This window comes from Rothia sp. HMSC069C03, from assembly GCF_001811075.1.
Lineage (GTDB): Bacteria > Actinomycetota > Actinomycetes > Actinomycetales > Micrococcaceae > Rothia > Rothia mucilaginosa.
In genome coordinates this window covers 405,858-463,528 of the sequence record NZ_KZ627135.1, presented here as the reverse complement: position 1 = coordinate 463,528, position 57,671 = coordinate 405,858, and the positions used below count along the sequence as shown (strand labels likewise).

Here is a 57,671-nt window from a genome sequence, read left to right as displayed (position 1 = left end):
GGCGCTCGGCATTGACGTTCGCGCCCGCGCACTGTTCTCCGATCTTCCCGCTGCGATTGAGACTTTGCGCAAGTCCGATATTGACTTCTCCATGCTCTTCCTTGATGCCAAGGACGAGACCATTATTGCCCGCTACGAGGCTCAGCGCCGCCCGCACCCGCTGCAGGGTGAGGGTCGCGTCCTCGACGGTATCCGCGCTGAACGCACTCTCTTCGAAGGTCTGCGCCTCGCTTCTGACCGCACCATTGACACCACCGGCATGAATGTTCACGAGCTGGCTCGTACCGTGCGTGAAATGTTTGCTGAGGGTGCGGATAAGAAGCTGAATCTGACCGTGATGAGCTTCGGCTTCAAGTACGGTGCGCCTTCGGACGCTAACTACATGGCTGATATGCGTTTCATCCCGAACCCGCACTGGGTTCCGGAGCTGCGCCCCCTGACCGGTCAGGACGCCCCGGTGCGCGACTACGTGCTCGAGCACGCCGGCACCGAGGAGTTCATCAGTAACTACCTTGCGGCTCTTCGCCCCGTGCTTGAGGGCTACCGCCGTGAGGGTAAGTACTACGCCACCATCGCAATTGGCTGCACCGGTGGTAAGCACCGTTCCGTGGCTGTGACGGAAGAACTAGCTCGTCGTCTCTCTGCTTTCGGTGAGCTGAACGTGAATGTTCAGCACCGCGACAAGGGCCGCGAGTAAGTTCCGCCCGGCGCGTCCCAACCACCGCGTCGTGTTTCATTAGCCGCCGTCCAGCCCCGCACCCGTGGGGCCGGCATACCATTCCTTCCGGGTATGTGAGGTATTACTATGTCCACCCATTCGACCAGTTATGACACTCAGGGTATTCCGCGCCTGCCGGCTCTGCCGACTCAGGCGTTGCGCCTGTTGAAGACCACGCACCGTTCGCCGAAGGTCACGGCGATGGGCGGCGGCCACGGGCTGTACGGTTCCCTGTCTGCGCTTCGCCACGTCACGCCTGATTTGACGGCTGTTGTGACGGTTGCTGACGACGGCGGCTCGTCGGGTCGTTTGCGTGAGGAGATGGGTATTCTCCCTCCGGGAGATTTGCGTATGGCGCTTTCTGCGCTGTGTGATGACACCGATTGGGGTCGCACGTGGCGTGATGTGATGCAGCATCGTTTTAGCGCGCCCGAGGGTTACGAGGGTGATTTCCCGCTGGATTACCATGCTCTCGGTAACCTGCTGATTGCGACTCTCTGGCAGCTGCTGGATGACCCGGTTGCGGGTCTGGACTGGGCGGGTGCCCTGCTGAATGCGCGCGGCCGCGTGTTGCCGATGGCGCTGGATCCGATGGTCATTTACGGCACCGTGCTGCGTGAGCATAACGGTGGCGGTATTGAGCGTGTGAAGGTGGTCGGCCAGGTGAACCTCTCGAAGGAGGAGCGGGTTCACGATATTGGTCTATCTCCCGCAAATGCGCGTCCTTGCCCGGAGGCGCTCTCCGTTATTGAGGAATCCGACTGGATTGTTTTGGGCCCGGGTTCGTGGCGTACGTCGGTTCTGCCACATCTGCTGCTGGACGCTCAGCGTGAGGCGATTATCCGCACGGAGGCGCGCCGCTGCGTGGTCATGAACCTCTCCGACGATAAGGAGACGGTCGGCTTCACCCCGGCAACGCACCTGGATTTGTTGCGCCAGTACGCCCCGAAGCTTCACCTTGACGCGGTGATTGCTGACGCTGACATGCAGGCTGATCACCGTTCCGAGCTGGAGCGTGAGGCTTCTGCGATGGGTGCGAAGGTTGTGTGGGCGCATCTGCGTTCGAGCTCCCAGCGGAATGTGCACGACCCGCTGAAGCTTGCGGCTGCATATAACGAAGCGTTTGAGCTGAGCTCTTAGGTTTACTGGCTTGGGTTTGCTGCTCAAGTGTGTTGCTTGAGCTGGCTGTTATGTGCGCCCTTTTTCCTGATTTTTAGACTTAAACACTACGCCCAGAAGGACCTGTTCATGGCATTAACCACGCTCGTCAAGGACGAACTCGCCAACTACGAGGCAACGAAAGTCTCTGCTCGTAAGGCAGAAATCTCTACGATTCTGCGTTTTACCGGAGGCCTGCACATTGTCTCGGGGCGAATCGTGGTGGAGTCTGAGGTCGACCACGAGGCAACCGCCCACCGCATGCGCCGCACCATCGCGGAGATTTACGGTCACGATTCTGAGCTGACTAGCGTCAGCGGTGGCGGTCTGCGTCGAGGCGGCAGGTACATCGTGCGTGTGGATCACGGCGGTGAGGCGCTGGCTCGCCAGACCGGTCTGCTGGATTTGCGTGGCCGCCCGGTGCGTGGCCTGCCGCCGGCCGTGGTGAACGGCTCTCTGCAGGATGCTGAGGCGGTCATGCGCGGTGCGTTCTTGGCGCACGGTTCGCTGACTGAGCCGGGTCGTTCCTCCTCCCTGGAGATTACTTGCCCCGGTCCGGAGGCTGCGCTTGCGCTGGTGGGTGCGGCTCGTCGTCTGGACATTATTGCGAAGGCACGCGAGGTGCGCGGCACCGACCGTGTGGTGGTGCGTGACGGCGAGACCATTTCGCACCTGCTGGAGCGTATGGGCGCGACCGGCACTCTGACCACGTGGCGTGAGGCGCGCACCCGCAAAGAGGTTCGTGCGACCGCGAACCGTCTTGCGAATTTTGATGACGCGAACCTGCGCCGTAGCGCTCAGGCTGCTGTTGCGGCGAGCGCCCGCGTGGAGCGTGCCCTGCAGATTCTGGGTCATGAGGCGCCGGATCATCTGCGCTATGCCGGTGAGCTGCGTGTGTTGCATAAGCATGCGTCGTTGGATGAGCTGGGTCGTCTGGCTGATCCGCCGATGACGAAGGACGCGATTGCGGGCCGTATTCGTCGCCTGCTGGTGATGGCTGATAAGCGTGCTTCGGAGCTGGGTGTTCCGGGTACTGAGTTGCCGCGCGAGGACTAAGCGAAGGCTAGATTCTGCTCTTAAACGGCGCGGGTAGCTCGTGTGGCCGAGGTGTTTGTGACGGTTTTATGACAAACCAAGCCCCTCCGTTTTTGAACAAAAACCGCATATTTTTCAAAAATGAGCCTGTGGATGGCCCCTTTCGCACTGTGCGAGGGGAGTTATCCACAGGTTCTTTGCGTGCGCTCGTGCGTTCGCGCGCGTGAGCCTAGGGTAGGGGTATGACGAGCATGACCCCTAACCACGAGCAGAACAACCTGCAGAACCCGAGTGCTGCACCGAACAACGGTGCTGCGCAAGACAACGCACCCCAGCCGGGCGGCGCGCAACGTAGCGCCCGCTCCCTGATGAACAGCCTCTACCGTAGCCCGCGCGCCCGCAAGAACGGTGCGCCGGATGCTGAGGACACCGTGCCGCTGGCAATCTCAACTGAGGTAACGCCCGCGGAGGTACCTGCCGAAGAAACACCTGCCGAGTCTGCGGCATCCCACCCGGAGTCGAATGGTTGGGCTGACTGGGATCAGCAGCCCGACTGGAACGAGGTGGACGACTGGGCGGAGTGGGAGCAAGCTGATCAGCCCGGCACCACCCGCAGTACCCGTTGGGGCTTGTCGCCGCGCGTGCTGCTTCTGGTGGCGGTGTTGGCGTTGGTTGCCGTGGTGTGGGGTGTGACCCAGTTTTCGGCGGCGCCGCGTGCCGAGCAGTTCGCCTCTCCGAGTGCTTCCGCCGAGTCGGTGCAGGCGGTGGGTGCCCAGCAGAGCCCCGGAACTCAACCCGGCACCCAGTCCGCTGCTCAATCTACTGCCCAGCCGGGCGCTAACCCGAGTGAATCCGCGCAGGGTGGCGCCTCCGGTGAGGCTACCGTGCGGGTGCACGTGGCGGGTGCCGTGAACAATCCCGGCGTGTACACGCTGCCCGCGCAGGGTCGTGCCGTGGATGCGATTGCCGCCGCCTCCGGTGCCGCAGCGGATGCTGATCTGGACCGCGTGAATCTTGCCGGTGCGCTCAGTGACGGGGTGCAGATTTATGTGCCGCATCGTGGTGAGACGGCTGCTCCGGCGCAGATTCAGCCCAATGGTGGCACGGCGAATGCGGGTCAGGGTAACGCGGCGAATGGTGCATCGCAGGGTGGCGCTCAGCCTCAGCCTGCACGCACGCTAACTCCTGCAGGCAGCGCGCAGAAGGGCTCAACCCCGGTGAACATTAACACCGCCACCGCTGAGGAGCTGCAGACCCTGCCGCGTATTGGTCCGGCGATGGCTCAGCGCATTATCGCCTGGCGTGAGGCGCACGGCGGTTTCCGTAGCGTAGATGAGCTGGATGCGGTGCCCGGCATTGGTCCGTCGATGCTGGAGAATTTGCGCCCGCTGGTGATGGTCTAATGCGCCGACAGAACCGCGGACCGAACCGTTTGCAGAACCACTGGCAGGCAGGGGAGCGGGAACTTTTTCCCGGTTCCTCGCGCCTCACCCGGCGCTTCACCCGGTCCGCGGCTACGGCGTATGAACGCGCCCGCTACCGCTGGAGCATCGGTACTGAACGGTGGCGTACCCGCCGCGATGAGCAGGAGCTGCGCGCCCAGGGAAGCCTCATTCACCTGGACTTTCGCCTGAGTTTCACGGTGCTGGCGCTGTGGGCTTTTACCGCGGCGGCGCTGACCGTGGGAACGTGGCGGGTGGTGCATCCGCTGGCGTGCGTGCTCATTGCTCTGCTGGGGTGCCTGGCGATTCTGCTGTTCTTTCCGCCGCGTGCGGTGATGCCGTACAGCCTGCTCTTTCGCACGACGGGACAGCTGGTTTTTCTGGCGTGTATTGTCACGGTTCAGGCGGTGCTTTTGTGCGCTACGGGGGTGGATGCATCCCGCGCCACGCTACAGCAGGCGCAGGGCGCCTCGCTTCGTCTGAATGGCACGGTGGAGCAGGTTCGCCGCGTGGATCCGCGTACTACTCTGGTGGTTATTAAGCTGGAGGAAATTCAGGGGCGGAGCGTGCGTGCGCTGGTGAATGAGCGGGTGCGTGTGTACCGGCGTGACGGTTCGGCGAAGAGCGCCGCGCAGCGTCTGGAGGCAAGTTCGGCGGCGAACTCGGCGGCTAAGCACCAGGGGAGCGGCACCGCGCGCTCGCAGGCGATTTATCCGGGCATGAAGGTGACTGCCCTCGGTACGGTGGAGTTTAACGGTTCCACGGCGAAGCTGAGCGGCGCAACTATTTTTCCCGCGCCCGCCTCCGGTGCCGGGTCGAACGCTACCGACCAGACGGCGGAGGAGCCGTATCTGTCCACGCTCAAGGAACAACTGCGCACCCGCGCCCTGGATACCCTGGGCACGGAATCGGCGGCACTAGTTTTGGGCACCGCCTACGGGGACGACTCGCTGATGAGTTCCACCGCGCGGGAGGACTATAAGCTCAGCGGGCTCAGCCATATTACGGCGGTGTCCGGGGCGAATATTGCCATCGTGTTTTTGGGTGCGTACCGGCTGGTGTTGGCGATTCGTCCGTACCGCTTCGCCAGCGCGTACCTGCTGTTCCGCTCGTTGAGGCAACGGCTGCGAGGGAGAGGCACGGGTCATTCTCGCCGCCCCGCGTACCCCCGGCATCCCGCCCAGCCCCAACACTCTATCCAACCCCATCAACCTACCCCGCCAAATGCCCACGCCCTGCCGCCGCTCGTGCACCGGCTGAGCACCCTCGCCATTCCGCACCGCGTCATGGTGCTGTGCGGGGTTGCGGCGGTGCTCGCCTACGCCATGCTGCTGGATTCTGAGGGTTCCGTGATTCGTTCCCTCGCCATGGGTCTGCTCGGTGCTTACGCGATGCTGCGCGGTTCGGGTCGCCAGTCCTTGGCGGCGCTGCAAACCACGGTGCTGATGTGTCTGCTTGCCGCCCCGCACCTCGCCGTGGATATGGGGTTCGCCCTGTCGGTGACGGCAACCTCCGCGTTGATTCTGCTGGGCCCTCCGCTGATTCGCCTTCTCATGCGCGTCATGCCGGTGTTCTGTGCGGAAATGCTCGCCGCGCCGATTGTGGCGTCCCTGTGGTGCACTCCGCTGATTTTGATGATGAGCGGTAAGGTGCCGCTCTACTCGGTTCCGGCGAACCTGATTGCTGCTCCTTTGGCACCGCTGAGTATGCTCGCCGGGCTGGCGGCGCTCGGATTCATGCTCCTGGGTCTGCCCACTGCGGCGGATCTGTGCCTGCGTGCCGGTGGCCTTGCCGCGCAGGGCATCGAGTGGGCGGCACACACTGCCGCGCACGCGCCGGGTAACCCGTGGGCGCCCGGTTCGAGCGTGCCTGCGGTGGTGTGTAGCGCCCTCTGCGTGCTGGCGTTGAGCGTTGCCCTCTGGTGGGTGGATGCGCGCCGCTACCGTGCGGTCACGCACCGGCAGTATTTGCGGGTGGTACCGCACACCGCGCCCTCCTATCAGCGCTCCCATCAGCCCGCCCGGTCTTAACCGACTAACCGTGACCGACTACCGCTAACCACCGTTAGGAGGCATATGAGAAGAAAACGCTATGATGGATATTCGAGACTCTACCCGCGCCGCACCCTGCGCGCAGTGGGGCCGAGTTCAGCCCGTACCCTGCAGATAAAGGCGAGTGATAAGCGTGTCCGAGCGTAAGCGTTCAACCCAGCGTGGTGGTTCCCGAGGCTACGCCCGCCGAGGCGGCCCCGCCCTCGACACCGCGTGGCGTACCGTCACCCCGGCGCCCGCCCTCATGCTCTACGGCCCGGAGGAGTACTTCGCCTCCCGCGCTGCGGCACGCCTGCGTGAGCTGTTCCGCAGCATCCACCCGGAGGTGGACCGCGTTCAGATTAACGCCGCCACCTACACGGCGGGGGAGCTGATTCTGCACGCTTCGCCCTCCCTGTTCGGTTCGGCAAAGATCATTGAGGTTGAGAACGTCGCCTCCATGAGTGACGAGTTTTTGACCGATACGCTCGCCTACCTGAATGCCCCCGAGCCGGACATCATGCTGATTCTGAACCACTCGGGCGGTAACCGCGGCAAGAAGCTCATCGACCTGGTGCGTTCCCAGTTCGTGCTCATTAACTGCAAGGCGCTCAAGACCGACCGTGAGAAGAGCGAGTTCTTGGCGGGGGAGTTCGCAGCAGCTCAGCGCCCCATTACCGGCGGCGCCCTGGCGTTGCTGACTGCCGCCGCCTCCGACACTGCGGAGCTTGCCGCCGCATGCCAGCAGCTGCTCTCAGACGTACTCGGCGAAATCACCGAGGAGGCGGTGAACCGCTACTACGGCGGCCGCACCGAAGTCACCGCGTTCCGCGTCAGTGATGCCGCGATTTCCGGTAACGCCCCGGAGGCACTGCGTCTGCTCCGTCACTCCCTTGCCACCGGCACGGAGCCGATTCCGATGCTGGGTGCGCTCGCCATGCGTATCCGCAATATTGCGCGCGTGCACCACGTGCGTATGAGCGCTAACGAACTGGCGCGTGAGGTGGGTATGTCACCGTGGCAGGTTGAGCAGGCTCAGCGTGACGGCCGCCGTTTTACCGGCGCCCAGCTGGCGCATATTGTGCAGCTTCTGGCTGATGCGGACGCCCAGCTGAAGGGCGAGTCGCAGGACGCGGTGTATGCGGTGGAGCAGGCTGTTTTGGCGATTGCTCTACCTCCGCGCCTGTAGTGCATAATAGAGCCCATGCTCGAAATTCTGAAGAAAATTTTCTTTGCCCTGCTGCCCTTCCTGCAGAAGGCGGCAGAGGATGCCCTCAACGACGCTACTGCGTCTAAGGGCGGCTCCGAGTCCTCCCAGAAGAGCGAGTCCCACAAGGGCGAATCTCGTCAGGGTGAGGCTCGTACCTCCGGCTCTTCGGCGCCTAAGCCGAGCGCCCCGAAGCCTTCCTCGGCAAAGTCCACAGCAAATTCCTCGGCACCTAAGCCTTCCGCACCGGCTTCGACCGGCGCATCCGACGGTTCGGATTACCCGGGCGATTACCGCGACATGATCAACTTTGAGTACTCACCCTCCCTGGACGGCGACGCTGACCCGGGTGAAATCGTGTGGACGTGGGTTCCTTTCGAAGAAGACCACTCGCAGGGTAAGGACCGCCCGGTGCTTCTGGTGGGTCGTGACGGTGAGTACCTGCTGGCGCTCATGATGACCAGCAAGGACCACAATAACCGTGAGCACGCTGATCCGAACTACCTTGATATTGGTTCGGGCCCGTGGGATCCGCAGGGCCGCGCTTCTGAGGTGAAGCTGAACCGTGTGATTCGTGTTCGCCCGGATTCGATGCGCCGTGAGGGTGCCATTATGCCGGAGGATACGTTCCGCCTGATTGAGCGTGCGTGGACTCGCCATAACGGTTAACGCCCTGTGTCGGTAGTTTCACCGGCGACCGGCGCTGATTATCTGCGCCGGATGTGGAGGCTGCGTGTAGCGGTTTTCACAGTATTTTTCTCTCCGCGAGGGTCTGTCGTGGAGGCTGTTCATCTGGTATTATGTGTGGTTGAGTGTCCGATGGTCATCGGGCACTGCTGGCCGGTTGCCATAGGCATCCCCACGCCGCTCAGTCGATGATCGGCCAGCGTCGCCCTCACCGACCAATAAGACAAAACAGAAAGTTTAATTGTGGCTAACATTAAGTCTCAGAAGAAGCGTATCCTCACCAACGAGAAGGCTCGCCTGCGCAACAACATTGTAAAGTCCGAGCTGAAGACCGCGACCCGCAAGGTCAAGGCTGCTGTTGAGGCACAGAACAAGGAAGCCGCTGTTGAGGCTCTGCGTTTTGTGAACCGTAAGCTGGACAAGGCTGTTTCCAAGGGTGTTCTGCACAAGAAGACCGCTGCAAACAAGAAGTCCGGTCTTGCTGCGCTGGTAAACAAGGCTTTCTAAAACTTGCGGGGTACCTAAGTACCTCTCTGGTTTAGGGCAGAGATCCCCTGTGTTCCCCCTCCTCTAAGGGGAACGCAGGGGGTTTCTTTGTACCCAAAATAGGCGATGTGTCCACAATGAGGGTACCTTCAAACAAAACATTATGGACTGAGTACCTCCAAAATGGCAGTAGAATCAGGCGCCACAGGGTCATGAGCCACATAATGCTTCGCCAAAATAGCCTCCGTATTACCCAGCTGCGCAGCACCCGCACTCACACCACTCTCACGCACCAGCAACGTAGCAACCGTCTTCCGTAGCGCATGCGGGCGAACCCACTCAATACCGCTACCCTTCAAAGCCCTATCCCACTGTCCAGCAATATTCACGCGATCCGTATAACCTCCATGCGCAGGGTGGGGGAGCACGGGACCACTCAGAGACCCCCAATCACCTCCTGCGTGGCGACGCAGCGCCTCAATCAAGAACTCGGGGAGCCACACAGCCAGATCCTGTGCGTGCTTGAGGTGCTCCTGCCTGTACACCCGACCGGAATCACGGATAACTGTCCCAGTCACATGCCACACCACACCGCTCCAAACCCTCCCAGCACATGCCCAGCGCCTCACCAATACGCGCGCCGGTAACTAGAAGAATCTCCACCAGTACATCCAACCCCATAGGTGCACCAGTAAAGCACGCACGCAGCTACTGCACCTGCTCCATGCTCAACACCTGCACAGGCTTCTTCACCGGGTTGATGCCCTTCGTAGCCTTTGCAGGATTCCGGGAGATAGCATCGTGACGGATAGCAGTATCGAAAACCTGCCCCAGAAGCGACCGCACCACCTTTAACGTGGGCGCACCGGTACTCTTGGCTGCCTCAGACAGGTGAGCCTGAATCAGCGAGGGGGTACACTCAAGCAGGCGCAGAGCCCCAAACCAGGGGAGTAGATGCTTATCGAGCAGAATCTGGTACCTGCTGATAGTGTCCGAGGGGTGTTCCCGCTCCGCATTCCACTCATCCCACCACACACGCACCGCATTAGCCACCGTGGAATGCGGGCTCAGCACCGTACCCGACGCAGTAAGAATCACCGCAGCATACTCACGCAGAGCAATCTCCGCATGAGTACGAGTCGAAGCAGTCCTGCGCAAACGGCGACGCACCCCGTCAAGCCCCCTATAGTAGGTAGACGCTTGCCACGTACCAGCCTTAGTGTTGGTGAGAGTGATGGTGCCGTGGGTGCCGAACGGAAGGCGCTCGCATGGCATGGTTTCTCCTCTCAGAAATGGTTGTGTATTTGCTCTCTTAGCACCGTGTCTGGGCACATAGTGGGGGAAGATGAATATAAAATGTAGGTACACTGACCACAAGAACCCTAGAGGAGTGCACATGTCGTATCCAGCTTTCGCAGTGGCGAATACCCTTATCGAAAGGTCGAAGATGACTGGCAAGCCGCTTACCCCTTTGAAGTTGCAGAAGGTTATGTATTTCTTGACCTCTGAGTATGCAAAGGAGACCGGCGGTGAGAACCTCATGCTGGATAATTTCCAAGCGTGGGCGTATGGTCCTGTCGTTCCGGCAATTTACCAGGAGTTCAAGCCGTTTCGTGCTAACCCGATTACTGACTACGCGACTGATAGCCAGGGTTATATCCTCAAGGTGACGGTTGCAGAAAATCCTGCTTTTGAGCGAACTCTGAACCGCGTATGGGACGCAACGGTTGGGAAGACCCCGAGTCAGCTTGTGACTATCTCTCATGCAGAAGGCTCTGCATGGTCTCAAACTTGGAATGATGAAGCCGGGGAAGGTGACCCGATCCCGTTCGAAGCAATCAAGAACGATTCCACGTATAAGAAATACTTGGGACTGTAACCGTGGAAGAAGTCACCGAGGAGAAACAGCCAAAGAACCAGGAGGGCGCAGAGGGGGAGAACAACCACTCTGGTATATCCCAGACGAAAGGTGAACCGGCACCACAAGGGACGTTCGATAGCTTCCAAGCGCTCAAACTTATAGCTCCTTTCCTATGGCTCTGGGAACTATACGCCCAATCGAGATTCGTAGATGACAGGGATAGTACAAAGAATTATGCAATGATCTACGAGAAGAGAGAACGTGTTGTCTTCTGGCTTGATTTGGTATTACGTGCGTTTCTCGTGTGGGTAGTGCTGACAATCCTGCTGAAGACTCTTCACCTAGACCTGCCCGATCTATCCGGCGTGGTGCCGCATATCCGCATTCCGGGGGAGAACCCCTGGTTCGAGTGGCCGTCCAGGTGAAGCCGTCACGGAAAAAGTTCTGTGCGAACCTGGTACGATATGAACATCTCCTGTCGGAACGCCACAGGGCACTCGGCATTACCTCTCTGAATGTTGAACAAATCGGTGAAGTTTGTAAACCCCCGATGCGCCAACCACTGCGCATCGGGGGTTTATTCTGTCTCCAGCACCTCGAGACCACCGCCCGGACAAGCCCATGACCACAGAAGAGGTCCTCTACCTACTCGATGAGAGCCTACGCAAAATCATCGTCAAAGAAGGGGTCATTGAAAAGAACAACACCGGCTGGGTGGTCTACCCGCCCAACACGGAAGCAGACTTCCCCCGGATTGAGCTTATTTGTATTCAGAGGCGAGGAGTCAAGGTTCAGAGTAAGGGAAAGCCGATTACGACTCACCCAGTGAGATCTTCCAACGCTCGCAACGTCAAGCGCCTGCGAGATTGTGCCGCACGTAGTTCTTCGTTTAGCAATTGGCTGAAACGGCTTGCAGGACCAGTTCCCCTGCGGTTTCCTCGCTTTGATTCATTCGAGGGTACGGAGCGCATTATGCACCCCAGCTTGAATCGTCAGTAAGGACATGGTCAGCAGGGTGGGCGACAAGACGGTAACCCGACTTGGTCGCTGATTTAGCCCTCGCGAGAATCTCAGCAGCCAATTGAGCATCGGTAAGAGGAGCGGCCACTTGTTCTCGCATTGCGTTGTCTGCCGCAGAGATAATGACCGTCATGTCCACGTTGAGTGCGTCACAGATGGTTTTGAGGTCACGGACGGGGAGTGATCCTTCTGACCGATATACAGGTCGGCTGAGCTTACTCTTGGAGATGCCAGTTTTTGCAGCCAGGGTTAGCAGGTCTTTACCTCGCCGAACCACCCATACCTTTGTTGAAGCGCCACGGTGAGAATGGGTCGGGACGTACATGGTTTAGGGGTCTTTCTCCTGATGAGATTGCAGATGTCCTTTTATATACTGTGAAAAATACTGAGTTTATGAAGAGCCCGGATAACCGACACCAATATATTGCAGTTGTAGACGTTCCAAAGATAGGCCTTGTAAGAGTTGCCGCAAAGCTTGCAAAGGATCCAGAATATCTAGGTAAAATAGATGTGTTATCAATTTTCCCTATAAAACCTGGTAAAAGGGGTAAAGCATGGAAGAAGAAATCATCGCAAAGTATCTTCTAACTATGCCGATGCCTGATATTAGTCGTAAATGGGTGGGAGAATATGCCCGGACTGAGGAATGGGACCAAGCTATTATTGCTGCGGTCAGTTGCTTTTTAAAGCAGGGGGCACATTTCCCGAAGGTTGTTTTGAAGTACTTAGATTTTGAGTATTTCGATGATAAGGATTACGCGAGGATTCGGGAACTTGCTACTGAGGATTTTGATTACGAGGCCCACCTTGATTTGTTAGAGCGTTAGGATACTGCGAAAGCCCTGTGCACGGTGTTCTTGTGAGGGGCTTTTGTGTACCCATTTTTGAGTTTTCCACTGTACGGAGCTTTTATCCGATTGAGAATAAAGAAGCTGAAGACTATGTTGGATTGGGAAAAAGCTAAGATTCTATCCGCTGTTATGCGAACCCGTGCCCTGGAGGAGCGGACACGACCTTTTGTCGAAGAATTTGATAATGCGGGTGAGTGGGAGTTGGCTCTTGCTAGCGTTATTGGTGATTTTGTGAAGCAAAAGGTTACTTTTCCGTATGATGTTGCGGTGCTGGCGGATCATGAATTTATGCCTGATGATTTGGTAGAGAGTATGTGGACTTACGCTACTGAAGAGTTCGACTATGAGGCTCATCTAGACCTCCTAGAGCGTTAGATTTATATAATTAGAAGCCCTGTGCACGGTGTGCGTGTGCGGGGTTTCTTTGTACCCATTCCTATGGAGGCGCCCGCCCGGTGACGAAACCGCTTGCGGGTCGCGTGGAAGCCCGTATAGTGGGAACTATCGGCGGTACCGCACACCGCGCCTATCAGAGCGCCCCACGCGGCGTCTCACATGGCGCCGGTGTGGGTACACATTTTTGCATATTATCAGGAGGTTCCCCATGAGTAACGAGACCACAGAAGAAGCTTACGATTATCGTGAAGACCCTGAGTATTGGCGAGCTCCGTTCGATTTTACGAAGCCCATATCTGATGCAAATACTCCGGAGGGGTGGATGCGTGCTGAGTTGAATGGGCGTTTTTTTAATGCTCCGGTGGCACGCCCCGGTGCCGAATATGAGTGGGGTCTGGCAGAGATTAAGCGTAGGAACGAAGCTAAGGAATTCCCCTTCAAATATAGCGAAGTAACCAGCTTGTATCGTGAGAAGGTAGCTAATGGTGAGTTGCCAGATGTTTATGCTGGCACTCCATACGATTTGGCGCTTCTGCCTTTCTAACATAGTTTCCCCTTCCGCCCGGGGTTTTGGGCGGCATAACCGAATATAGAACATATTTTTACAACACCACCCACCACACAACCACCGATCACGAGCTAAGGACAACGATGAGCCAGCCGAACTTCCCGCCCGCCCGACTCTTTGACGCTTTCGCCAAGCCCGCCTCCACAGAACAGCCCGCGAAGAAGGGACTGCTCGGCAAGCTGCGCCTGAGCGAATCCTCCGAAGAGGACAACTACACGACCGTCATGCTGGTCGGCTTCAACTCCGCGAAGGAACCCCCGGGCAACGGTGAAGACGCCCTCGACGTGATTCACCGCGCGTTCGACCCGTGCGATGAGAGCCCCGGCTTCGACATGGACGACTTCTACGACTATGCTTCCGTCGCCCCGCAGCTGCAGAACAGCGACGACTCCGAATCCACGGTTCTGGTGTGGCCCAAGATGTTCTACAACAGGGTCACCATCCCGGAGCGCCGCCTGCGCCTGCTCGTGGTGACCGGCCCCGCCCCGAGCCTGTGCCTGCAACGGTTCATGACCCGCTTCTTCAAGTACGTGAAGAAGCTCCACGTGGACCACGCGGTCTTCGTTGAGACCTTTGAGGATCAGGTGGCGCACACCCGCCCGTACCCGTACACGCTGACCACTCACGACGAGAAGCTGGCGGCTATCCCCGGTATTCTGCACGAGTATTTCACCGGTTCTACCTCGGTGACGATGGCGATGTCTGCGCTCGCCGCCGAGCACGGCCTGCGTTCCTCGGTCATGTTGCGTATGAGCATCCCGGGGTATCTGAGCTTTAACCAGCAGAACCCGCGTGCGGTCGTGAGCCTGATCGAGGCGCTGGAGGTCATCCTCGGCATTAAGGTCGAGTCTGAGGAGTACGACCGCCTGCGCGCCCACGCTGACGAGTGGGAGGCGGAGCTCGCTGAAGAAATGGCGAAGGACTACGAGAAGGTTGAGCTGGTGCGTGAGATTGAGCAGAAGATGGATTCGACTCTGCGCACTGTTTCCGGTGAGGTGATTGCCGAGGATATTGAGGGCTACCTGGATTCCCTCAGCGGTGCCTCCGAGGGCGTAAATCCTGCCGATGATGGTGCGGATTCCGCGGAGGACTCTTCGGAACGTTAGGTCCGTTCGCACATATGGCGCGGGTATGGGAAAATGATAGGTAACTATGCCCATACCCGCAGCCAGCATCTCGAAAGGATGATGTGATTGGCACCCATGTCGAAGAACCCGCCCGTTCCGGCGGCGACCGACCCCGCGATTATTCGCAACTTCTGCATTATCGCCCACATTGACCACGGTAAGTCCACCCTCGCAGACCGTATGCTGCAGGCCACCGGCGTGGTTGCCCCGCGCGATATGAAGGCGCAGTACCTGGACCGCATGGACATTGAACGTGAACGCGGTATCACCATTAAGTCTCAGGCTGTGCGCATGCCCTGGGACGTTGACGGCACCTCCTACGCGCTAAACATGATTGACACCCCCGGCCACGTGGACTTCACCTATGAGGTGTCCCGCTCCCTGGCTGCGTGTGAGGGTGCGCTTCTACTCGTGGACGCCGCCCAGGGTATTGAGGCTCAGACCCTGGCGAACCTGTACCTGGCGATGGAGAACGACCTGACCATCATCCCGGTGCTGAACAAGATTGACCTTCCCGCGGCTCAGCCCGATAAGTACGCTGAGGAGCTGGCGAACCTGATTGGTTGCGAGCCGGACGAGGTTCTGCGCGTATCGGGTAAGACCGGTGAGGGCGTTGAGGCTCTGCTGGACCGTATTGTGGAGGCGATTCCCGCCCCGCAGGGTGACGCATCCGCCCCGGCGCGTGCCATGATTTTTGACTCGGTGTACGACTCGTACCGCGGTGTGGTCACCTATGTGCGTGTTGTGGACGGTAGCCTGCAGCCGCGTCAGAAGATTAAGATGATGTCCACCGGCGCTGAGCATGACCTGCTTGAAATCGGCGTGATTTCCCCTGAGCCTGTGCCCTCGAAGGGCCTGGGCGTGGGCGAGGTAGGTTACCTCATTACCGGTGTGAAGGACGTCCGTCAGTCCCGTGTGGGTGATACCGTCACCTCCGCTGTCAAGCCTGCGCAGGAGTCCCTGGGCGGTTACGAGGACCCCAAGCCGATGGTGTTCTCTGGCCTGTTCCCGATTGATGGTTCGGACTACCCGGCGCTGCGTGACGCGCTGGATAAGCTGAAGCTCAACGACGCCGCGCTGATTTACGAGCCGGAGACTTCTGCCGCTTTGGGCTTCGGTTTCCGCTGTGGCTTCCTGGGTCTGCTGCACCTGGAGATTGTGCGTGAGCGCCTGGAACGCGAGTTCAACCTGGACCTGATTTCGACCGCGCCGAACGTTATTTACGACGTGGTGGATGAGGCTGGCAACGCTAAGCGCGTGACCAACCCGAGCGAATTCCCCGAGGGTAAGGTCGCGACCATCCGCGAGCCCATGGTGGCGTGTACGATTATTGCCCCGAGCGAGTACATTGGCGCGATTATGGAGCTGTGCCAGGCTCGCCGCGGCCAGATCGGCGGCATGGATTACCTGTCCGAGGATCGTGTGGAGATGCGTTACCGCCTGCCCCTGGCAGAGATCGTGTTCGACTTCTTCGATCAGTTGAAGTCCCGTACCCGCGGTTACGCGTCGCTGGACTGGAAGTTCGACGGTGAGGAAGAGGCTGACCTGGTGAAGGTCGATATCCTGCTGCAGGGTGAGAAGGTGGATGCATTCAGCGCCATTACTCACCGCGATAAGGCGTACTCGTACGGCCTGATGATGACTTCTAAGCTGCGTGAGCTGATTCCTCGCCAGCAGTTTGAGGTGCCGATTCAGGCGGCTATCGGTTCGCGTATTATTGCCCGTGAGAATATTCGCGCGATGCGTAAGGATGTTCTTTCGAAGTGTTACGGTGGCGATATTTCGCGTAAGCGTAAGCTGCTGGAGAAGCAGAAGGAAGGCAAGAAGCGCATGAAGATGGTCGGTCGTGTGGAGGTTCCGCAGGAAGCCTTCATTGCGGCACTGTCTTCGGGCGAGGAGAAGGAAAAGAAGAAGTAGCCTTTCGCTACTGTAGCTTTTCCGGCTGTGTGCTGACCTGTTGATTGTGGAGAACCCGGCTGGTGCCTCGTGTACCGCCGGGTTCTCTGCTGTCTAACTTAGAAAACACATCAATTTGCGTCGGACATTCCTGAGATGACGAACTAACTTGGCACACATCAGGGGTACAGTTACCCTTGAAGTATGGAATTTGTGGAACGCGCTGAGATACGACGACAGCAGGCTATGAGCGCTCTCGATGAGAAGAGCCAAAGCGACCAAGGTCAGTTTTTTACCCCGCTCGCAGTCGCGCAGATGATGGCGCAGATGTTGCCTCTTCCAACTTCTAATAAAGTTCGTATCCTAGACCCTGGCGCAGGATCTGGCATATTGACAGCAGCAGTTGTGGACCGATTCACACGAGAATCTCCAGAAACCACTCTTGAGATTATTGCTGTAGAAAAAGATTCTGAGCTCATTCCTGCATTGAAGAATACTCTGAAAGATTGTTCTCGCCCAGGGGTGCATCTTGAATACGTTAATCAAGATTTTATTGAATGGGCTTTGCAAGGCCAGAGCCTGTTCGACTATGTTATTCAGAATCCACCGTATTTTAAGATTGCAAGTAAGTCAGAAGTAGCCCTAATTCTACGCTCGCATGGGTGCAATGTGCCCAATATGTATGCCGCCTTCATGTCCCTAGGTGAGCACCTTTTGAAGGATGGTGGCTATCAGGTATCCATTACCCCGCGTTCATGGATGAATGGAACCTATTACACTGCTTTTCGCCAAGATTTACTCAAAGAATCTAGTATTGATTCTATTCATAGTTTTGAGTCTCGTTCTTCTGTTTTTGGAGAGTCTGGAGTACTCCAAGAAACAGTTATCACTGGTATGTATAAGGGAGTAGCAAAATCTCATGTGCAGCTAAGTGTATCGCATGACCATAAGGGAACAGTCTCTACGCGTTCGGTTCCGTACACTCAAGTTGTAACTGGTGATTTTATCTTTGTCCCCAATACAGATTATGACGGGGAGATTATTGAGCGAATGTCCCATGCCAAGGAAACGTTATCCTCTATGAATCTGAATGTTTCGACAGGTAAAGTGGTGGGTTTCCGCTCTCGTGAGATTCTTCTTGAGAATCAACTTGTTGGTTCTCTACCTCTCATTCATGCTTCCCATATATTTAATGGACAAGTAATCCATCCTCTTGAATCTTGTAAGAAAGAACAGTGGGTTGATGGGTTCCATCCGAATACGGCAAAAAATGTCATTCCGTCAGGCTGGTATGTCCTTGTGAAGCGTTTCTCTGCGAAAGAAGAGAAGCGTCGCATAAGCGCAGCCTTGTACCATGCAAATAACTTGTTCGCAATAGATAATAAGGTGAACTATATTCACAATAATGGCTCAGGTCTTGAAAAGGATGTCGCTATAGGAATTGAGCGATGGCTAAACTCAGCCCAAGTAGACGATTATTTTCGCATTTTCAGTGGGCATACCCAGGTAAATGCTGGAGATTTGCGTCAACTCCCATTTCCCTCAATAAGTTCTTTGCGAAAACTTGCCCATTCAAAACAACCGACTCAGGACATTTCTGAGATTCTTTCAGATAATATCGAATCCCTACAGATTAGGAAGGAGAAAGCCGTATGAGCATACATGAAGAAGCTAAAAGACTTTTGAAACTCTTTGAGTTTGATGAAAAACGAACTAACGATATGGCAGCAAGGACTCTTCTGTCGCTGTTGAACCTCCGTGAAGGAGATACCTGGGATCAAGCAACAAATAATCGAATCGGAGTGCGTGGTCTGATGGATTGGATGAGAAAAAAACTTGATTACCAAATTGCAGAAAACTCTAGGGAGACTATACGCAGAGAGGTTCTTCATCAGTTTGTAGCAGCAGCTTTTTGCGAACACAATGATGATGATCCGGATCGCACAACTAACTCACCCAAGAATGTTTATAGGGTTAGCCCCAATGCACTAAGCGTGATTCGTATGTACTCGGGAAGCGACGATGATACTTCTAGTGAATTTCGTATTGCTCTTGAAGAATATCTAGCATATGCTCCGAGCCTATTGGAATTGCAACGTGAAGAGCGTAGAATGGCCAAAATTCCGGTTCGTATGCCCTCGAATGAAATTGCATACATTAACCCCGGTGGTCAAAATAAATTAATTAAATCTATGGTTGAGGAATTTTGTCCTCGTTTTGCGCCAGGGGGCCAGGTTCTGTATATAGGTGACGCGGATAGTAAAACATCAAATTATAACAAAGAGTTACTTTCCTCTCTTGGTATTAATCTTGATATGCACGGAAAGATGCCTGACTTGGTTGTGTACCAGAGGGATAAAAACTGGCTCTTTTTAATGGAGGCAGTAACAACTCATGGTCCAGTAAATCCTCTCCGTAAGAAAAATTTGGAATCACTTTTTGGGGGGTCGCAAGCTGGAATCGTGTATGTTTCCTGTTTCCCGAACCGACAAGTACTCCGCTCTCACCTAGTGGATATTGCTTGGGAGACAGAAGTCTGGCTGGAGAGCGACCCGACTCATATGATTCATTTCAATGGCTCACGATTTATGGGGCCCTACGAAAGTTAGGCATATGAGAACCCGGCTGGTGCCTCGTGTACCGCCGGGTTCTCTGCACGCTGTCTGTTGATATTACCCGCTCACTGAAGCCACCCGCCTGCTGATACTACCCGCGTAGCCGCATGCGCGGTGCCCATATTTGATCCCCCCCCCCCGACCTCTACACCTAGTTCCAGGAGGCAGAATGCCCGCCCAGCCCACCGGCGCCCCCGCACCCCGCGACGGGCGCATCCCCCCCACCAGCGCGGCAGGATGCGAAACCCGCGACTTCAGCCTCTACGTACACATCCCCTTCTGCTCCGTACGCTGCGGCTACTGCGACTTCAACACCTACGCCACCGAAGACTTCGGCGACGGCATCGGCCTCGGCACCTACGCCGACGATGCCATCGCAGAAATCCTCTTCGCCGCCCGTACCCTCGAAGCATCCGGCGTCGCAAAACGCCCCATGCACACCGTCTTCTTCGGAGGCGGCACCCCCACCAAACTGCCCGCCCGCGACCTCGTGCGCATCCTGCAGGCAGCCATCGACGTATTCGGCCTCGTCGAAGGCGCAGAAGTCACCACCGAAGCGAACCCCGACTCCGTAACCCGCGAAGACCTGCAGACCCTCAAGGACGGCGGCTTCACCCGAGTATCCTTCGGTATGCAGTCAGTCGTCCCCGAGGTGCTACAGGTACTCGACCGCACCCACACGCCGTCGAACGTGCCGAAGGTCGTCGCCTGGGCTAAGGAGGTTGGCCTGCAGGTGTCCGTGGACCTGATTTACGGTTCGCCGGGGGAGAGCCTGCATCAGTGGGAGCAAAGTGTTCGCGCCGCAATTTCCTACGAGCCGGACCATATTTCGGCGTACTCGCTGATCGTGGAGGACGGCACCAAGCTCGCCGCGCAGATCCGCCGCGGCGAATACACCATGCCCGACGAAGACCTCATGGCGGACATGTACCTGCTCGCCGAGGAGCTGCTCACCGAAGCCGGCTACAACTGGTACGAGGTCTCCAACTACTCGCGCAGCGAGGACACCCGCAGCGACCACAACCTCGCCTACTGGCGCAACCAGGACTGGTGGGGCATCGGTCCCGGCGCGCACTCGCACGTCAACGGTACCCGCTGGTGGAACGTGAAGCACCCGGTACCGTACGCGCAGAAGGTGCGGGCGGGGGAGTCCCCGGCGGCGGCACGTGAGGTTCTGGACACCGCCACTCGTGCTTTTGAGACGATTATGCTCATGATCCGTGTGCGTGAGGGCTTGGCGATGCGCGAGCTGCTCGCCGTGCACGACGAGGCGCAGCTGGGTGCCTCCCTGCGTTGGCTGGTTTCTCAAGCTCTGATTGAGCCTGATGCTTTGAATTCTCAAGCTGAACCTGACCCTGAAGCTCACGTGCACCTGACCCTCAAGGGCCGTCTACTGGGCGATGCGGTCACCCGTGAGCTGCTCCCGGAGGTCCCTGAAGAGCACGAGGAGCACTAAGAAGCATTGGTCTGACAAGGGGCTTTTCAATCGGGGCGACGTTCCGGTTCTGGTCTGTCGCAGCTCCACTTGATGCTTTTCTCTAACGCTGCCTGCGAATGGCGTGCGCCCCGGCATTGCCGTAATATTTCGGTGATTTCGGGGTGTTTTTGCGGGTCTCAAAAAACTTTTAAAAAAATTTTTCGGGGCTGTTTGGAGGGGCTTTGGGGGAGCATCACACCTTACACCGGTGTGCTAATTGTTCGCATTTGTACTGGACTAGCCAAAAGAATTTTCCACTCTGTCATACCACTTTTAGAGTGCGTATTTTTCGAATACTTTCCTGAGAAAAAATTCTCTAAAACACCCAATTTCAAGTTGTGGTTGAAGGTTACGCTGTGCCATAATAGGTCATGGCAGGACGGTATATGTCTAACAGCGTGTTCTCGTCTTTGCTGAAGTTGAGTGAATACGGTTGTGGGCTCCTGGTAACAGGGGCCCACGATCGTTTAACAAAGATTATCTACAGCACCATTCGGTAGAGTTTGCAGTAATTCACGCGCACTAGGCAAAGAAGCCCCACTTAAACGTAGAACGCCCCGCACACAACGTGCGGGGCGTTCATCGTAAAAGCTATCAGCGCGGTTCTGAGACAGCGCGGTTTAGGACTCTGCGGATTCTGCGTTCTCGGTGGAGTAGAAGCGGTCCAGCAGGCGCGGGTTCACGCGGTAGCTGTACGGCTCACCGCGGTTCACCTCAATACCGGCACGCAACGACGCAATAGCCATGAATAGCCACACGAGCGCACCCAGAACCATGGCAATGTTTCCCATGCCGGGCAGGAACGACACAACCCACAGCGTCACCAGAGCAATGGAGGGCAGGAGGGTGAAGTTCATTGCCTCGCGAGCTTCCTGCTCAGCGAAGGGTGCGTTATTGCGGCTGACGTAGAAAACCGCAGCGGAAGGAATGATGCCGAGAATACCGCCGAAATGCGCGAGAGTCGCACGGTTGCGGTCCTGAATCACGCTAATCTTACGGGTTTTCTGAGGCCCGGTTGCCGGGCGAACATCGTTAGTCACGAAAATCCTGGTTCGATAGAAGTTTCTTGTGGTGATCACCTAAGCCGGTGGATATACCCTCCGAAGAGGCAAATCGTTTGAGCGGTGGTGACCTAAGAGTGTAGTGATGGTGCAACATAAACCCACAGAGGCAATGCCACACGCTCAACTATTGTACCGCTTTAGGGGACAAAACCCACAGGATAATGCCCTCGAGGGAAAGGTTCTGAGCAAATTCACACCTGCGCTCGCAGACGGGGGCGCAATAGCGGGTCTCGGGTGCGGTTAGGCACCCGGCTCAGTGAGAAAATCGATGAGCGATTCGACCGGACCGAGCAGCGTCGGATCCAGGTCAGCGTAGGAGTCAACGCGGGAGAGAATATGCTTCCACGCCTGCGCCACATCCGCCTGCGTTTCGTGCGGCTGACCCAGACGACGCAGCGTGCCCTTCTTGAAGTCCTCACCGCGCGGCACCTGTGGCCACGCCTTCAAACCCAGCACCGAGGGCTTGACCGCCTGCCAAATATCGATGAACGGGTGGCCCACGATTTTCACGTGCCCGGCGGCACCCGGCACAGCCAGCGTATCCGCAACAATGCGCTGCTCCTTCGTGCCCTCAATCAGGTGGTCGACCAGAATACCCAGGCGGCGGCCTGGGCCCGGCGCGAACTCGCGAATAGCACCGGCGAGATCATCCACGCCGTGCAGCGGCTCCACGACAATGCCCTCAACGCGCAGATCGTGGCCCCAGACCTTCTCCACGAGCTCGGCGTCGTGCAAACCCTCAACCCAGATGCGGGAGGCGCGCGCCACCCGAGCCGGGGCGTTCTTCACCGCAATAGATCCGGAACGAGAAATCGTGCGCTTCGGCTCCTTCGCAGCCACCGGGGCGACAATCTCAACGGGCTCGCCCTCAATCAGGTAGCCAGGACCCAGCGGGAAGTTCTTCACGCGACCCTTCGCGTCCTCGAGTCCGAAGAAGAGGGCACCGCCGATGCGTTCAGCCTTCACGACCTCACCCACCCAACCGTTAATGTCCTCAATGAGCAGGCCGCGGCGCAGCGGTACTTTACGCGGGGCCGGCGCCTGGCGGCTCATGCGGGCGGCGTTTAGATCCTGGGCACCCCAGCCGTAGGGGGAGTGGTGGGTACTCAACGTATTCTCCTTTGGGGCGGTAGGGGTGAAAATCGCAATAGGACTACGGAGCCGATTTCAGGGGCACAGGCACCGCAGATTAAGCGGATAGCGGGAGCGACCCCCATTCAGCCTAGCCATTGTATCGGGTCGGGGGTAGTATCCCCTAGAATTGATACGACCATTGTTGGCGGTGCACTCATCGAGCACCGCCATCGTCTCGAGAGGAAGGAAACGCATGAGCCACTACGATACTCTCGGCGTATCGAACGACGCCAGCCCCGAAGAGATCAAGAAGGCGTACCGAAAGAAGGCACGCCAGCTACACCCCGACGTGAACCCCTCCGAGGACGCAGCCGAAGAGTTCAAGCGCGTCACCCTCGCCTACGAGGTGCTCTCCGACCCCGAAAAGCGCCGCAACTATGACACAACCGGCGACGAACAGGGCCGCGCAGGCTACCCCGGAGGCGGCGGCTACCCGGGCGGCGGATTCAGCGGCTTCGGCGGTTTTGAGGACCTGCTGAACATGTTCACCGGCGGCGCGGCAGGTGCCCGCGGCCCCGCATCCCGCATGCGTCAGGGCCAGGATGACCTGATTACCGTCTCCATCAGCCTGCAGGACGCCGTGTTCGGCGTTGAGAAGACCATTGAGCGTCGCTCCGCCGTGACCTGCAAGTCCTGTAACGGCGAAGGCACCGCAGAGGGCACCCAGCCCGAAACCTGCACCACCTGCTCCGGTCACGGTTTCATGCAGCGCCGCGTGCAGTCCATCCTCGGTACCGTCATGCAGCAGGTTGAATGCCCCGACTGCCACGGCTACGGCACCGTCATCAAGACCCCCTGCCCTGAATGCCACGGTCAGGGCCGCGTACGTGAAGACGTGCCGCTGACCTTCAACGTTCCCGCCGGCGTGCACGACCAGGCGCGTATCCGCCTGCGCGGCAAGGGCGAAGCAGGCCTGTACGGTGGCCCCAACGGCGACCTGTACGTTGACCTGAACGTCAAGCGCGACAAGTACTTTAGCCGCGAGGGCGACAACCTGGTCACCACCGTGAACATCCCCATGGTCGCGGCGGCACTGGGCACCACCATCCCGCTGAAGACCTTCGACGGCGACCAGGAAGTTGCGATCCCCGCAGGCACTCAGAGCGGTGACGTAATCACCCTCAACGGCCTGGGCGCAACCGTGCTCGGCACCGAGCGTCGCGGCGACCTGCTGGTACGTATCCAGGTGGTCACCCCCACCGACATGACCGAAGAACAGCGTGAACTGCTGCGCCAGTTCGCTGCCCTGCGCGGTGAATCCCTCACCGAAGGTTCGCAGGTCAAGCACCGCGGCGGTCTCTTCTCCCGCCTGAAGGACCAGTTCAAGTAGGATCCCTACACCAAGCTGAGGATGCGGGGGGTGCGGTACTCACCCCGCCCCCGCCGCTTTCCTGTCAGCACTGCGCTGCATGCGCCCGCGCCAAGCTGCGCACCTATTTCACACACCAACCGCACACTACCCACGCTTTCAAACCGCACCTCAAGGAGAACCATGAGCGCCCCCATCTTCTACATCAGCACGGAAGAATACGACGCACTCACCCCCGGCGCCACCTGCGCGCTCAGCGGCTCCGAAGGCAAGCACGCCCTCGTCAAGCGCCTTGAGCTCGGCGAACGCATCGACCTGGGTGACGGCACCGGCCGCCGCGCACTCGGTACGGTCGCCTCCATTAACGCGGACGGCGTGAGCGTGCAGGTGCAGGAGCTACGCGAGGAACGCAGCGTGCCCTCCATCTACCTGGTGCAGGCCCTCGCGAAGGACGGCCGCGACCTGCTCGCCATCGAAACCGCCACCGAGCTGGGCGTGTACGGTGTGCTTCCGTGGAGCGCGGACCGCTCCATCGTGCGTTGGAAGGGGGAGCGCGCCTCCAAGGCACACACCAAGTGGCAGAACACCGTCACCGCCGCCGCGAAGCAGTCGCGCCGCGCGCTCATTCCCGAAGTGTACGACCTGTACAGCACCGCCGACCTGGTCGAACTCATTGAAGAAGTTGCCGGGGAGGGTTCTGAGCAGTCCGCCGCCGTGTTCATCCTGCATGAGCAGGCGACCGAACGCCTCAGCGCCCTGGCGCGCAAGCTTGTAGAGGCAGAGAACCTGCCCGAAGAAATCTACCTGCTCGTCGGCCCCGAAGGCGGCATCAGCGACCGCGAAGTGCAGCTCTTCACCGACGCTGGCGCGCAGCTGGCACTACTCGGTGACGAGGTGCTACGTTCCTCCACCGCCGGCTCTGCCGCCATGTGCACCCTGAACGTGGTGCTGGGCCGCTGGTAGAGCGCCCGCTACTGGATTTCCTCCGGTAGCACCCCTCTGCTAGAACCCAGCTGACAGGCATCCACCGGGGCGTGGTGCATCACGCGCATCTATACTTGTAAATACATCACTAGCCAAGGAGCCCATATGACTACCTCCCGACCTCTCTCGACCGCGCGCACCGTATCCTTCAAGAGCGCCGCAGAAATGATCGCCGTGCTCGGCCCGCAGGACGCGCACCTGGCAATTATCGAGGACTACTTCGAGCAGATTAGCCTGCGCCCCAAGGACCTGGACGTACTCATCACCGGCCCTTCCGAGGCCGTCAATACCGCCGCAAAGCTACTGAACGAACTGCGCGTGCTCTCCAGCCACGACACGCAGATTACCGTGCAGGTTATTCACCGCCTCATGGGCATGCTCGGTGACGAACTGAGCAACCCGGCGCACTCGCTGTCCGCCAGCATCCTCTCCACCCGCGGCACCACGATTCGCCCCAAGACTATTAACCAGAAGAAGTACGTGGACGCTATCGACGCGAACACCGTCATCTTCGGCATCGGCCCGGCGGGTACCGGTAAGACCTACCTCGCCATGGCGAAGGCTGTGCAGGCGCTGCAGAGCCACGAAGTGAACCGCATTATCCTCACCCGCCCCGCCGTGGAGGCTGGCGAGCGTCTGGGATTCTTACCCGGCACCCTCAACGAGAAGATCGACCCGTACCTGCGCCCGCTCTACGACGCACTGCACGACATGCTCGAACCCGAAACCATCCCCAAGCTCATGGAGGCGGGCACCATTGAGGTCGCACCGCTGGCGTACATGCGTGGCCGCACCCTCAATGATGCGTTCATCATCCTTGACGAGGCGCAGAACACCACCGCCGAGCAGATGAAAATGTTCCTGACCCGACTAGGCTTCGGCTCGAAGATGGTCATTACCGGTGACATCACCCAGATCGACCTGCCCGGTGGAGCGGCATCCGGTCTGAAGCAGGTGCGCAACATTCTGCAGGGCGTGGAGGATATTCACTTCAGCATCCTGGAATCCTCCGACGTGGTTCGTCACACCCTGGTGTCGAACATTGTGTCCGCCTACGACCAGTGGGGCGAAGACCAGAAGGCAATGGAACGCAAGCGCAACCGCAAGGTCAAGCGCGCCACCATCGAGGCCGCAGCAGAGAAACTACTGGACCGCGCAGGCATCAACGGCGGCTCCGAAAAAAACGCCGAGCAGAACCCCAACAACGCACAGACCACCCCGGAAGGACGCTAAACGGTGGCAGAGATCGAATTCGACTGTGAAGAACCCGCAACCGGTGCCGACCCGGTAACCGACGCCTTCATCCGCGAATCTTTCGAAGCGGTAGACACCGAGGTGCTCACCCGCCTCGTCGAGCACGCCTTCAAACGCATGCACCTTGCCGATGACACCTACCTGTCCATCGCCATCGTGAACGAAGACGAAATGGAGCGCGTGCACATCGAATGGATGGACCTGCCCGGCGCAACCGACGTGATGAGCTTCCCCATGGACGAGCTGGAACCGGGAACCCCCGAAAACCCCTCCAGCGGCATGCTCGGCGACATCATCCTCTGCCCGCCCGTCGCCGCACGTCAGGGCGCAGACGCGGGCCACAGCACCCTCGATGAGCTGTGCCTGCTCACCACCCACGGCATTCTGCACTGCCTCGGCTACGACCACGGCACCGCCGAAGAGGAAGCTGAAATGTTCGGCATTCAGCGCTCCATCCTCGAAGAGTTCCTGGGCCGCCCGGCACCGGTCGAAACCCGACACTAGGGGAGCGGCGTGGACATTCTACTCACAGCCCTCCTCGCCGTTCTCGCGCTCTGCCTGACCGTGGTCGCGGCAATCGCCGAAACCGCGTTCACCTACCTGCCGCACAACGAGGCTGAGGAAGCGGTGGAGGCACACCCGGACACCCTCGGCGCCCGCGTCCTGCAGCGCACCCTCGACGGTGACTCCGAGGCGTACACGCACCCGCTGCGCCTGACCCGCCTCATTGCGGCAGCCGCCGCGGTGCTCGCCACCATGACCTGTCTGCTAAGCCTGGTCGAGGTGCACGCGCTCGCCGTAGTGCTGACCCTCGTGATTGTTGCGCTGGTGGGCTACCCGATTCTGCATATGCTGGCGCGTGCTCTGGGACGTAACTGCCCGGTCGCGTCGATTCGTGTGCTGGCGCGCCCGGTGCACTACCTGTCGGTTCTGCTGAGCCCGGCGACCGGTCTGCTCGATAAGCTCAGTGTGCGCCTGGCGCCGGAACGTTCGGCTGAGGCCCCGGTGGGCGTGTTCGATGAGGAGGAGCTGCGCGAGTTCCTGGACCGCGCCTCCGACGCTGAAACCATTGAGGATGACGAGGCGCAGATGGTGCAGTCTGTCTTTGAGATGGACGATACCCGCATCCGTTCGCTCATGGTTCCGCGTACCGACATGCTCACCGCCAGCCGTGACACCCCTCTGCGTGAGGCGCTGAGCCTGTTCCTGCGTTCGGGTTATTCGCGTATGCCGGTGATTGGTGATTCGAGCGATGAGATTTTGGGCGTGCTCTACCTGAAGGACGCGATGCGCGCCTTCATCCTGCACGGTGAGGCTCCCGAAGGTACCGCCCTGCCGACCGTGGTTGAGCTGATGCGCCCGGCTCGTTTTGAGCCCGGGTCGAAGCGCGCCATGGACCTGCTGCGTGAGATGCAGCGCGAGTCCACGCACGTGGCGATTATTGTTGACGAGTACGGCGGCACCGCCGGTCTAATCACGCTTGAGGACCTAATCGAGGAGCTGGTCGGCGACATTTCTGATGAGTACGACCATGAGCGCCCCGATTACACGCTGAATGACGACGGCACGTTCCGTCTCTCTGCCCGTCTGGGTATTGATGAGCTGGGCGAGATTTTCGGTCGTGAACTCGACGATGAAGATGTTGATACGGTGGGCGGTCTGCTCGCTAAGCATCTGGGTATGGTGCCGATTGTTGGTTCTGAGATTGAGATTGACGGCATTCATATCCGTGCGATTGGTTCGTCGGGCCGCCGCCACCAGGTGGACATGTTGCAGGCGTGGTACGAGCCGCCTCGTGATGAGCAGGAGAGCGCTGAGGGTTCCTCGGAGCCTAATTCCGCGGAGGTTGCTGACGTCCTCACCGTGGATACGGAGCCGCCCGCTGTGACTGAGCCGCATGCGCATCCTGATCTTCCGGGAGATATTGCAGAGGCTGAACCGGCAACCAATCAGCACGGCAACCGCTAGATATCGAACATAGACGCCGCATTTTCCCTAACACACTTTGAGCCGGCCGCCCCGCCCCGGAAGGCGCAGGCAGATGAGGCTGGCACCCCATACACCCCGCACGGGGTTTGATAAGGAGAAACACAATGGACCAGGAGTACACCCCGCTCGATTTGAGCACTCTGGACTTGAGCACCCCGCTGCCGACCTACCCGGCGGATTTCCGTTCGGGCTTCGCGTCGCTGGTGGGCCGCCCGAATGCGGGTAAGTCTACTCTGACGAACGCTATGGTCGGTCAGAAGGTGGCTATCACCTCAAACCGTCCGCAGACGACCCGCCACACAATCCGCGGTATTGTGCACAAGGACGAGTACCAGCTGATTCTGGTGGACACCCCGGGTATTCACCGCCCCCGCACTCTGCTGGGTGAGCGTCTGAACGACCTGGTGGCAAGCACCCTTTCGCAGGTGGATGTGCTGGGCTTCTGCATTCCGGCGAATGAGAAGATCGGTCCGGGTGACCGTTACATTGCGTCGCAGCTGGTGGCGTCGAGCAATAAGCCGGTGGTTGCTATTGTGACGAAGGCTGACACTGTGAGCTCTGAGGAGCTGCGTGAGCAGCTGCTGGCTGTTGAGGCGCTCGGCGAAGAGGTTATGAGCGCTGAGCGTGCGGCTCGTGCTAAGCGTGCCGAGCATCGTGCGAAGCAGAAGGGTAAGGGCCCCAAGGGTAAGGGCGGCAAGAATGATGCTGTGCCTTTCGCGAAGGGTTCGGGCCCTGCGGCTACGCGCCGCGCCGGTGAGGTTGCTGAGCCGATGCCGGTTGACGGTAAGGGTGGCTGGGCTGCGATTATCCCGGTGTCTGCTGTGAAGCATTTCCAGGTGGATGCGGTTGCTGACCTGCTGGCGCAGTACACTCCGCTGTCGCCGCCGCTGTACCCGGAGGGTGAGCTGACCGATGAGCCGGAAGCAACCCTCATCGCGGAGCTGGTGCGTGAGGCTGCTCTGGAGGGTGCGCGTGAGGAGCTACCCCACTCGATTGCTGTGACGGTTGAGGAGATGGAGTTCCGTGAGGGCCGCCCGGCGGATAACCCGCTGCTGGATGTGCACGTGAACCTATATGTGGAGCGTGAGTCGCAGAAATACATCATTATCGGTAAGGGCGGCTCGAATCTGCGCAAGATTGGTACGAAGGCTCGTGAGCAGATTGAGGCGCTGCTCGGTACCCGCATTTATTTGAATATTCATGTGAAGGTTGCGAAGGAATGGCAGTCTGACGCGCGTGCGTTGAACCGCCTGGGATTCTAGTAGCTTTCCTACTCATTCGGCGCTCATAGGGAAGAGTGTTACTCTGAGAAAGCACTTGCTCACCGGCAGAAAGAGAAAAGGTATGCCCCAGGCACCTCGTTTACGAAGCACCGGTCGTCATATGCGCACGACGGTGATGACTTCAAACCGCAATAAGTGGATTGCTCTGCTTACTGCTTGCATGCTCGTCATTGTTGTTGGCTTTGGTGGCGTGTTGGCTCTGCGTATGCGCAATAATCTGCATACTCAGGAGCTGAACATCAGCAATTACAAGAACGGCCTGGAGAACGGCGCCTTGGACATTCTCGTGATTGGCTCCGATACCCGTAAGGGTAATAACGGTGCGTACGGTGATGAGGATGACCGCAATTCTGAGGCTCGCGCGGACGTGATGATGCTGCTGCAGATCAGCAAGGACCGTAAGAACGTGAGCGTGCTGTCGTTCCCGCGTGACCTGATGGTTGATGTGCCGCAGTGTACTGATCCTGAGAGCGGCACCGTGTACCCGGCTGAGGAGAACGTTCAGATTAACGAGTCTCTGTCTCGCGGTGGCCCCGGTTGTACTGTGGCAACCATTAGCAAGCTGACCGGTGTGAATATTGACCACTTCATGTTGGTGGACTTTAACGCTGTGAAGGAGCTGTCGAAGGTTGTTGGCGGCGTTCAGGTGTGTGTGGACGCTCCGATTGATGACGAGTACAGTGGCTTGAAGCTTCCTGCCGGTACTTCTTCGGTTGAAGGTGAGCAGGCTCTTGCGTTCTTGCGTAGCCGCCACGGCTTCTCGGATGGTTCCGATATTGGTCGTATTCAGGCTCAGCAGGGCTTCTTGTCTTCGCTGTTGCGTAAGGTGAAGAGCGAGGGTACTCTGTCGAATCCGAGCCGTCTGATTAACATTGCTGAGGCGATTACTCAGAACGTGACGGTGGATAAGAACCTGGGTAATATCAGCACTCTGGTGGGTGTTGGTGCGGCTCTTGGTGGCGTGGATCTGTCGAATGTTGTGTTTGCGACCGTGCCGACTGAGCCGTGGAGCCAGGATGAGAACCGCCTGCAGGTTTCTGCGGATGCTGCGAACGTGTTCCAGCGTCTGCGTGACGATAAGTCGCTGAAGGAAGAGAAGGCTCCGGAGGCACCGGCTACTGCTGCCGCTCCGGTTCAGCTGGACCGTACGGTTCCGGTGAACGTGTACAACGCGACCGGTCTGGATGGTCGCTCGGCTACAATCGCTTCGGTGATTGAGGGCCTGGGCTACACGAATGTTACTCCCGGTACTTCGGCTAACCCGACGAACTTCACCACGGTGTTCTACTCGACCGGTTATGAGGCGGAGGCGAAGGAAATCGCCGCAAAACTGAACGTAACCCGCGTGGTGGCGACTGAAGAGGTTCTGGGAGTGTCGGTGACGATTGGTACTGACTTCCCGTCCGGTGATGCGATGGAGAAGCAGGAGGCTGCGATTGCGGGTAACGCGACCGGTCAGACTGCTGATCAGCACAAGTGCCAGACTGCTTTCGCCTACTAGGTTGTAGCTAGGGCATAGCGCAGATGCGTGAATTTTGAATAAGGGGGCGTAGCGCCAGAAATGGTGGCTGCGCCCCTTTGCCGTTAATTCTTTCCAGATGATGGACGGCTTCCCGGGTGCCCTGCCGCCGCTTCCGACCCCTGTGATAGCGTGGAGGCATGACTATTGACGGTGAGAGTATGCGCGGGGTTACCCGCCAGGCAGTGAACCTGCTGCTTATTCGCCGGAACGGGGCACGCTAGAATCTGCCGCAACCGTTCCGGCTTTTTGACGCGGCATCTCACCTTTGCATCCTTTCTGATGCACCGCCTTGACCACGGCTGCCGGGGACCGATACCCGGCACGGTACGAGCCCCACATTTGGGGTAGAGCGAGACGGACCAACCAACAGGAAATTCATCATGAAAAACCACCAGAAGCCCAGCCCCATGCCGGTACACAAGTACCGCCCTTTCCGCGAGCAGATTGTTGTTGACCTGCCGGACCGCACTTGGCCGGATAAGGTCATTGAGAAGGCTCCGCGCTGGTGCGCAGTGGATCTGCGTGACGGCAACCAGGCGCTGATTGACCCCATGGACACCGACCGTAAGCTTGCGATGTTCAAGCTGCTGGTGAAGATGGGTTACAAGGAAATTGAGGTTGGTTTCCCTTCGGCGTCGCAGACTGACTTTGATTTTGTGCGCACTCTCGTTGAGGACGGCCACATTCCTTCGGACGTGACCATTCAGGTTCTGGTGCAGGCGCGTGAGCACCTGATTGCCCGCACTTTTGAGGCGATTGAGGGCGCACCGCAGGCGATTGTGCACTTCTACAACTCGACCTCCGTTCTGCAGCGTCGCGTGGTGTTCAACCAGGACCAGGAGGGCGTGCTGGATATCGCCCTGCAGGGTGCGCGCCTGTGCCGCAAGTACGAAGAGCAGATGATCTCCGATACTAAGGTCATCTACGAGTACTCGCCCGAGTCCTTCACCGGCACCGAGCTGGAGTACGCGGCTCGCGTGGTGAACGCTGTGGCTGAGGAACTGGAGGTCGGTCAGAACGGCCGCGAGCTGATTGTGAACCTGCCCGCTACCGTTGAGATGGCTACCCCGAACGTGTACGCCGACTCTGTCGAGTGGATGGACCGCAACCTGAACCACCGCGAGCACATTGTGCTGTCGCTGCACCCGCATAATGACCGCGGTACCGGCGTGGCTGCTGCTGAGCTGGGTTACCTGGCGGGCGCTGACCGTATTGAGGGTTGCCTCTTCGGTAATGGCGAGCGCACCGGTAACGTTGACCTGGTGACGTTGGGTCTGAACATGTACACCCAGGGTATTGATCCGCAGATTGATTTCTCTGATATTGACGGTATCCGTAAGACTGTTGAGTACTGCAACCAGTTGAAGGTGCACGAGCGTTCGCCGTATGGTGGCGACCTGGTGTTCACTGCGTTCTCTGGTTCTCACCAGGACGCTATTAAGAAGGGCTTTGAGGCTCTGGAGCGTACCGCTGCTGAGGCGGGTAAGACTGTGGATGAGGTGTATTGGGAGGTTCCGTACCTGCCGATTGATCCTCGCGATTTGGGTCGTACCTATGAGGCGATTATTCGTGTGAACTCGCAGTCCGGTAAGGGTGGTATGGCGTACCTGCTGAAGCAGGATCACGGTCTGGACCTGCCGCGTCGTGCTCAGGTTGAGTTCTCGAAGATTGTTCAGGCTCGTACTGACGCTGAGGGCGGCGAGATGACCAGCCAGAAGCTGTGGAACATCTTCGCGGATGAGTATCTGCCGGCTCCGGATCCGCAGAACCGTTGGGGTAAGTATCGTATTGAGTCGATTAATATTGATTCGGCTGATACTGGTGCGACCACTCTGCGTGTTGGTCTGAATATTAATGGTCACACGTACACTCGTTCGGCTTCGGGTACCGGTCCGGTGGACGCTCTGCAGAACATCCTGTCGGGCGAGGGCGTGGATATTCGCGTGATGGATTACTCGGAGCACACCATGTCGTCTTCGTCGACTGCTAATGCTGCCTGCTATGTTGAGGCTGCTGTTGGTTCTCGCGTGCTGTGGGGTATTGGTGTGGACAGCTCGACGACTCGTGCAGCTTTGAAGGCGATGATTTCGGCTGTGAACCGTGCGCTGCGTGATGAGCGTCAGGCGTAGGCGATAGCCGTACATGCTTTGTGCAAGGTTTGCGGGTGACCGCTGGCTGATGACCGTTGACCGTGCATGATGTGGGGGCGGGATGCATACTGGGAGTATGTATCCCGCCCTTATGCGTTTAATGTGCGCCGTCCCGGTGAGCATCGTGGTGAGGAGGAGAGCTTCAGCGCCTGGGCTTTGGCTAATCGTCAGCAGCCGCTGGATCGTAAGCTTGCTCTTGTGGGGTGGGTTCCGACGATGACCCGAATGCCGGTAAGGCCCCGAGTGATGTGTTTGAGAATGTTGACCCGCAGACTGGTTATCTGAGTCCTTTCGATTGGGACACGGAGGATTTTGCGTGGTTTGAGTGGGCAAAGCCGCTGATTGTGGTGGGTACTCACCTGGGCGGCACTCATTTTTATGCGCAGAGCCTGCCGGATGGTCTGACGGCTCGTTATATTGAGTTTGATGTGCTGAATTTTGGGTGCGGTAGCGCTGTTTTTGATTTTGAGACTGGTGTTTTTGACTGGTCGTGCGGCTAGTACGCTTGCGCCGGAGAACGCGCCGTTGACGCACCTTCGACGCGCCGGAGAGCGCCCATTTGAGGTGTTTGCGCGGCCTCCTTGAACCGTGCATGAGCCATGGATAAGCCCCGGACGCACCGCGGTATACCTCCTGAAACGGCACCCTGAGCGTTTCACAGTGTGGACGGGGCGGTTTGCGGAAGTTCCACATCACCTTCGGCGAACCGCCCCGGGTGGGTGCGCCTCCTGTATCCTTGAATGCGTGGAATGGATTCAAGCAATTATTTTGGGCTTCGTTCAGGGCCTTACCGAATTTCTGCCGATTTCATCATCGGCGCATCTGAACATTGTTGGTCAGATCCTGCCGGAGAGGGCTGACCCGGGCGCCGCGTTTACCGCAATCACCCAGCTGGGTACTGAGACTGCGGTTCTGATTTTCTTCTGGCGCGATCTTGTTCGCATCCTGAAGTCCTGGTTCGGATCCTTGACCGGCCGCGTACCGCGCAACGACCCGGATGCCCGCATGGGTTGGCTGATTATTCTCGGCTCCCTGCCCATCGGTATTCTGGGCCTGCTGCTGGAAGACTACATTGACACCCAGTTCCGCAGCCTGTGGGTTGTGGCGACCATGCTGATTGTCTTTGCGGTGTTCCTGGGTCTTGCGGACCGTTTTGGTCGTGAGCAGCGTGAGCTGAAGGACCTGACTTTCCGTCACGGTATTCTGTACGGTTTCGCGCAGGCGCTGGCACTGATCCCGGGTGTTTCCCGTTCGGGCGGTACGATTACTGCGGGTCTGTTCATGGGTTACACCCGTGAGGCTGCGGCTCGTTACTCGTTCCTTCTGGCTCTGCCGGCAGTGTTCATGTCTGGTCTGTACAAGACTTTCAAGGTGTTCACTGGTGCTGAGGCGACCGGCTACTACGGTATCCCCTCGACTATCGTGGCGACTTTGGTCGCGTTCGTGGTGGGTTACCTGATGATCGGCTGGTTCTTGAAGTACGTGTCTTCGAAGTCCTACGGCGTTTTCATTTGGTACCGCATTGCGCTCGGTATCCTGATTTTCGTTGGTCTGGGCACTGGCGTTCTGAACGCTACTTCTTCGGCGTTCTAAGGCTTTAGCCCTCAGCGTGATATGACATACCCGCCCGTGAGAAACTCACGAGCGGGTATTCTTATTGGAGTAGATTTTTTGGCACCCGCATGCCTTGAGGTTGGGCAGCGGGTGTGGCGCGTCCACCGGTTGTGGGCGTTTTTACGGAAAGGAAACCCATGCGAGCTTGGGATGCCCCCGCCTCTGTGACTCTGCCCGGTCAGGCTGCGTTGCCGCGTATTTTTGATACTGCGGCTGGTGAGATTGTTCAGGTTCAGGAGGATAAGGCGGCGAGCCTGTACGTTTGCGGTATCACCCCGTACGACGCGACGCATATGGGTCACGCCTCCACCTATGTTGCTTTTGACTTGCTGCACCGCGCCTGGCTGGATGCGGGCGTGCCGGTGACGTACGTGCAGAACGTGACCGATGTGGACGACCCGCTGCTTGAGCGTGCGACCGCGACGAACGTTGATTGGCGTGAGCTGGCTGAGGATCAGACGGAACTGTTCCGCACCGACATGAAGGCGCTGAACGTGATTCCGCCGGCGCACTATGTGGGTGTGGTGGAATCCATTGAGTGGCTGTTCCCGCTGATTGAGGATTTGCTGCGCCGCGGCCTGGCGTACCGCGTGCCCGGTTTCACGGATGAGCAGGGTGTGGTGCATCCTGACGGTGACGTGTACCTGGATTTGAAGGCTGTGCGTGAGCTGCCCGCGAATGCCGAGGGCTACTCATGGGCACCGGGCGAGGTCTGCCACTTGACCTGTGATGAGATGCTGGAGATTTTCGCTGAGCGCGGCGGCGACCCGAACCGGGCCGGTAAGCGTGACGCACTGGATCCGCTACTGTGGCGTGTTGAGCGTGAGGGCGAGCCGAGCTGGGATGCCGGCGAGCTGGGCGCGGGCCGCCCGGGCTGGCATATTGAGTGCACGATGATTGCCCGCCGTTTTGTGGATGGTTCGCTGACCGTTCAAGCAGGCGGTAACGACTTGACGTTCCCGCACCATGATTTGGGTGCGGGCCATTCGTGGGCTGTGTCTGCACGCCCGCACGCGAAGCATTACGCGCACACCGGCATGGTCGGTTTGGACGGCCACAAGATGAGTAAGTCCCGCGGTAACCTGGTGCTGGTTTCGCGTCTGCGTGCGGCCGGTGAGGATGCGAACGCGGTGCGTCTGGCGATTATGGGTCAGCATTACCGTTCGGATTGGTTCTGGACTGATGAGCTGCTGGAGCACGCGAAGGCTCGCCTGGATACGTACCGTCATGCGGTGTCGGTGGCTGAGGGCCGTGAAGGTTCCGAAGGTGTCACCGATGAGGCGGCTGTTGAGCTGCTGACCACTGTGCGTGAGGCACTTGGCGAGGACCTGAACGCTCCGGCGGCGTTGGCGGCTGTGGATGCGTGGGCTGTGAAGGCTCTGGCGGACACCACCGTTGGCGGTGGCGCGCTGGTGCGTGACATCCTGGCGGCACGCCTGGGCGTGGTCCTCTAGGGATAACACCCCACGAAACGTTGAAGCGCAGGAGCGGCGCTACGGTGTGAAAGCCGTGGCTGCCGCCCTGCGCTTTTCTGCGCCTTCAATACACTTTTACATTTCAACCGTATTGAAAATACAACCTACAGGGTTTATTCTTGGAGTATGTGGAACATCGACTTCCGGTATATTCAATCCTGGCTTCAAGAGCTAAGTGACGATGACTACGAGCAGGTAGTTGCCTCTCTTCAGGTTCTTGAAAGGGAAGGTCCTGCTCTTGGCAGGCCCCTGGTTGACAACATCAAATATTCAACTATTAAAAATCTCAAGGAGCTCAGGCCAGGCTCCTCAGGTCAAAGTAAAATACGCATACTTTTTGTGTTTGATCCCCGAAGGCAAGCCGTTATGCTCGTTGCGGGAGATAAGTCGGGAAACTGGAATAAGTGGTACCGCACGAACGTTCCTCGTGCTGAACAAATCTACAAAGAGCATCTACGTAATTTATAAGACTGCATGGTCTTACCCACACACAACACCATTTGGAAGGAGGACGAAAAATGACTACATCAGTAATGGACGAACTGTACGCTCTTCGTCCCTACAACCGTGAAGCTGTTGACGCGCTCGCCGAAGAGATGATTGCAGAAGTACGTGCATATCGACTCCGTGAACTTCGAGAGCAGGCTCAGATGACTCAGCAAAATATTGCTGCTGAGCTGAATGTCTCTCAGAACAGCGTGTCCAAGTTGGAACGAGGCGACCTTGATAAGACTCAAATCAGCACTCTTAAGCGCTACATTGAGGCACTCGGTGGCAAACTGAGTATCGAGGCAAATTTTGGAGATACCTCATATCGTCTTGCATAGATAGTAAAAAGCGCGGGGAGTAGTACCACGGTGATAATCGTGAGCACTACCCTCGTGCTTTTTGATACCTGCGTTCTCCACTGTATCCAGAGCTGACCGCACAAGAAACCAGCCACCCGCATTATCACGCTTGCGGGGTAATGCACCACAGCCGATTTGCAGACTCCGCTAAAATAGAAAAGGACTTTTTCCGTCCAGAGTTCGCCGCAAAGCGCGAACAGCACAGACTGACCCAAACCCGAGGAGAATCACCCCGTGAGCAGCGGCACCCACACCCCCACCGGCGCAATCAACCGCCGCGGCCCCTTCCGCCCCGGCGAGCGCGTCCAAATCACTGACGAACGCGGCCGCATCACCACCATCACCCTCGCCGAAGGCGGCGAATACCACTCCCACAAGGGCTTCCTCAAGCACGACGACCTCATCGGCGCACCCGAAGGCACCGTCATCCCCAACACTCACGGCATTCTCTACCAGGCGCTGCGCCCCCTCTACAAGGACTTCGTGCTCTCCATGCCGCGCGGCGCAGCTGTCGTCTACCCCAAGGACGCCGCCCAGATTATCGTCAAGGCAGACATCTTCCCCGGCGCACGCGTCGTCGAGGCCGGCGTCGGCTCCGGTGCGCTGTCCATCGCGCTGCTGCGTGCAGTCGGCGACTACGGTTGCGTGCACTCCTTCGAACGTCGTGAAGAGTTCGCAGACGTCGCCCGCGGCAACATCGAGACCATGTTCGGCGGACCCCACCCGGCGTGGAAGCTGAGCATCGGCGACCTGCAGGACACCCTGCCGCAGGTTGAAGAGCCCGGCAGCGTCGACCGCGTCGTACTCGACATGCTCGCACCCTGGGAATGCCTGGACGCTGTTGCGGAGGCGCTCGCACCCGGCGGCGTGCTCATCTGCTACGTTGCGACCGTAACCCAGATGTCCCGCCTGGTTGAGGGCATGCGCCTGGACGGCCGCTTCACCGAACCCGAATGTGACGAAACCATTGTGCGCGGCTGGCACGTGGAGGGCCTGGCGGTCCGCCCCGACCACCGCATGGTTGCACACACCGCGTTCCTGGTCGTGGCTCGTCGCCTGGCTGACGGTGCGGTGCGCCTGGCACCGAAGCGTCGCGCATCCAAGACTGACTTCTCTGAAGAGGATATGAACGCGTGGATTCCCATGAACGTGGGTGAGCGTGAGGTGACCGATAAGAAGATTCGCCGCGCAGCCCGCGATGCGAAGAATCTTGCCGCTCACGCCGCACGTGCGAACGAGATTGCGCTGGAACAAAACGGTACCGCGCAAAACGCCATGGATTCTGAGCAGAACAACGGCGCAGCCGCTGAAACTGACTCTGCGGCGACTGAGTCTGCTGAATAATTTGAATCACCTTTGACCTGCGGGGGCACGGGCGTTGCCTGGAGCCCCCGCAGTGCACTCACCAGGCTACTCACTGTGCCCGATACCCACCGAGTAGCCGTCGATTAGGACGAACAGCTAAAGGAGCTACCGTGTCCACCCACGAATCTGCAGATCAGGCAGGAACCCCCCAGTACGGCACCGCCCACAGTGCAGCCAGCGCGGCACCGCACTACTCGGCTGCTTTCGGGTCGACCTCCCTGCCCGGCAGTCAGCCCGTCAGCGCGCAGGAGTATGACGCCGTGTTGCGTCGACTCTCTGCGGCGGAGGCAACCCGCGACAATATGAGCCGACAGATTCGTGGTGCGGGGGAGAAGAACCGCAAGCTCGTTGAGGCAATCACCAGCATGCGCTACCAGGTGGAGCGTCTGCGCGCGTCCCTGTCGCAGAATGTTATGCCGCCGCTGAATTCGGCGATTGTGCTGGCGGTGCATGAGGGTCAGACCATGACCTACGAGCAGGTTGCGGACGATAAGACTCCCGCCGAGATTGATACCTACCTGGATGTTCAGGTGAGCGGCCGTATGATGCGTATTCCCGTGTCCCCGCTTATTGACCTGTCTACGCTGACCCCCGGCATGACCGTGCTGCTCAACGACAAGACGGAGGCGGTGCTCGCTCTGGACACCGAACCTTTCGGTGATGTGGTGACCGTGCGCGAGGTGCTGGATGAGCAGCGCGTGCTGGTTGATACGTCCTCGGGTGCTCAGCAGGTGGCGCGTGTGGCTGGTTCCCTCGACATTGAGCAGCTGCGCACCGGTGACGCGGTCACCCTTGACACGCGTACCCGCATGCTGACCTCGCAGGTTCCCGCCTCCCGCTCGCAGGAGCTGGTTCTGGAAGAGATCCCGGACGTCACCTACGAGCAGATTGGTGGCCTGGGCGCGCAGATTGAGCAGATTCGCGACGCGGTGGAGCTGCCGTACCTGCACCCCGAGATTTTTGAGCGCTACCACCTGGCGCCGCCCAAGGGCATTCTGTTGTACGGTCCTCCCGGTAACGGTAAGACCATGATTGCTAAGGCTGTGGCGAACTCCCTGGCGGCTCGTGCGGCTGCGCTGAACCCGGGTTCGGCTACTCGCGGCTACTTCTTGAACATTAAGGGCCCCGAGCTACTCGATAAGTTCGTTGGTGAGACGGAGCGCCAGATTCGCGATATTTTTGTTGCCGCCCGTGAGAAGGCGGAGGCGGGCCACCCGGTTGTCGTGTTCTTCGACGAGATGGAGTCGCTGTTCCGTATGCGCGGTTCGGGTCGTTCCTCCGATATTGAGACGACCATCGTGCCGCAGCTGCTTGCCGAAATTGACGGTGTGGAGTCGTTGCAGAACGTCATCGTTATTGGTGCGACCAACCGTGAAGACTTGATAGATGCCGCGGTGATGCGCCCGGGCCGACTCGACCTGAAAATCCGTATTAACCGCCCGGATGCCGCCGGTGCGGCAGAGATTTTCGGTCTGTACCTGACCGAGGACCTGCCCCTGGACGCTGCGGAGGTGGCAGCCGCCGGTTCGACCCGCGCCGCCCTGACCGCGATGATTGCGGCGGCGGCAGGTCAGCTGTACGCGCGCACCCCCTCCACGGCGTACGCTGTGGCGACCGTGGATTCTTCCATGGTCGTTGGTTCTGGCGCGAGCGCGAACCTGTCCACTCACACGCTGTACCGTGGCGATTTTGCTTCGGGTGCGGTGATTCGCAATATTGTGGACCGCGCGAAGAAGGCCGCGATTAAGGAGCAGCTGCAGGCGTTGACCACCGGTGCGGACGCTTCGAGTGTGGGTATTGGTACCCGCCACCTGCTGGAGGCGGTACGCGCCGAGTTTGAGGACCAGGTGGACTTGCCGCCGCTGCCCGATATTGAGGATGCGCTCACCGTTGCCGGTGTGCGTGGCCGCCTGGTGTCGGTGGAGCCGCCGCGCTAAGCTGCGCGCCCACTTAACTGTGCGCTCAGCCCACACCCCGCGCTTATCTCGCATTAATCCAGCATTACCGCAGGTCCAAAGCCTTTAGATGGTATAGATTTTTTCAGGAGAGCCCCATGAACTCCACCCCCAGCTACGGCGTGCACCGCATTATGGGTGCAGAAACCGAGTACGGCGTCATTGCCCCCTCCGCGCCGGGCACCAATCCGACCGTGCTGTCGGCACTGGTGGTCAACACCTACGCCAAGTTGGCGTTCCGCCGCGGCGCCGCCTTCCGCGAACAGCTGCAGCGCCGCGCCCTGGCGGATGAGCTGACCGCCGAGCAGGCACGCCAGGCGGAGAACTACTCAACCGCCACCCCCGAGGGTCAGTGGCTGGGGGAGTCTGAGTCGCCGCTGCGTGATGCGTTCGGTCAGGTTCAGGACGCCTCCACCGCCCACTCAAGCCAGATGACGCACACTCGCACCGAGCTGACCAGCGAAGATATCGCCCTGGAGATTATGCGTGAGGCGGGCGTTCAGGCACCGGGTGAACCCGCCGAGCGGCGTAGCGCCCTGGATGCGCTCGCCGGTGTGCACGGTCGCGGTGGTTTCCCGGAGCGTCTGGATTGGGACCGCGTGACCATGAATGCGATTCTGCCCAATGGGGCGCGCCTGTATGTGGATCACGCGCATCCGGAGTATTCGTCGCCGGAGGTTCTGACCCCCGCCGACGCGGTGCTCTATGACGCTGCCGGTGACGCGCTGGCGTACGAGTCGCTGGTGGAGCTGGGTAACCACGGGCAGGATTTGCCGCAGGTGAAGCTGTACAAGAACAACACCGACTCGAAGGGCCAGTCGTACGGCGCCCACGAAAACTACCTGATTAGCCGTGATGTTCCGTTTGAGCAGGTTGCGGATGCGCTCCTGCCGTTCTTTGCGACCCGCGCGATTTTTACGGGTGCGGGCCGTGTGGGTATTGGTACGCACGGTGAGGTTCCGGGTTTTCAGATTAGTTCGCGTGCTGATTTCTTTGAGCGCACGATTGGTCTGGAGACCACGATTCGCCGCCCGATTGTGAATACGCGCGATGAGCCGCATGCGGATGAGTCGAAGTATCGCCGCCTGCACGTGATTCCGGCGGATGCGAACATGTCGCACTATTCGAACCTGTTGAAGTTTGGTACGGCGGCGCTGGTGATGAACCTGATTGAGTCGCATAGTGAGCAGCACCCCGCGCTGCCGGGTGTGCGCCTGTCTGATCCGGTGGCGGCGATGCACGCGGTCAGCCACGATTTGTCGCTGTCGGTTCAGTTGCCATTGGCGCCGTCTTCGGCGACCCTGCCGAACCCGGTGTCCACGAGTGGTTCGGCGAGTGCCCTGCAGATTCAGCGCGCCTACTATGAGGCCTCCCGTGCGCATGAGGAGTCGAACCCGGCGGGTGTGGATGCTGCGACCGCGCAGATTCTTGACCTGTGGGGCGAGGTTCTGGACGCCCTGGAAACCAACCCGCTCTCGCTGGCGGATCGTCTGGATTGGGTGGCGAAGTATGCGCTGGTGCGCGGTTATGTCGCTCAGGGCGTAGATTATGCGAATCCGAAGTTGAAGGCTTTGGATTTGCAGTACGCTGATATTGACCCGTCGAAGAGCCTGTATCACCGTCTGGTGTCCCGTGGCCGCATGCGCACGCTGTTCTCTGCGGAGCAGATTGAGCGTGCGACGACTGAGCCGCCGCGTGAGACGCGCGCGTTTTTGCGTGGCACGTTGATGGCGCGTTGGCCGGAGGAGATTCTGGGTATCAACTGGGATACGGTGTCCTGCCGTGGCAGGTATTCGAAGGATTTGACTCGTTTTACGATGATGGAGCCGACCCGGTACGGTGCCGCCGAGGTGGAGCCGCTGCTGGATGAGGTGAACCATTCGGATGAGCTACTGAACCGCCTGCGCTAGTGGCACCTCATCACCCCCTAAACCCACATAAACTCATATTCTTCCCCGGGGCGAATACCCCCATTCGGAAGAGTAAAAACCACATAACCCACAGGTAGGGTGCAGGAAGGTCCGGGTACCAAAACCTTTACACCCCGCACCCGACCCCACCAAAAACTTATTTGTCCACAACCGAAAACCCCTTGAGGAGAGAACCATGAGCCGCGAACGCATCAGCGCACAGCAGACCGAAACCACCGCAGCCGAGCAGGAGCAGGAACTGACCCTCGCCGCCTCCCACGTTGTCTCTGACGTGAGCGAGGTCGACGACCTGCTCGACGAAATCGACGGCCTGCTCGCTGAGAACGCTGAAGACTTCGTCACCGGCTTCGTCCAGAAGGGCGGCGAGTAACCGGCGCACCTGCGCGCCGGGTCAGCATCATGGAACACCGTATTTTCGGCATTGAAAGCGAATTCGGGCTCAGCTACGTCCCGCACGGGCTCGGTCGGCTGAGCATCGAAGAGTCTGCCGCCGCCCTTTTCAAGCCCGTCCTGGATCAGTGGCGTTCAACGAACGTCTTCCTGCCCAACGGCGGTAGGCTCTACCTTGACGTGGGTTCGCACCCCGAGTACGCCTCCGCCGAATGCGGCAGCATTGACGAACTACTCGCGCAGGAACGCGCCGGTGAGCTGCTTTTTGCTGACCTGGCGCGTACCGCCCGCAAGCGCCTGCTCGCAGGTTCGGAGGGCCGCCCCCTCGACGGTGAACTGTACCTGTTCAAGAACAACGTGGATTCGGCGGGCAACTCGTACGGTAGCCACGAGAACTACCTGATCAGCCGCAAGTTGCAGTTCAACGATCTGATTAAGCAGCTTGTGCCGTTCCTGGTGACCCGCCAGATTCTGGTTGGTGCCGGTAAGACCCACCCGAACGGTGGCCCGGTGCCCGGTTCGACCGACCCGGCATCCAGCACGGGTGTGCCCTCGTACTCGTTCTCGCAGCGTGCCGACCATATTTGGGAGGCGGCATCCACCTCGACCTCCCGCGCTCGTCCGCTCATTAACACCCGCGACGAGCCGCACGCGGACGCTTCGAAGTTCCGCCGCATGCACGTCATTAATGGCGACTCGAACATGGCGGAGCCGACGACCCTGCTGAAGATTGCCAGCACCGACCTGGTGCTGCGCATGCTGGAGGACCGCTTCCCGGTCACGAGCCTGGATATTGTGTCTGTTCCGGCGGCTCTGCGCGCTATCAGCCACGACCTGACCGGCACCGCGACCTTCGAGACCACGGACGGTAAGCACTACACGGCGTTGAGCGTTCAGCGTCACTACCTGGATGCGGCACGCCAGTACGTGCAGCAGTACGGCGCGCACCACCACCACGTGGAATACGCCCTGGACCTGTGGCAACGCACCCTGGACGCTATCGAGTCCGGCGACTACAGCAGTATCGATACTGAGATTGACTGGGCGATTAAGAAGAAGCTCCTGGACGCGTACATTGCCCGCGCCCGCGCGGCTGGTCAGCCCGCCGATTATGCGAGCGCCCGCATCCGTCAGCTGGATTTGGCGTACCACGACATCGACCCTAAGCGTAGTGTTTTCCACGCGCTGGTTCGTCGCGGTGCGGTTAAGCGCATCCTGCCCGAGGGTGCCGCGGAGGCGGCGAAGACTCAGCCGCCGAACACTCGCGCTCTGCAGCGTTCGCGTTTCATTAATGCGGCGGTTGCGGCGGGGGAGCAGTTCACCGTTGATTGGGTGCACTTGAAGCTCAACGCGTACCCGCAGCACACGCTGGTGTGTAAGGACCCGTTCGCGACCGGCAGCGAGGAGCTGGAAGAGGTGCTGAGCCTGCTGGAGTCTAAGGCGCGTCAGCATCAGGAGGCGGCATTCCCGCCGCCCTGCTAAATAGCACTGCTAAAACCCCAGCTCACCCCGCGCCGCGACACAGCCTGAACACAGCTACGTGCCGTAGCATAAAACAGCTAAACCTATACCTGTAAACTGTTCTGTGGCACACGGGCACTCACACGCCCCACTCTCACAGAAAACCCCAGAGGATAACACTATGACCAAACGCTCTAAGCTCACTATTTTCGGTGCCAGCGCGGCAGCTCTCGCGCTCGCACTGTCCGCATGTGGCGCACAGTCCAGCAATGGCGATTTGTCCAAGGTGCAGTACACCTTGAAGAACGCGACCGCTGAGCCTGAGGCGTCCTTCGCGACTCCCTTCGCCGCTTCTAGCCCCTCCGCATACGTGATTGAGGAAGGTAACGGCGAGTCCATCAACGATGGTGACTACGTGCTCGTTGAGGCTGCCGTGTTCAACGGCACCGACGGCAAGCTTAACGGTTCCACTTACTCCAGTGAGCCGATTCTGCTGCCGATTAACGATCAGCTGAAGCAGGCTGCACCGCAGGTGTACGAAACCCTGAAGAAGATTAAGGTTGGCGGTTCTTTCTCGTACACCACCAACGTTCTGCAGCAGCGCAGCACCGCGGGCGTGACCACTACGACCGCATCTCCGGGTGCCGCAACTAACGTTGAGGTGTACACCGTGAAGACGAAGCTGCCCAAGTACGCAACCGGTAAGGCTGTTGAGGCTGACCCGTCACTGCCGTCCTTCACTTTGGATGAGTCCACCGGCAAGGCTGATATTAAGCTGCCCGACACCAAGCAGGAATACACTGAGCTGGTCTCGAAGAACCTCATTGAGGGCGAGGGCGCTGAGGTCAAGGAAACCGATACCGTGTACGTGCGTTACATTGGCGTGCAGTACTCTGACGGTAAGGTCTTCGACGGCAACTATGACGCCGCCACCCCGATGGGCATCTCCCTGCAGGGCGTTATCAAGGGCTGGACTCAGGGTCTGAAGGGCAAGAAGGTCGGCTCCCGCGTTGAGCTGGTCATCCCGGCTGACCTGGCGTACGGTAACGACACCGGCGGTTCCAAGCCTTCGGGCACTCTGGTGTTCGTGGTTGATATTCTGGGCGCGGAGGAGAACCCGCAGACCCTGCAGCGTGCTCAGGCGGCTTCTAACGCAGCTGCTGCGGAGGCGAGCGCCTCGGCAACCGCAACCCCGGCAGCTACCGCTTCGGCTACCGCGCAGTAACCCGGCACCCACATTTTTATACCGCGCTCGCCGCCTATACGGCTTAGGCGGCGAGCGCACCCACTATTTCGATGTATTTCGAACCAATCAAAGGAGACACCCATGTCTTTCGGTCAGCGTAACCTCGACCGCGAAAAGCCTGAAATCGATTTCCCCGAGGGCGACGCCCCCACCGAGCTGGTCATTACCGACCTGATCGAGGGCGCTGGCGCTGAGGTTGTTCCCGGCTCCCGCGTGCTCACCCACTACGTTGGTGTGGCTTTCTCCACCGGTGAAGAGTTTGACGCGTCCTGGAACCGTGGCGAGCCGCTGCCGTTCCAGGTGGGCGTTGGCCAGGTTATCCGCGGTTGGGATGAGGGTCTGCTCGGCATGAAGGTCGGCGGCCGTCGTCGCCTGGAGATTCCCGCTGACATGGCGTATGGTGACCGCGGCGCTGGTTCGGTCATTAAGCCCGGCGAGTCCCTGATTTTCGTGGTGGACCTGCTGGACGTCCGCTAAGGACTAGCAAGGTTCTCGCGTTTTTCGCGTAAGAGACATAGCCCGGTGCTTTCTCCCGATTGTGGGAGGGGCACCGGGCTTTTGCGTACCCACACGCAAAGTAAGTGCCGCGGAACACACACGGTATGATGGAATCATGTCCACCGCAGCTCAGCTTTACATGACTCTTCACCGCCTCGCCACCGCCGCCGAGGCACCCGATACCGCAACCCGAACCCAGGGCATCAGCCGCAACGAGCTACTGACCCTGCTCGGCATTAGCACGCGCGCTAACGGCTCCCTCAGCGAGGCCCAGGAACGCGCCTTTGAACGAGCCAAGCAGACCCTGCGTGATGCCGGCGCGCGTATCACCCACGTGACCACGGATCTGGGGGAGCGCTACCGCCTCGAACCCAGCGACGCCGCTAAGCTGCCCGCCTGGAATCCCACCGCTGAGGAGTTCCGCCTCATCAACACCATCCTGCGCGGCTGGGAAGGCACCGAGCTACAGGACGATGCCTACCGCATCCTGCGTAAGATTGCACTGACCAGCGAGAACCTCACCGATGAGGCGCTCGCCGCCGCGAAGATTCTGGACCCGAAGACCGGCAAGCGTCAGCGCGCGAAGAACCTGTACGCCTACCGTGAGCCCCTTCAGCGCATTTACTTTAGCGATAACCCGCACCTGAATGAGTTGTTCACCGCCTATGCGGAGCGTAAGACGGTCACGTTCACCTATCAGACGGCTGCCGGGGCGACCCGCGTGCAGGAGAAGGTCAGTGTTGCCGGTATTGGGTACCGTTACGGCACCTGGTATTTTGTCGGCTACTACACTGAGAGCGCGGCGCGTAAGGAGTACACGTTCCGTGCCAGCCGTATTCAGAAGCTCACGATGCTCTCGCGTATCGATTCGACCCCCATCAACGCGACGTTCAACGCTAAGAACTGGCTTGAGGGCATTGAGGGCTACGAAGAGAGTCTGATTGTTGCCGAGGTCAGCGCCGATTCCACGCTGTCGGAGCCCTTCACCGTGCCCTCGTACGGCACGATTGATAGTGCTGTGGCGGCGACCAGCTATAGCTGCGTGATCGAGCCGCCCGAGGAATCGGAGGATGCCTCTACCCGCCAGCGTGACAGTTACGCCGCCCAGCAGCAGCTGTTGCGCACCCTCACCGACCTGCACAGTGGCACGGTCGAGGACCCCGGTACGTGGAGCAAGATTGACCAGCGTAACCGCAATAATGTCCTTGATGCTCTCGTCGACCTGATTTTGGGTCTGCATCGTGCCGACCGCTGGGCGAGCGCCCACGGTGAAGAGCCCATGCCGTTGAATCAGCTCAACGCCCTCTACAGCGTGGACACTGACAAGAACCGCGACCTCGGCAAAACTATCATCCCCGAAATTTTCGCGCAGGTAGACACCGTTCCCTTTGAATCTGGCCCCAAGGACCCGGACGCCCTCAAGCCCAGCTACATTAACCTGCTGCCGGACTTTGGCAGCGCCACCCCGCACACGCTACTGAACTACGCGCGCCTTACTGACACTGAGCTCGCGATTCTCGTCTTTACCCTCTCTGCCGCAGATATTCTGCACCCGGCGGATGCGCGCCTGGGCAGTATTCGTGAGGCGCTCGCCGCCGCGTACCCGAATGCGCCCGTTTATGCGCAGCACCTGTGCTTCGCCCCGGAGGAGCCTTTGCTACAGGAGGCAACTGCCGCTCTGAGTAGCGGCAACGCCGTGACCATTGGGTACGGTACCTCTGAGCGTGCCGCTGATCGCCTGGTGGACCCGTATGCGTTGGTGTTGCACCGCGACCACATGTACCTGCATGCGTGGTGCCGTACCGCTGAGGAACGCTACTATGCCGCGCGCGGTGAGGAAGTCCCCGAGTATGTACCCGAGGCTTTTGCTCACGCAGCCACCGGCGAGACTGCCGACAGCGAGGCGGGGGAGAAGACCCCCACTTTCTGGCGTAACTTCCGCCTCACCCGCATCAACCACATTCACGAGGCGGGCGCGGGTCGCACCCACCCGATCACCGGTGACACCGTCCCGCATTGGCACGCGCAGCAGCACAGCACTCAGACCAACCCCTTCGCTGAGTTGCGGATTCACCCGACCGAGCACATTCCCAGCGGTGAGCCGCTCGATACTCTCACCGCAACGTACATGCGTCGAAGCACCCACCACGTGAAGAAGGCTTCACGCACCCAGTACGTGCGCATCCACTACTACAACAACGCCCACGGCGCTGGCGATAAGAACATCCTCGATACCGTCATCGCGCACCGAGGTGCCCTCGAACTGGTCGGTCCCGCGCACCTGCGCGCGGCGTTGCTTGACCAGTTGCAAACCCTCAAAGCGAGCAGCCGCAGGGGTGCGCCCGCAGGTGTGCCCGCAGAAAAATAGAACTTCACCCACTAGCAAAAACACCCTAAAAACCCTTCCAAGGAGCCAAAACATTAACCTAAAACTTGTATAATGGTGCTCATGTCTTGGTGGTTCTGGATTTTGCTATGGGGCGCGCTCATCATCTGCTCGCTCCTCTATTTGGCATGGTTCACCTACAAAGCACTCACTCGCGGTTTCACACTCCTTGACGAAACCGTAACCTGGGTCGAGTCCATCGAGGGACAATTCGACGCAGCGCAAGCGAACGCAAGCCGAAAACTCCCGCGAGACACCACCCTCGGGGTATTCACACCCATCACCGAGGCATACAATAACTACGAACAAGGTAAGCAGACACGCAGGTCTGAGCGGATCAAGCGACGGGTCTCCCGACGAGATCGACTCGGCCAACCTCAAAACATCGGAGACCTGCTCTAACAGAAAGGCACACCACCATGGGCCAGATTTTCAGCCACCCCGCGACCATCATCGTCGTTATCCTCCTCATCGTCCTCCTCTTCGGCGCACCCAAGCTGCCCGGCATGGCACGCAGCCTCGGCCAGTCCATGCGCATCTTCAAGACCGAAGTTGAGGGCCTGAAGAACGACTCCAAGAAGGACCCCCGCGAGAAGGACGGCGAAGAGGTCGTCACCGCTGAGGTCGTAGACAACGGCAAGACCGAAACCAAGTAACGGTCCCGCCACCGACGCACCAAACCCGTGCCAGCCCACCGGCCGGCACGGGTTTTGCGGCACCACCCCATAAACACCCCACCAGACCCCCTCAGCCGAATCACACACGGCACCGACACCCAGAGGACACCACGTGGCAACACCTGACCAGGACGTGCGCAACCGCAAAGTCAATCCTGAAGCACGCATGGAACTCAAGGAACACCTGCGCGAATTCCGCGACCGCCTCATCAAAGCGGCTATCGCAACCGTCATCGCAGCCATCATCGGTACGGTCTTCCTCTACCAGCCTTTCATCGAAATGATTTCTGCGCCCCTGCAGCAGATCAACGCAGAAACCGGCCGCAACGCAAACCTGAACTACGGTAGCGTCGCATCTCCTTTCGACCAGCTGCTTAAGGTCGGTATGTACATCGGCTTGGTGATCGCCTCTCCCGTCTGGCTCTACCAGGCGCTGCGATTCCTGCTGCCGGCACTGCACACCAAGGAGAAGAGGTATCTCTTCGGCTTCCTCACCGCATCTATTTTCGCGTTTGCCTGCGGTGTCGCCATTTCGTACTTCACCCTCCCCGGCGTGGTCTACGCGCTGCTGAAGTTCACCCCCGTCAACGAAAGTAACTACATTGACGCGGGCGTGTACATCTCCTTCATCCTGAAGTTCGTTGTGACGTTCTCCTGCGCGTTCATCATCCCGGTGATCCTGGTTGGCATTAACATGCTGGGCCTGATCCGCGGCACCACCATTTTGAAGGCTTGGCGTTGGGTTGTTGTGCTCGTTGCGGTTATCGCAGCGCTGACTGCACCCGGTAGCGACATCATGATGATGTTCGTGCTCATGGCGCCGCTGCTGATTTTCTTCTTCGCAGCAATCGGCATCTGCATGATTAACGACAAGCGCCGCGACCGCAAGCTTGCCAAGCTGGCGCAGGGTTCGGATGAAGCAAGCCTGAACACCGCAACCAGCAGTGAAGACCTGGCGAAAATGGGTTACTTCGAGGACGAGAAGACTTCCTAAATTGAATAGCTCGCTTTGAGCAACCTATCCGAAAGGGGCGGGGTACAGAGAACCTGTACCCCGCCCCTTTCGCATGCCCCCAAAAAGCGGCTCGAGGCGCACGGATGAAGAGGCGCACAGACGAATTTTTACAACGCCCGCCGGTACATCCCGGCAGAAACTGAGCATAAATTGCGCCGAAACCGCGCAGCTGATGCGCTCGCTGTTCGCCCATACCGGATTAGTGCCTGTGCAGGATGCTTTCTGAAGGCTCGCGGCGGGTGAACCGTTACACTGGACATACTATGAGCAAGCACCACGCACAGCACACATCCGACGCACACGCTTCTAACGCTTCTAACGAGCAGACCCCGGCGGAGCGCACCGACTACGCTGCCGCCTACGCCGCATCCCGAGAGCGCGCCGCCTACGCGAAGACCGCCCTCGGGGCTTTTGAGGCGTCCCTTGATTTTCCGCTGGATGACTTTCAGCGTCAGGCGTGTGTCGCTGTGGAGGCGGACCGCTCCGTCCTCGTTGCCGCACCTACTGGTGCCGGTAAGACCATTGTGGGTGAGTTCGGTATCTACCTGGCGTTGCGCCGCGGCATGAAGGCGTTCTACACGACCCCCATTAAGGCGCTGAGCAACCAGAAGTACCACGACTTTGTGCGCGCGTACGGTGAGGATTACGTGGGTCTGCTCACCGGCGATACGAGCATTAACACGGAAGCACCCGTGGTCGTGATGACCACCGAGGTGCTGCGCAACATGCTCTACGCCAACTCGACCACGCTGACCGGCCTGGGCTATGTGGTCATGGATGAGGTGCACTACCTGGCGGACCGTTTCCGTGGCGCGGTGTGGGAAGAGGCGATTATTCACCTTCCCGAGCATGTGAACGTCATTTCCCTGTCGGCTACGGTGTCGAACGTTGAGGAGTTCGGCGCGTGGCTAGATATGGTGCGCGGCGGCACGGACATCATCGTTTCCGAGCACCGTCCGGTGCCCCTGTGGCAGCACATGATGGTCGGTCACCGTGTGGTGGACCTGTTCGTACCCGAGGACAACTCCGCACAGGGCAAAAACCACACCCAGGGCAAGAACCAGGAGCCGGAAGAGAAACTCTCCCGCAAGCAGGCGAAGAAGGCACAGAAAGCTAAGCAGCGCGGCGCAACCGTGGAGGTGGGCGCCAACCCTCTGCTTGCCGGTCTGCGCCTGAACCCGCAGCTGAAGGCGCTACGCCCCGGCTTCCGTTCCGCACCTGGCCGTGGACGTTACGGCGGCAAGCGTGAGCGTTTCCGTCACCGCCGTGAAGGCTGGCTCAATGAGACGTTCAGCAGCGGCGAGCGCGGCCGCTCGGACCGTCGTGACCGTTTCAGCAATGATCGTTTCAGCAACGACCGGGACTTTGATGCACGTGGTGAGCAGAAGCCTCTGCGTCCGCAGCGTATTACCCGCCCGGAGATGGTGCGCGCCCTCGACAAGCAGGGCCTGTTGCCCGCTATCTGCTTTATCTTCTCGCGTGCCGGTTGTGACGGCGCGGTCAGCCACTGCGTATCCGCCGATATTACGCTGACCACCCCCGAACAGCAGCAGACCATCCGCGCCTACATTGCGGAGGCGACCGCTCACCTGGACACCCGCGACCTGAACACCCTCGGCTACTACGAGTGGCGTGACGGCCTGATTCGCGGTATCGCCGCACACCACGCTGGTCTGCTGCCCCTGTTCAAGGAGGTCGTCGAAACCCTCTTCGCACAGGGCCTCATCAAGCTGGTCTTCGCCACTGAAACCCTCGCACTGGGCATCAACATGCCCGCACGCACCGTCATCCTGGAAAAGCTCACCAAGTACAACGGCGAATCCCACGTAGACATCACCCCCGGCGAGTACACCCAGCTGACCGGACGCGCAGGCCGCCGCGGCATCGACATCGAAGGCCACGCCGTCGTCATGTGGCGCCCCGGCATGTCCCCGGAACACGTGGCAACCCTCGCCTCAACCCGCACCTACCCGCTAAACTCCTCATTCCGCCCCACCTACAACATGGCGGCAAACCTCATCGCCTCCTACGGCGCCGAACGCACCCGCAAAATCCTGGAGTCCTCCTTCGCGCAGTTCCAGGCGGATAAGTCGGTCGTGGGCGTCGCCTCCCGCGTACGCAAAAACGAAAGCGCCCTAGAAGGCTACCGCGAAGCAATGGCATGCCACCTGGGCGACTTCACCGAATACGTCCAGCTCAGCCGCCAGATCACCGAACTGGAAAAGAAGGCATCCAAGAGCAACGAACGCCACGCACGCGCACAAGCACACCACAGCATCCAACAGCTACTGCCCGGCGACATCATCTACATTCCGCACGGCCGCTCCCGCGGCTACGCAGTCGTCATCACCCGCTCCGATTCGCACGCCGACCCGCGCATCGGCATCGTCACCGAGGACGCGCACCAGCGCACCGCCTCAACCCGCGACTTCGAAGGCGCCATCGAACCGGTCTCACGCATCAAAATCCCCAAGCGCCTAAGCCTCAAAACCGCCAAGGAACGCCGCGACACCGCAAGCCGCATGCGCCAGGCACTCTACGACGGCCGCGCCCCGCGTGCGCTCGCGCAGCAGAACATCCCTGCTCGTCAGAACAGCATTGACGCGCAGCTGGAGGCTCTGCAGGCTCAGCTGCGTAACCACCCGTGCCACGGCTGCTCCGACCGCGCGAACCACATGCGTTGGGCTGAGCGCTGGCAGAAGCTCAACTCTGAGACGGAAGGGTTGCGCCGCCAGATTGCCCGCCGCACCAACACGATCGCGCAGGTCTTTAACCGCATTGCGCGCCTGCTGGAAAGCTACGGCTACGTCGAACGCACCGAAGACGGCGAGTTGTCGCTAACCACCGGCGGCCAGGCTCTGCGCCGCATCTACGGCGAGCGCGACCTACTGACCGCTCTGTGCCTGGACGCGCACTTCCTCGACGGACTGGAGCCCGCCGCCATCGCGGCAACCGTCGCCGCACTAACCTACCAGGGCAAGCGCGACGCCGTAGAATACCTGGCACACTACCCGCATCCGTCCCTGCGCGCACCCATCGCGACGATTACGCAGCGCCTCGCCGACCTGAACGCAGCCGAAGAACAGTTCAAGGTCAACCCGACCCCCGCATGCGACTTCGGCCTGGTCGAACCCATGTACGCCTGGGCGAACGGCGCGCACCTCGCAAAGGCAATCGAGGACACCGGCCTTGCCGCCGGCGACTTCGTACGCTGGGCAAAGCAGGTACTGGACGCACTGGACCAGATCGCGCACATCCGCTCGCTGGACCCGGTCATTCGCGCCCGCTGTGAAGAAGCAATCGAGGCGGTACGCCGCGGCGTAGTCGCACTGGACGTCTAACCCGCACCTTAGTGCTACACCGTACATAGTGCTAAACCCTGCTCGACCAGCTCGGGCCACCACCCCCGCTACTGTGCATTGTTCTGCACCATCTAAGTTCCGCCTCATCTAAGGACGAACGAACTACCACAGGCAGCGGGGGTGCTTCTATACTCAAATGAGACGCTCAGCTAAGCTACGCGAGCACAATTGAAGTGCCCGCCCCGTGTGCGCTTTCGGCGCGCCTCAAAGGTGAAAGGAATCTAATGTCTACCCGTATTTTTGTAGATGGTAGCGTGTACAGCCCGGTCGACCCGTACGCAACCGCAATGCTCGTCGAAGGCGGCTTCGTCCGCTGGGTTGGTTCCGACTCCGGGGCGCATTCAATTGCCGACGAATCAGCCACCATCACCGAACTCGACGGCGCCCTGCTAACCCCCGCCTTTGCGCGCGCACTAGCACCGGTAGCAGGCAAAGAAGCACCCGAAATCCTCGACTACCTGCAGGCATACCGTGCAGCCGGCTACCACACCCACACCCTACTCGCCGGCATGGAAGACGTACCCGACCTCGTCTCCGCACTCAGCTACTACAGCGCCGAACACGGCGTACCCGACATCCGCCTCATCCTCAACGCCACCGGCGTAGAAACCGACGAACTCATCAGCGCCATCAAGGCGCTACGCCCCCTCACCGAAGGCGAACGCGCCGTCAAGGGCCTGCAGCTAGTCGGCATCTTTGTCGCACCCACCGAGGCACCCGCAGCAGCACAGGTCGCCGAAGACGCCGCACTCCTACTCTCCATCAACGCATCCACCAGCTTTGCCAACGCCGCCGACGCCGCGCTCGCCGCACGCAAAAACCGCCCCTGGCTGCCCATCCGCCTCGACGCAGCAACCAGCACTCCGCAAGACCCCATCACCGACGAATACCTCACCCAGCTGGCAGAAGCACGCATCAACCTGGGCCTGAGCGTCTGCGAACCCGAAGAAGACGAAACCGCCAACGACACCGTCCAAGCACTCCTCGCACACGCCGGGGGAGAGGCACGCGAATCTGTGGCATCCGTAGCCCGCCGCGCAAACGCAACCGGCACCTCCATCGCGCTGGGTTCTGATGCTCAGCTGTACGCACCCGGCGCCTGGTCCCTCATCCGCGAACTCGTCAACGACGAACACGGCATCTCCGCACGCAGCGCATTCGCCGCCCTCACCCGCGGCGTATACCGCCTCGCCCACGAAGACAACCCCTTCACCGGCCAGCTCACCCCCGACACCCCCGCATACGTAGCACAATGGCGCGTCGAAGCCCTCATGGTCCAAGCGCCCGACTCCCGCGTAGCATCGTGGAGCACGGACCCCCGCGCTCGTATTCCGTTGTTGCCGGTGTTGGATGAAGAGTCTCCTCTGCCCGTCCTGGAATCTATTTACACTGAAAGTAACTAATTTTTTAGCTTATCCGCACCTTTTTAGGCGGTTTAGGGGCCGTGGAAGCCCCCGCCGGTTCAGTTGCCCACATGTTTACCCGGTATACTGGATATCTACACTGCCTGTTTTATATGCACCTGTGAGGGAGTAATATGCGCGTTCTAACTGTCATCCCGACGTATAACGAGAAGGAGAACCTGCCCGTCGTGGTAGAGCGTCTTCGCAAGGCAGCTCCCGAGGTGGACATTCTCGTGGTGGATGATAACAGCCCCGACGGCACCGGCCAGATTGCTGATGAGCTGTCGGCTAAGGACCCCCAGATTCACGTTCTGCACCGCACCGTTAAGGACGGCCTGGGTGGCGCATACCTCGCCGGCTTCGATTGGGGTCTGGCAGCAGGCTACGACATTCTGATTGAAATGGACGCTGACTGCTCGCACCAGCCTGAGCAGCTTCCTTCCCTGGTTCGTGCAGTGGAGGCGGGCGCTGACCTGGCTATTGGTTCGCGTTACGTTCCCGGCGGTAAGACCAAGAACTGGCCGGCTCACCGCCAGATTCTCTCTCGCGGCGCTAACCTGTACACCCGCCTGATTCTGGGCACCTCCATCAAGGACATTACCGCTGGTTTCCGTGCGTACCGCCGTGACGCTCTGCAGCGCCTGAACCTGGACGGTATTGACTCGAAGGGTTACGTGTTCCAGGTTGATCTGGCGTGGCGTTCCGAGCAGGCGGGTCTGAATATTGTTGAGGTTCCGATTACCTTCGTTGAGCGTGAGATTGGCGCTTCGAAGATGGACGGCAACATTATCTTTGACTCCATGTCTAAGGTGACCCGCTGGGGTATGGCTAATCGCATTCAGAAGCTGAAGAAGGCTCTGGGCAAGTAAGACTTCTTGCTCAGACGCTTCTCGCACCTGAGATTTATACGAAAGACCGGGGCGGATACGTAACGTATCCGCCCCGGTCTTTTTATGCTTTCTGTAACGCTCTTTCTTGGCTCACGCCTGGCTCACGTACCGACGGAAGCCAGCACCACAACAAGAAGGGCCCGCTAAGAGCACGAGTGGCGCTTAGCGGGCCTTCTACAGCGTTCTACGGAGCCTCTACGGTACTTTTAGAGCGCGTAGTGCTTGCGGTAGTATTCCAGGCGGTCTTCCAGGGTCTTTTCCAGCTCTTCGATGCTACGGCGTTCCATGAGCATGTCCCAGTGGGTACGTGCGGGCTTCTCTTCTTCGGCGTCTGCGGTGGAGTCGCCGTTGACGAGGTATGCTTCCTTGCCGGACTTTGCGGTCCATACCGAGGGGATCTCTGCTTCTGCCGCGAAGGTCACGAAAACGCGGTCACCGTCAGCGGTACGGTATTCGACGCGCTGGCGGGGCGCGGGCTGTACGTTCGATTCGGTTTCCATCGACTGGGAACCCAGGCGCATACCGCGCAGGCTACGATCGCTCATTTTTCCTCCAGTGTCGTCGGGTGCGCTCTTTGGCGCTTTAGGCATAACGTTGGGCGGGGGAGAGCTATTCCCTCGAACGTTTTACAAAACATCCATTATATCGGTAATAGTCTCCACCCGCCCAACGTGGTGGTGTTTATTCGGCGTGATTTTTGGTGATTCACGCCTTTTTATGCGTTAGATTTCGCGTTTAGCCGTTGATGCCGTAGCTTCCGGGTGCCTGCGGTGCGCTCTTGGGCGCCTCTGTTGCAGGCTTCTTCGGCGCGTCCGCAAGGTCGGATGCGGGCAGGGTGCCGAAGGCGTTGCCCAGGCCGCGCAGTGCATCGCCGAGTTCGGTCGGGATGAACCAGAGCTTATTGGCGTCGCCTTCGGCGAGCTTGGGCAGGGTCTGCAGGTACTGGTAGGTGAGCAGCTGCTGGCTGGGGTTGGATTCGTGGATTGCTGCGAAGACCTTCTGCACGGCTTCTGCTTCACCGTTTGCGCGCAGGATTGCGGACTGTGCGTCACCTTCTGCACGAAGGATCTGTGCCTGCTTTTCACCCTCTGCACGCAGGATGGCTGCGCGGGATTCACCTTCTGCGGTCAGAATGTCGGACTGCTTCTGGCCTTCTGCGGTGAGGATTGCGGCGCGGCGGTCACGCTCTGCACGCATCTGCTTCTCCATGGAGTCCTGGATGGATACCGGGGGCTGGATTTCCTTGATGTCCACGCGGGAGACGCGCAGGCCCCAGCGGCCGGTGGTGGAGTCGAGTACGCCTCGCAGCTCCGCGTTGATCTGGTCGCGGGAGGTGAGGGTCTGCTCCAGGTTCAGGCCACCGACGACGTTACGCAGGGTTGCGCTGGTCAGCTCGTCTACGGCACGAATGTAGTTGGTAATTTCGTAGGTTGCAGCCTGGGGGTCGGTGACCTGGAAATACACGACGGTGTCGATGCCGACCACGAGGTTATCTTCGGTAATCACGGACTGCGAGGGGAAGGAAACGACCTGTTCACGCAGGTCGATGAGGGGCAGCACGCGGTCAACTACGGGGATGACGATGTGCAGGCCGGGCTTGAGAACGGCGTGGAACTTACCCAGTCGTTCGACGATGCCGGCTCGTCCCTGCGGGATGACGCGCACGGTCTTTGCGAGCATCGTCAGCACGAAGAGGATGAGTAGGACCGTCAGAATAATGCTAATAGGCATTGTTTCTCCTTATCGGTGAGTTATATGGTGTGTTTTTTTGGTATCTGAACCTGCTTTTGGAGCCGGTATTCAGATGGGTCTCAGTCGTGGGGGAGAGGCTCTACGATTGCAGTAGCACCTTCAATGGCTCGTACCCTCGCGTGTGATCCTGCTACGAGCGT

The 57,671-nt window shown here is 59.3% G+C and carries 52 protein-coding genes (2 of these 52 cut by a window edge); 44 read left to right on the top strand and 8 right to left on the bottom strand.

What is annotated here, in order from left to right; all coding sequences use genetic code 11:
* The 8 genes from rapZ to rpsT form a co-directional block, all read left to right on the top strand.
* Window positions 1-697, top strand: the 3' portion of a protein-coding gene (gene rapZ, locus HMPREF2779_RS03980; protein WP_070686719.1) for an RNase adapter RapZ. Its footprint begins 218 nt before the window's first position; the window shows 697 of its 915 coding nt (coding positions 219-915); its start codon lies off the left edge, out of view; its stop codon occupies window positions 695-697.
* Between the two features lie 108 nt (window positions 698-805).
* Window positions 806-1,858: a gluconeogenesis factor YvcK family protein gene (gene yvcK / locus HMPREF2779_RS03975; RefSeq protein WP_070686721.1), complete on the top strand. Its 1,053-nt coding sequence runs from the start codon at window positions 806-808 to the stop codon at window positions 1,856-1,858.
* Window positions 1,859-1,966: 108 nt separating this feature from the next.
* The gene (gene whiA, locus HMPREF2779_RS03970) at window positions 1,967-2,932 is read left to right on the top strand and encodes a DNA-binding protein WhiA (RefSeq protein ID WP_049337427.1); all 966 of its coding nucleotides are present in this window, start codon (window positions 1,967-1,969) and stop codon (window positions 2,930-2,932) included.
* Window positions 2,933-3,153: 221 nt separating this feature from the next.
* The gene (locus tag HMPREF2779_RS03965; protein ID WP_105360871.1) at window positions 3,154-4,314 is read left to right on the top strand and encodes a ComEA family DNA-binding protein; all 1,161 of its coding nucleotides are present in this window, start codon (window positions 3,154-3,156) and stop codon (window positions 4,312-4,314) included.
* On the top strand, window positions 4,314-6,383 hold the full coding sequence (locus HMPREF2779_RS03960) for a ComEC/Rec2 family competence protein (RefSeq protein WP_070686725.1): 2,070 nt from the start codon (window positions 4,314-4,316) through the stop codon (window positions 6,381-6,383). Before HMPREF2779_RS03965 ends, HMPREF2779_RS03960 begins: the two co-directional genes overlap by 1 nt.
* A gap of 154 nt (window positions 6,384-6,537) precedes the next feature.
* The gene (gene holA, locus HMPREF2779_RS03955; protein WP_070686727.1) at window positions 6,538-7,572 is read left to right on the top strand and encodes a DNA polymerase III subunit delta; all 1,035 of its coding nucleotides are present in this window, start codon (window positions 6,538-6,540) and stop codon (window positions 7,570-7,572) included.
* 15 nt (window positions 7,573-7,587) lie between these two features.
* Window positions 7,588-8,259, top strand: coding sequence for a type II toxin-antitoxin system PemK/MazF family toxin (locus HMPREF2779_RS03950; protein ID WP_070686729.1), 672 nt, complete (start codon window positions 7,588-7,590; stop codon window positions 8,257-8,259).
* Between the two features lie 261 nt (window positions 8,260-8,520).
* On the top strand, window positions 8,521-8,784 hold the full coding sequence (rpsT, locus tag HMPREF2779_RS03945; RefSeq protein WP_049349792.1) for a 30S ribosomal protein S20: 264 nt from the start codon (window positions 8,521-8,523) through the stop codon (window positions 8,782-8,784).
* A gap of 140 nt (window positions 8,785-8,924) precedes the next feature.
* Here the strand turns inward: rpsT and HMPREF2779_RS03940 are convergent, their stop codons facing one another.
* Together HMPREF2779_RS03940 and HMPREF2779_RS03935 are read right to left on the bottom strand one after the other, a co-directional pair.
* A complete protein-coding gene (locus HMPREF2779_RS03940; protein ID WP_141754887.1) occupies window positions 8,925-9,341 on the bottom strand; it encodes a tyrosine-type recombinase/integrase in 417 nt (138 codons plus the stop codon).
* 130 nt (window positions 9,342-9,471) lie between these two features.
* Window positions 9,472-10,038 carry a phage integrase central domain-containing protein gene (locus HMPREF2779_RS03935; RefSeq protein ID WP_070635193.1) on the bottom strand — a complete coding sequence of 189 codons (567 nt, stop codon included), beginning with the start codon at window positions 10,036-10,038 and terminating at the stop codon, window positions 9,472-9,474.
* 172 nt (window positions 10,039-10,210) lie between these two features.
* Here HMPREF2779_RS03935 and HMPREF2779_RS03930 point away from each other — a divergent pair, with 172 nt between their 5' ends.
* On the top strand, window positions 10,211-10,642 hold the full coding sequence (locus HMPREF2779_RS03930) for a Panacea domain-containing protein (protein WP_070686733.1): 432 nt from the start codon (window positions 10,211-10,213) through the stop codon (window positions 10,640-10,642).
* A gap of 2 nt (window positions 10,643-10,644) precedes the next feature.
* The gene (locus HMPREF2779_RS03925) at window positions 10,645-11,049 is read left to right on the top strand and encodes a hypothetical protein (RefSeq protein ID WP_105360870.1); all 405 of its coding nucleotides are present in this window, start codon (window positions 10,645-10,647) and stop codon (window positions 11,047-11,049) included.
* A gap of 545 nt (window positions 11,050-11,594) precedes the next feature.
* Here the strand turns inward: HMPREF2779_RS03925 and HMPREF2779_RS03920 are convergent.
* The gene (locus tag HMPREF2779_RS03920; protein WP_141754888.1) at window positions 11,595-11,969 is read right to left on the bottom strand and encodes a helix-turn-helix domain-containing protein; all 375 of its coding nucleotides are present in this window, start codon (window positions 11,967-11,969) and stop codon (window positions 11,595-11,597) included.
* A gap of 229 nt (window positions 11,970-12,198) precedes the next feature.
* Here HMPREF2779_RS03920 and HMPREF2779_RS03915 point away from each other — a divergent pair, with 229 nt between their 5' ends.
* The 8 genes from HMPREF2779_RS03915 to hemW all read left to right on the top strand — a co-directional run bounded on the left by HMPREF2779_RS03915 (window position 12,199) and on the right by hemW (window position 20,553).
* Entirely contained in the window at window positions 12,199-12,471 is a 273-nt protein-coding gene (locus HMPREF2779_RS03915) for a hypothetical protein (RefSeq protein ID WP_049345449.1), read from the top strand.
* A 114-nt stretch (window positions 12,472-12,585) separates the two neighbouring features.
* On the top strand, window positions 12,586-12,870 hold the full coding sequence (locus HMPREF2779_RS03910; RefSeq protein WP_049353062.1) for a hypothetical protein: 285 nt from the start codon (window positions 12,586-12,588) through the stop codon (window positions 12,868-12,870).
* A gap of 229 nt (window positions 12,871-13,099) precedes the next feature.
* Window positions 13,100-13,435 carry a hypothetical protein gene (locus tag HMPREF2779_RS03905; RefSeq protein ID WP_070686739.1) on the top strand — a complete coding sequence of 112 codons (336 nt, stop codon included), beginning with the start codon at window positions 13,100-13,102 and terminating at the stop codon, window positions 13,433-13,435.
* A gap of 107 nt (window positions 13,436-13,542) precedes the next feature.
* A complete protein-coding gene (locus tag HMPREF2779_RS03900) occupies window positions 13,543-14,565 on the top strand; it encodes a PAC2 family protein (RefSeq protein ID WP_070686741.1) in 1,023 nt (340 codons plus the stop codon).
* A 96-nt stretch (window positions 14,566-14,661) separates the two neighbouring features.
* Window positions 14,662-16,503 carry a translation elongation factor 4 gene (gene lepA, locus HMPREF2779_RS03895; protein ID WP_369825412.1) on the top strand — a complete coding sequence of 614 codons (1,842 nt, stop codon included), beginning with the start codon at window positions 14,662-14,664 and terminating at the stop codon, window positions 16,501-16,503.
* 225 nt (window positions 16,504-16,728) lie between these two features.
* Window positions 16,729-18,138 (top strand): Eco57I restriction-modification methylase domain-containing protein, encoded by a 1,410-nt coding sequence (locus HMPREF2779_RS03890; RefSeq protein WP_168165230.1) that lies wholly within the window; start codon window positions 16,729-16,731, stop codon window positions 18,136-18,138.
* Window positions 18,135-19,091 carry a BsuBI/PstI family type II restriction endonuclease gene (locus tag HMPREF2779_RS03885; RefSeq protein ID WP_070686747.1) on the top strand — a complete coding sequence of 319 codons (957 nt, stop codon included), beginning with the start codon at window positions 18,135-18,137 and terminating at the stop codon, window positions 19,089-19,091. Before HMPREF2779_RS03890 ends, HMPREF2779_RS03885 begins: the two co-directional genes overlap by 4 nt.
* Window positions 19,092-19,266: 175 nt before the next feature.
* The gene (gene hemW, locus HMPREF2779_RS03880) at window positions 19,267-20,553 is read left to right on the top strand and encodes a radical SAM family heme chaperone HemW (RefSeq protein WP_070686748.1); all 1,287 of its coding nucleotides are present in this window, start codon (window positions 19,267-19,269) and stop codon (window positions 20,551-20,553) included.
* A 641-nt stretch (window positions 20,554-21,194) separates the two neighbouring features.
* Here hemW and HMPREF2779_RS03875 read toward each other — a convergent pair.
* Window positions 21,195-21,614 carry a DUF4870 domain-containing protein gene (locus tag HMPREF2779_RS03875; RefSeq protein WP_070686750.1) on the bottom strand — a complete coding sequence of 140 codons (420 nt, stop codon included), beginning with the start codon at window positions 21,612-21,614 and terminating at the stop codon, window positions 21,195-21,197.
* 264 nt (window positions 21,615-21,878) lie between these two features.
* A complete protein-coding gene (locus HMPREF2779_RS03870; protein ID WP_105360869.1) occupies window positions 21,879-22,748 on the bottom strand; it encodes a DUF3097 domain-containing protein in 870 nt (289 codons plus the stop codon).
* A gap of 217 nt (window positions 22,749-22,965) precedes the next feature.
* Here HMPREF2779_RS03870 and dnaJ point away from each other — a divergent pair, with 217 nt between their 5' ends.
* The 26 genes from dnaJ (at window position 22,966) to HMPREF2779_RS03735 (ending at window position 55,758) form a co-directional block, all read left to right on the top strand.
* A complete protein-coding gene (dnaJ, locus tag HMPREF2779_RS03865) occupies window positions 22,966-24,102 on the top strand; it encodes a molecular chaperone DnaJ (protein ID WP_005508690.1) in 1,137 nt (378 codons plus the stop codon).
* 162 nt (window positions 24,103-24,264) lie between these two features.
* Window positions 24,265-25,044, top strand: coding sequence for a 16S rRNA (uracil(1498)-N(3))-methyltransferase (locus HMPREF2779_RS03860; RefSeq protein ID WP_070686753.1), 780 nt, complete (start codon window positions 24,265-24,267; stop codon window positions 25,042-25,044).
* Window positions 25,045-25,170: 126 nt separating this feature from the next.
* Window positions 25,171-26,298, top strand: a complete 1,128-nt coding sequence (locus tag HMPREF2779_RS03855) for a PhoH family protein (protein ID WP_105360868.1) — start codon at window positions 25,171-25,173, stop codon at window positions 26,296-26,298.
* A 3-nt stretch (window positions 26,299-26,301) separates the two neighbouring features.
* On the top strand, window positions 26,302-26,823 hold the full coding sequence (gene ybeY, locus HMPREF2779_RS03850) for an rRNA maturation RNase YbeY (RefSeq protein WP_005508686.1): 522 nt from the start codon (window positions 26,302-26,304) through the stop codon (window positions 26,821-26,823).
* A 9-nt stretch (window positions 26,824-26,832) separates the two neighbouring features.
* Entirely contained in the window at window positions 26,833-28,287 is a 1,455-nt protein-coding gene (locus tag HMPREF2779_RS03845) for a hemolysin family protein (RefSeq protein WP_105360867.1), read from the top strand.
* Between the two features lie 125 nt (window positions 28,288-28,412).
* Window positions 28,413-29,570 (top strand): GTPase Era, encoded by a 1,158-nt coding sequence (locus tag HMPREF2779_RS03840; RefSeq protein WP_199774552.1) that lies wholly within the window; start codon window positions 28,413-28,415, stop codon window positions 29,568-29,570.
* An 82-nt stretch (window positions 29,571-29,652) separates the two neighbouring features.
* Window positions 29,653-31,092 (top strand): LCP family protein, encoded by a 1,440-nt coding sequence (locus HMPREF2779_RS03835; RefSeq protein WP_105360866.1) that lies wholly within the window; start codon window positions 29,653-29,655, stop codon window positions 31,090-31,092.
* Window positions 31,093-31,493: 401 nt separating this feature from the next.
* Window positions 31,494-33,242 carry a 2-isopropylmalate synthase gene (gene leuA, locus HMPREF2779_RS03830; protein ID WP_105360865.1) on the top strand — a complete coding sequence of 583 codons (1,749 nt, stop codon included), beginning with the start codon at window positions 31,494-31,496 and terminating at the stop codon, window positions 33,240-33,242.
* A gap of 224 nt (window positions 33,243-33,466) precedes the next feature.
* The gene (locus HMPREF2779_RS03825) at window positions 33,467-33,763 is read left to right on the top strand and encodes a hypothetical protein (protein WP_233992260.1); all 297 of its coding nucleotides are present in this window, start codon (window positions 33,467-33,469) and stop codon (window positions 33,761-33,763) included.
* Window positions 33,764-34,007: 244 nt separating this feature from the next.
* Window positions 34,008-34,856 (top strand): undecaprenyl-diphosphate phosphatase, encoded by an 849-nt coding sequence (locus HMPREF2779_RS03820; RefSeq protein WP_070686765.1) that lies wholly within the window; start codon window positions 34,008-34,010, stop codon window positions 34,854-34,856.
* Between the two features lie 158 nt (window positions 34,857-35,014).
* The gene (gene mshC / locus HMPREF2779_RS03815; RefSeq protein ID WP_070686767.1) at window positions 35,015-36,331 is read left to right on the top strand and encodes a cysteine--1-D-myo-inosityl 2-amino-2-deoxy-alpha-D-glucopyranoside ligase; all 1,317 of its coding nucleotides are present in this window, start codon (window positions 35,015-35,017) and stop codon (window positions 36,329-36,331) included.
* Window positions 36,332-36,478: 147 nt separating this feature from the next.
* Complete coding sequence (locus HMPREF2779_RS03810; protein WP_044142711.1) at window positions 36,479-36,820, top strand: type II toxin-antitoxin system RelE/ParE family toxin; 342 nt, start codon at window positions 36,479-36,481, stop codon at window positions 36,818-36,820.
* A 50-nt stretch (window positions 36,821-36,870) separates the two neighbouring features.
* Complete coding sequence (locus tag HMPREF2779_RS03805) at window positions 36,871-37,179, top strand: helix-turn-helix domain-containing protein (RefSeq protein WP_105360864.1); 309 nt, start codon at window positions 36,871-36,873, stop codon at window positions 37,177-37,179.
* 255 nt (window positions 37,180-37,434) lie between these two features.
* Window positions 37,435-38,544, top strand: a complete 1,110-nt coding sequence (locus tag HMPREF2779_RS03800; RefSeq protein WP_070686773.1) for a tRNA (adenine-N1)-methyltransferase — start codon at window positions 37,435-37,437, stop codon at window positions 38,542-38,544.
* A 131-nt stretch (window positions 38,545-38,675) separates the two neighbouring features.
* Window positions 38,676-40,502 (top strand): proteasome ATPase, encoded by a 1,827-nt coding sequence (gene arc, locus HMPREF2779_RS03795; protein ID WP_105360863.1) that lies wholly within the window; start codon window positions 38,676-38,678, stop codon window positions 40,500-40,502.
* 116 nt (window positions 40,503-40,618) lie between these two features.
* Complete coding sequence (dop, locus tag HMPREF2779_RS03790) at window positions 40,619-42,430, top strand: depupylase/deamidase Dop (RefSeq protein ID WP_105360862.1); 1,812 nt, start codon at window positions 40,619-40,621, stop codon at window positions 42,428-42,430.
* Window positions 42,431-42,626: 196 nt separating this feature from the next.
* Entirely contained in the window at window positions 42,627-42,821 is a 195-nt protein-coding gene (locus tag HMPREF2779_RS03785) for a ubiquitin-like protein Pup (protein ID WP_005506016.1), read from the top strand.
* Window positions 42,822-42,850: 29 nt separating this feature from the next.
* On the top strand, window positions 42,851-44,323 hold the full coding sequence (gene pafA, locus HMPREF2779_RS03780) for a Pup--protein ligase (RefSeq protein WP_105360861.1): 1,473 nt from the start codon (window positions 42,851-42,853) through the stop codon (window positions 44,321-44,323).
* Window positions 44,324-44,483: 160 nt separating this feature from the next.
* On the top strand, window positions 44,484-45,527 hold the full coding sequence (locus tag HMPREF2779_RS03775; RefSeq protein ID WP_070686780.1) for an FKBP-type peptidyl-prolyl cis-trans isomerase: 1,044 nt from the start codon (window positions 44,484-44,486) through the stop codon (window positions 45,525-45,527).
* A gap of 102 nt (window positions 45,528-45,629) precedes the next feature.
* The gene (locus tag HMPREF2779_RS03770; protein ID WP_005508667.1) at window positions 45,630-46,025 is read left to right on the top strand and encodes an FKBP-type peptidyl-prolyl cis-trans isomerase; all 396 of its coding nucleotides are present in this window, start codon (window positions 45,630-45,632) and stop codon (window positions 46,023-46,025) included.
* Window positions 46,026-46,161: 136 nt separating this feature from the next.
* Complete coding sequence (locus HMPREF2779_RS03765) at window positions 46,162-48,414, top strand: helix-turn-helix transcriptional regulator (protein ID WP_105360860.1); 2,253 nt, start codon at window positions 46,162-46,164, stop codon at window positions 48,412-48,414.
* 437 nt (window positions 48,415-48,851) lie between these two features.
* Complete coding sequence (tatA, locus tag HMPREF2779_RS03755) at window positions 48,852-49,088, top strand: Sec-independent protein translocase subunit TatA (RefSeq protein ID WP_070686784.1); 237 nt, start codon at window positions 48,852-48,854, stop codon at window positions 49,086-49,088.
* Between the two features lie 133 nt (window positions 49,089-49,221).
* A complete protein-coding gene (gene tatC, locus HMPREF2779_RS03750) occupies window positions 49,222-50,103 on the top strand; it encodes a twin-arginine translocase subunit TatC (protein WP_083311231.1) in 882 nt (293 codons plus the stop codon).
* Between the two features lie 284 nt (window positions 50,104-50,387).
* Window positions 50,388-53,465, top strand: a complete 3,078-nt coding sequence (locus HMPREF2779_RS03745) for a DEAD/DEAH box helicase (RefSeq protein ID WP_070686786.1) — start codon at window positions 50,388-50,390, stop codon at window positions 53,463-53,465.
* 245 nt (window positions 53,466-53,710) lie between these two features.
* On the top strand, window positions 53,711-54,889 hold the full coding sequence (locus tag HMPREF2779_RS03740) for an amidohydrolase (protein WP_105360859.1): 1,179 nt from the start codon (window positions 53,711-53,713) through the stop codon (window positions 54,887-54,889).
* 134 nt (window positions 54,890-55,023) lie between these two features.
* Window positions 55,024-55,758, top strand: coding sequence for a polyprenol monophosphomannose synthase (locus HMPREF2779_RS03735; RefSeq protein ID WP_105360858.1), 735 nt, complete (start codon window positions 55,024-55,026; stop codon window positions 55,756-55,758).
* A 227-nt stretch (window positions 55,759-55,985) separates the two neighbouring features.
* Here the strand turns inward: HMPREF2779_RS03735 and HMPREF2779_RS03730 are convergent, their stop codons facing one another.
* The 3 genes from HMPREF2779_RS03730 to HMPREF2779_RS03720 form a co-directional block, all read right to left on the bottom strand.
* Window positions 55,986-56,324, bottom strand: a complete 339-nt coding sequence (locus HMPREF2779_RS03730; RefSeq protein WP_005506034.1) for an RNA polymerase-binding protein RbpA — start codon at window positions 56,322-56,324, stop codon at window positions 55,986-55,988.
* Window positions 56,325-56,514: 190 nt separating this feature from the next.
* A complete protein-coding gene (locus HMPREF2779_RS03725) occupies window positions 56,515-57,510 on the bottom strand; it encodes an SPFH domain-containing protein (RefSeq protein ID WP_105360857.1) in 996 nt (331 codons plus the stop codon).
* Window positions 57,511-57,590: 80 nt separating this feature from the next.
* Window positions 57,591-57,671, bottom strand: partial view of an NfeD family protein gene (locus HMPREF2779_RS03720; protein WP_070686795.1) — the 3' portion only. Its footprint extends 369 nt past the window's final position; the window shows 81 of its 450 coding nt (coding positions 370-450); the start codon falls outside the window, past its right edge; the stop codon is at window positions 57,591-57,593.

Bases quoted from the DNA above. Each gene is read 5' to 3' on its own strand.
- pafA (WP_105360861.1), top strand. From the start codon at position 42,851: ATGGAACACCGTATTTTCGGCATTGAAAGCGAATTCGGGCTCAGCTAC.
- HMPREF2779_RS03835 (WP_105360866.1), top strand. From the start codon at position 29,653: ATGCCCCAGGCACCTCGTTTACGAAGCACCGGTCGTCATATGCGCACG.
- yvcK (WP_070686721.1), top strand. From the start codon at position 806: ATGTCCACCCATTCGACCAGTTATGACACTCAGGGTATTCCGCGCCTG.
- HMPREF2779_RS03740 (WP_105360859.1), top strand. From the start codon at position 53,711: ATGTCTACCCGTATTTTTGTAGATGGTAGCGTGTACAGCCCGGTCGAC.
- HMPREF2779_RS03885 (WP_070686747.1), top strand. From the start codon at position 18,135: ATGAGCATACATGAAGAAGCTAAAAGACTTTTGAAACTCTTTGAGTTT.
- HMPREF2779_RS03915 (WP_049345449.1), top strand. From the start codon at position 12,199: ATGGAAGAAGAAATCATCGCAAAGTATCTTCTAACTATGCCGATGCCT.
- HMPREF2779_RS03935 (WP_070635193.1), bottom strand. From the start codon at position 10,038: ATGCCATGCGAGCGCCTTCCGTTCGGCACCCACGGCACCATCACTCTC.
- hemW (WP_070686748.1), top strand. From the start codon at position 19,267: ATGCCCGCCCAGCCCACCGGCGCCCCCGCACCCCGCGACGGGCGCATC.
- HMPREF2779_RS03930 (WP_070686733.1), top strand. From the start codon at position 10,211: ATGACTGGCAAGCCGCTTACCCCTTTGAAGTTGCAGAAGGTTATGTAT.
- HMPREF2779_RS03725 (WP_105360857.1), bottom strand. From the start codon at position 57,510: ATGCCTATTAGCATTATTCTGACGGTCCTACTCATCCTCTTCGTGCTG.
- HMPREF2779_RS03770 (WP_005508667.1), top strand. From the start codon at position 45,630: ATGTCTTTCGGTCAGCGTAACCTCGACCGCGAAAAGCCTGAAATCGAT.
- leuA (WP_105360865.1), top strand. From the start codon at position 31,494: ATGAAAAACCACCAGAAGCCCAGCCCCATGCCGGTACACAAGTACCGC.
- HMPREF2779_RS03745 (WP_070686786.1), top strand. From the start codon at position 50,388: ATGAGCAAGCACCACGCACAGCACACATCCGACGCACACGCTTCTAAC.
- HMPREF2779_RS03960 (WP_070686725.1), top strand. From the start codon at position 4,314: ATGCGCCGACAGAACCGCGGACCGAACCGTTTGCAGAACCACTGGCAG.
- HMPREF2779_RS03805 (WP_105360864.1), top strand. From the start codon at position 36,871: ATGACTACATCAGTAATGGACGAACTGTACGCTCTTCGTCCCTACAAC.
- HMPREF2779_RS03920 (WP_141754888.1), bottom strand. From the start codon at position 11,969: ATGTACGTCCCGACCCATTCTCACCGTGGCGCTTCAACAAAGGTATGG.
- HMPREF2779_RS03810 (WP_044142711.1), top strand. From the start codon at position 36,479: ATGTGGAACATCGACTTCCGGTATATTCAATCCTGGCTTCAAGAGCTA.
- mshC (WP_070686767.1), top strand. From the start codon at position 35,015: ATGCGAGCTTGGGATGCCCCCGCCTCTGTGACTCTGCCCGGTCAGGCT.
- HMPREF2779_RS03910 (WP_049353062.1), top strand. From the start codon at position 12,586: ATGTTGGATTGGGAAAAAGCTAAGATTCTATCCGCTGTTATGCGAACC.
- whiA (WP_049337427.1), top strand. From the start codon at position 1,967: ATGGCATTAACCACGCTCGTCAAGGACGAACTCGCCAACTACGAGGCA.
- HMPREF2779_RS03900 (WP_070686741.1), top strand. From the start codon at position 13,543: ATGAGCCAGCCGAACTTCCCGCCCGCCCGACTCTTTGACGCTTTCGCC.
- HMPREF2779_RS03855 (WP_105360868.1), top strand. From the start codon at position 25,171: ATGACTACCTCCCGACCTCTCTCGACCGCGCGCACCGTATCCTTCAAG.
- HMPREF2779_RS03860 (WP_070686753.1), top strand. From the start codon at position 24,265: ATGAGCGCCCCCATCTTCTACATCAGCACGGAAGAATACGACGCACTC.
- dnaJ (WP_005508690.1), top strand. From the start codon at position 22,966: ATGAGCCACTACGATACTCTCGGCGTATCGAACGACGCCAGCCCCGAA.
- dop (WP_105360862.1), top strand. From the start codon at position 40,619: ATGAACTCCACCCCCAGCTACGGCGTGCACCGCATTATGGGTGCAGAA.
- HMPREF2779_RS03965 (WP_105360871.1), top strand. From the start codon at position 3,154: ATGACGAGCATGACCCCTAACCACGAGCAGAACAACCTGCAGAACCCG.
- HMPREF2779_RS03950 (WP_070686729.1), top strand. From the start codon at position 7,588: ATGCTCGAAATTCTGAAGAAAATTTTCTTTGCCCTGCTGCCCTTCCTG.
- HMPREF2779_RS03775 (WP_070686780.1), top strand. From the start codon at position 44,484: ATGACCAAACGCTCTAAGCTCACTATTTTCGGTGCCAGCGCGGCAGCT.
- HMPREF2779_RS03735 (WP_105360858.1), top strand. From the start codon at position 55,024: ATGCGCGTTCTAACTGTCATCCCGACGTATAACGAGAAGGAGAACCTG.
- HMPREF2779_RS03890 (WP_168165230.1), top strand. From the start codon at position 16,729: ATGAGCGCTCTCGATGAGAAGAGCCAAAGCGACCAAGGTCAGTTTTTT.
- HMPREF2779_RS03840 (WP_199774552.1), top strand. From the start codon at position 28,413: ATGGACCAGGAGTACACCCCGCTCGATTTGAGCACTCTGGACTTGAGC.
- HMPREF2779_RS03765 (WP_105360860.1), top strand. From the start codon at position 46,162: ATGTCCACCGCAGCTCAGCTTTACATGACTCTTCACCGCCTCGCCACC.
- HMPREF2779_RS03730 (WP_005506034.1), bottom strand. From the start codon at position 56,324: ATGAGCGATCGTAGCCTGCGCGGTATGCGCCTGGGTTCCCAGTCGATG.
- HMPREF2779_RS03785 (WP_005506016.1), top strand. From the start codon at position 42,627: ATGAGCCGCGAACGCATCAGCGCACAGCAGACCGAAACCACCGCAGCC.
- HMPREF2779_RS03905 (WP_070686739.1), top strand. From the start codon at position 13,100: ATGAGTAACGAGACCACAGAAGAAGCTTACGATTATCGTGAAGACCCT.
- lepA (WP_369825412.1), top strand. From the start codon at position 14,662: ATGTCGAAGAACCCGCCCGTTCCGGCGGCGACCGACCCCGCGATTATT.
- tatA (WP_070686784.1), top strand. From the start codon at position 48,852: ATGGGCCAGATTTTCAGCCACCCCGCGACCATCATCGTCGTTATCCTC.